The 57,671-nt window shown below is 72.3% G+C and carries 47 protein-coding genes and 1 pseudogene (1 of these 48 running past the window's edge); 11 read left to right on the top strand and 37 right to left on the bottom strand.

Annotated features, from left to right (window positions below):
* On the bottom strand, positions 1-180 hold the 5' end (the start) of the coding sequence (locus L1785_RS03040; RefSeq protein WP_236087659.1) for an Lrp/AsnC family transcriptional regulator. 300 nt of this gene lie to the left of the window's left edge; 180 of the gene's 480 nt are visible here — the first part of the coding sequence; the start codon lies at positions 178-180; the stop codon falls past the left edge of the window.
* A complete protein-coding gene (locus L1785_RS03035) occupies positions 177-2,189 on the bottom strand; it encodes an ABC-F family ATP-binding cassette domain-containing protein (protein ID WP_236087658.1) in 2,013 nt (670 codons plus the stop codon). The genes L1785_RS03040 and L1785_RS03035 overlap by 4 nt, the downstream gene beginning before the upstream one ends.
* An 88-nt stretch (positions 2,190-2,277) precedes the next feature.
* On the opposite strand from L1785_RS03035, the gene L1785_RS03030 reads away from it, so the two are divergent.
* Positions 2,278-3,270: an acetylxylan esterase gene (locus tag L1785_RS03030; RefSeq protein WP_236087657.1), complete on the top strand. Its 993-nt coding sequence runs from the start codon at positions 2,278-2,280 to the stop codon at positions 3,268-3,270.
* Between the two features lie 198 nt (positions 3,271-3,468).
* Positions 3,469-4,302, top strand: a complete 834-nt coding sequence (locus L1785_RS03025; RefSeq protein ID WP_236087656.1) for an acetylxylan esterase — start codon at positions 3,469-3,471, stop codon at positions 4,300-4,302.
* A gap of 8 nt (positions 4,303-4,310) precedes the next feature.
* Here the strand turns inward: L1785_RS03025 and L1785_RS03020 are convergent, their stop codons facing one another.
* From L1785_RS03020 to L1785_RS02985, 8 genes are all read right to left on the bottom strand, one after another.
* Complete coding sequence (locus tag L1785_RS03020) at positions 4,311-5,264, bottom strand: 4-(cytidine 5'-diphospho)-2-C-methyl-D-erythritol kinase (protein WP_236087655.1); 954 nt, start codon at positions 5,262-5,264, stop codon at positions 4,311-4,313.
* Positions 5,261-6,208, bottom strand: coding sequence for a 16S rRNA (adenine(1518)-N(6)/adenine(1519)-N(6))-dimethyltransferase RsmA (rsmA, locus tag L1785_RS03015; RefSeq protein WP_236087654.1), 948 nt, complete (start codon positions 6,206-6,208; stop codon positions 5,261-5,263). Before rsmA ends, L1785_RS03020 begins: the two co-directional genes overlap by 4 nt.
* A gap of 19 nt (positions 6,209-6,227) precedes the next feature.
* Positions 6,228-7,529 carry a resuscitation-promoting factor gene (locus tag L1785_RS03010; RefSeq protein WP_236087653.1) on the bottom strand — a complete coding sequence of 434 codons (1,302 nt, stop codon included), beginning with the start codon at positions 7,527-7,529 and terminating at the stop codon, positions 6,228-6,230.
* A gap of 376 nt (positions 7,530-7,905) precedes the next feature.
* Positions 7,906-9,318 (bottom strand): resuscitation-promoting factor, encoded by a 1,413-nt coding sequence (locus L1785_RS03005; protein ID WP_308113236.1) that lies wholly within the window; start codon positions 9,316-9,318, stop codon positions 7,906-7,908.
* Between the two features lie 799 nt (positions 9,319-10,117).
* The gene (locus tag L1785_RS03000; RefSeq protein WP_236087652.1) at positions 10,118-11,569 is read right to left on the bottom strand and encodes a resuscitation-promoting factor; all 1,452 of its coding nucleotides are present in this window, start codon (positions 11,567-11,569) and stop codon (positions 10,118-10,120) included.
* A 145-nt stretch (positions 11,570-11,714) separates the two neighbouring features.
* The gene (locus L1785_RS02995; RefSeq protein ID WP_236087651.1) at positions 11,715-12,755 is read right to left on the bottom strand and encodes a TatD family hydrolase; all 1,041 of its coding nucleotides are present in this window, start codon (positions 12,753-12,755) and stop codon (positions 11,715-11,717) included.
* Positions 12,756-12,760: 5 nt separating this feature from the next.
* Positions 12,761-14,482 carry a methionine--tRNA ligase gene (gene metG / locus L1785_RS02990; RefSeq protein WP_236087650.1) on the bottom strand — a complete coding sequence of 574 codons (1,722 nt, stop codon included), beginning with the start codon at positions 14,480-14,482 and terminating at the stop codon, positions 12,761-12,763.
* Positions 14,483-14,647: 165 nt separating this feature from the next.
* Positions 14,648-15,880, bottom strand: a complete 1,233-nt coding sequence (locus tag L1785_RS02985) for a PQQ-dependent sugar dehydrogenase (RefSeq protein ID WP_236087649.1) — start codon at positions 15,878-15,880, stop codon at positions 14,648-14,650.
* A gap of 78 nt (positions 15,881-15,958) precedes the next feature.
* Here L1785_RS02985 and L1785_RS02980 point away from each other — a divergent pair, with 78 nt between their 5' ends.
* Positions 15,959-16,558: an isochorismatase family protein gene (locus L1785_RS02980; protein WP_236087648.1), complete on the top strand. Its 600-nt coding sequence runs from the start codon at positions 15,959-15,961 to the stop codon at positions 16,556-16,558.
* Between the two features lie 79 nt (positions 16,559-16,637).
* Here the strand turns inward: L1785_RS02980 and L1785_RS02975 are convergent, their stop codons facing one another.
* Positions 16,638-18,347 carry a dolichyl-phosphate-mannose--protein mannosyltransferase gene (locus L1785_RS02975; RefSeq protein ID WP_236087647.1) on the bottom strand — a complete coding sequence of 570 codons (1,710 nt, stop codon included), beginning with the start codon at positions 18,345-18,347 and terminating at the stop codon, positions 16,638-16,640.
* Positions 18,348-18,380: 33 nt separating this feature from the next.
* On the opposite strand from L1785_RS02975, the gene rsmI reads away from it, so the two are divergent.
* Positions 18,381-19,298, top strand: a complete 918-nt coding sequence (rsmI, locus tag L1785_RS02970; protein ID WP_236087646.1) for a 16S rRNA (cytidine(1402)-2'-O)-methyltransferase — start codon at positions 18,381-18,383, stop codon at positions 19,296-19,298.
* A gap of 12 nt (positions 19,299-19,310) precedes the next feature.
* Here rsmI and L1785_RS02965 read toward each other — a convergent pair whose 3' ends face one another.
* Together L1785_RS02965 and L1785_RS23120 are read right to left on the bottom strand one after the other, a co-directional pair.
* On the bottom strand, positions 19,311-20,870 hold the full coding sequence (locus tag L1785_RS02965; RefSeq protein WP_236087645.1) for a beta-N-acetylhexosaminidase: 1,560 nt from the start codon (positions 20,868-20,870) through the stop codon (positions 19,311-19,313).
* 44 nt (positions 20,871-20,914) lie between these two features.
* Positions 20,915-22,564 (bottom strand): hypothetical protein, encoded by a 1,650-nt coding sequence (locus L1785_RS23120; protein WP_236087644.1) that lies wholly within the window; start codon positions 22,562-22,564, stop codon positions 20,915-20,917.
* Between the two features lie 230 nt (positions 22,565-22,794).
* Between L1785_RS23120 and L1785_RS23115 the strand changes: the two genes are divergently transcribed.
* Positions 22,795-23,742 carry a diguanylate cyclase domain-containing protein gene (locus tag L1785_RS23115; RefSeq protein ID WP_236087643.1) on the top strand — a complete coding sequence of 316 codons (948 nt, stop codon included), beginning with the start codon at positions 22,795-22,797 and terminating at the stop codon, positions 23,740-23,742.
* Positions 23,743-23,764: 22 nt separating this feature from the next.
* Here L1785_RS23115 and L1785_RS02950 read toward each other — a convergent pair whose 3' ends face one another.
* The gene (locus L1785_RS02950; RefSeq protein ID WP_236087642.1) at positions 23,765-24,589 is read right to left on the bottom strand and encodes a GAP family protein; all 825 of its coding nucleotides are present in this window, start codon (positions 24,587-24,589) and stop codon (positions 23,765-23,767) included.
* Between the two features lie 71 nt (positions 24,590-24,660).
* Positions 24,661-24,822 (bottom strand): hypothetical protein, encoded by a 162-nt coding sequence (locus L1785_RS02945; protein WP_236087641.1) that lies wholly within the window; start codon positions 24,820-24,822, stop codon positions 24,661-24,663.
* 19 nt (positions 24,823-24,841) lie between these two features.
* Between L1785_RS02945 and L1785_RS02940 the strand changes: the two genes are divergently transcribed.
* Complete coding sequence (locus L1785_RS02940; protein ID WP_236087640.1) at positions 24,842-25,306, top strand: NADPH-dependent F420 reductase; 465 nt, start codon at positions 24,842-24,844, stop codon at positions 25,304-25,306.
* Between the two features lie 31 nt (positions 25,307-25,337).
* Here the strand turns inward: L1785_RS02940 and L1785_RS02935 are convergent, their stop codons facing one another.
* From L1785_RS02935 to L1785_RS02905, 7 genes are all read right to left on the bottom strand, one after another.
* Complete coding sequence (locus tag L1785_RS02935; RefSeq protein ID WP_236087639.1) at positions 25,338-27,410, bottom strand: hypothetical protein; 2,073 nt, start codon at positions 27,408-27,410, stop codon at positions 25,338-25,340.
* On the bottom strand, positions 27,407-32,776 hold the full coding sequence (locus L1785_RS02930; RefSeq protein ID WP_236087638.1) for an RHS repeat domain-containing protein: 5,370 nt from the start codon (positions 32,774-32,776) through the stop codon (positions 27,407-27,409). The genes L1785_RS02935 and L1785_RS02930 overlap by 4 nt, the downstream gene beginning before the upstream one ends.
* A 429-nt stretch (positions 32,777-33,205) precedes the next feature.
* On the bottom strand, positions 33,206-34,240 hold the full coding sequence (locus L1785_RS02925) for a LacI family DNA-binding transcriptional regulator (protein ID WP_236087637.1): 1,035 nt from the start codon (positions 34,238-34,240) through the stop codon (positions 33,206-33,208).
* Between the two features lie 106 nt (positions 34,241-34,346).
* Positions 34,347-35,324, bottom strand: coding sequence for a hydroxyacid dehydrogenase (locus tag L1785_RS02920; RefSeq protein WP_236087636.1), 978 nt, complete (start codon positions 35,322-35,324; stop codon positions 34,347-34,349).
* A gap of 88 nt (positions 35,325-35,412) precedes the next feature.
* Complete coding sequence (locus tag L1785_RS02915; RefSeq protein WP_236087635.1) at positions 35,413-36,984, bottom strand: ABC transporter substrate-binding protein; 1,572 nt, start codon at positions 36,982-36,984, stop codon at positions 35,413-35,415.
* A 54-nt stretch (positions 36,985-37,038) separates the two neighbouring features.
* Positions 37,039-37,977: a carbohydrate ABC transporter permease gene (locus tag L1785_RS02910; RefSeq protein WP_236087634.1), complete on the bottom strand. Its 939-nt coding sequence runs from the start codon at positions 37,975-37,977 to the stop codon at positions 37,039-37,041.
* On the bottom strand, positions 37,974-38,987 hold the full coding sequence (locus L1785_RS02905; protein WP_236087633.1) for an ABC transporter permease: 1,014 nt from the start codon (positions 38,985-38,987) through the stop codon (positions 37,974-37,976). The genes L1785_RS02910 and L1785_RS02905 overlap by 4 nt, the downstream gene beginning before the upstream one ends.
* Before the next feature lie 301 nt (positions 38,988-39,288).
* On the opposite strand from L1785_RS02905, the gene L1785_RS02900 reads away from it, so the two are divergent.
* Positions 39,289-40,149, top strand: coding sequence for an alpha/beta hydrolase (locus tag L1785_RS02900; RefSeq protein WP_236087632.1), 861 nt, complete (start codon positions 39,289-39,291; stop codon positions 40,147-40,149).
* A gap of 211 nt (positions 40,150-40,360) precedes the next feature.
* Here the strand turns inward: L1785_RS02900 and L1785_RS02895 are convergent, their stop codons facing one another.
* From L1785_RS02895 to L1785_RS02865, 8 genes and pseudogenes are all read right to left on the bottom strand, one after another.
* Complete coding sequence (locus tag L1785_RS02895) at positions 40,361-41,644, bottom strand: Na+/H+ antiporter (protein ID WP_308113235.1); 1,284 nt, start codon at positions 41,642-41,644, stop codon at positions 40,361-40,363.
* A 94-nt stretch (positions 41,645-41,738) separates the two neighbouring features.
* Positions 41,739-41,894, bottom strand: a pseudogene (locus L1785_RS22675) (hypothetical protein); the annotation flags it as partial.
* Entirely contained in the window at positions 41,855-42,130 is a 276-nt protein-coding gene (locus L1785_RS02890; protein ID WP_236087631.1) for a nuclear transport factor 2 family protein, read from the bottom strand. The gene L1785_RS02890 and the pseudogene L1785_RS22675, both read right to left, overlap by 40 nt.
* A gap of 109 nt (positions 42,131-42,239) precedes the next feature.
* Complete coding sequence (locus tag L1785_RS02885; RefSeq protein ID WP_236087630.1) at positions 42,240-42,755, bottom strand: flavodoxin family protein; 516 nt, start codon at positions 42,753-42,755, stop codon at positions 42,240-42,242.
* 280 nt (positions 42,756-43,035) lie between these two features.
* Positions 43,036-44,220, bottom strand: a complete 1,185-nt coding sequence (locus L1785_RS02880) for an NAD(P)/FAD-dependent oxidoreductase (RefSeq protein ID WP_236087629.1) — start codon at positions 44,218-44,220, stop codon at positions 43,036-43,038.
* Positions 44,217-44,420: a ferredoxin gene (locus L1785_RS02875; protein ID WP_236087628.1), complete on the bottom strand. Its 204-nt coding sequence runs from the start codon at positions 44,418-44,420 to the stop codon at positions 44,217-44,219. The genes L1785_RS02880 and L1785_RS02875 overlap by 4 nt, the downstream gene beginning before the upstream one ends.
* Positions 44,421-44,457: 37 nt before the next feature.
* The gene (locus tag L1785_RS02870; RefSeq protein WP_236087627.1) at positions 44,458-45,699 is read right to left on the bottom strand and encodes a cytochrome P450; all 1,242 of its coding nucleotides are present in this window, start codon (positions 45,697-45,699) and stop codon (positions 44,458-44,460) included.
* A gap of 160 nt (positions 45,700-45,859) precedes the next feature.
* Positions 45,860-46,579, bottom strand: a complete 720-nt coding sequence (locus L1785_RS02865) for a response regulator transcription factor (protein WP_236087626.1) — start codon at positions 46,577-46,579, stop codon at positions 45,860-45,862.
* 290 nt (positions 46,580-46,869) lie between these two features.
* Between L1785_RS02865 and L1785_RS02860 the strand changes: the two genes are divergently transcribed.
* From L1785_RS02860 to L1785_RS02850, 3 genes are all read left to right on the top strand, one after another.
* The gene (locus L1785_RS02860) at positions 46,870-47,316 is read left to right on the top strand and encodes a hypothetical protein (protein WP_236087625.1); all 447 of its coding nucleotides are present in this window, start codon (positions 46,870-46,872) and stop codon (positions 47,314-47,316) included.
* Positions 47,300-48,397, top strand: a complete 1,098-nt coding sequence (locus L1785_RS02855; protein WP_236087624.1) for a fatty acid desaturase family protein — start codon at positions 47,300-47,302, stop codon at positions 48,395-48,397. The genes L1785_RS02860 and L1785_RS02855 overlap by 17 nt, the downstream gene beginning before the upstream one ends.
* Positions 48,398-48,505: 108 nt before the next feature.
* Positions 48,506-48,859 carry a LapA family protein gene (locus tag L1785_RS02850; RefSeq protein WP_236087623.1) on the top strand — a complete coding sequence of 118 codons (354 nt, stop codon included), beginning with the start codon at positions 48,506-48,508 and terminating at the stop codon, positions 48,857-48,859.
* A 226-nt stretch (positions 48,860-49,085) separates the two neighbouring features.
* Here the strand turns inward: L1785_RS02850 and L1785_RS02845 are convergent, their stop codons facing one another.
* From L1785_RS02845 to L1785_RS02830, 4 genes are read right to left on the bottom strand one after another with little or no spacing between them, the layout of a single operon-like run.
* A complete protein-coding gene (locus tag L1785_RS02845; protein ID WP_372461775.1) occupies positions 49,086-50,441 on the bottom strand; it encodes an ABC transporter substrate-binding protein in 1,356 nt (451 codons plus the stop codon).
* 31 nt (positions 50,442-50,472) lie between these two features.
* On the bottom strand, positions 50,473-51,369 hold the full coding sequence (locus L1785_RS02840) for a carbohydrate ABC transporter permease (RefSeq protein ID WP_236087622.1): 897 nt from the start codon (positions 51,367-51,369) through the stop codon (positions 50,473-50,475).
* Positions 51,369-52,307 carry a carbohydrate ABC transporter permease gene (locus tag L1785_RS02835; protein WP_236087621.1) on the bottom strand — a complete coding sequence of 313 codons (939 nt, stop codon included), beginning with the start codon at positions 52,305-52,307 and terminating at the stop codon, positions 51,369-51,371. The genes L1785_RS02840 and L1785_RS02835 overlap by 1 nt, the downstream gene beginning before the upstream one ends.
* Positions 52,304-54,457, bottom strand: a complete 2,154-nt coding sequence (locus tag L1785_RS02830) for a beta-galactosidase (protein WP_236087620.1) — start codon at positions 54,455-54,457, stop codon at positions 52,304-52,306. The genes L1785_RS02835 and L1785_RS02830 overlap by 4 nt, the downstream gene beginning before the upstream one ends.
* 166 nt (positions 54,458-54,623) lie before the next feature.
* On the opposite strand from L1785_RS02830, the gene L1785_RS02825 reads away from it, so the two are divergent.
* Positions 54,624-55,730, top strand: a complete 1,107-nt coding sequence (locus L1785_RS02825) for a LacI family DNA-binding transcriptional regulator (protein ID WP_236087619.1) — start codon at positions 54,624-54,626, stop codon at positions 55,728-55,730.
* Positions 55,731-55,849: 119 nt separating this feature from the next.
* Here the strand turns inward: L1785_RS02825 and L1785_RS02820 are convergent, their stop codons facing one another.
* The 3 genes from L1785_RS02820 to L1785_RS02810 form a co-directional block, all read right to left on the bottom strand.
* Positions 55,850-55,999: a hypothetical protein gene (locus L1785_RS02820; protein ID WP_236087618.1), complete on the bottom strand. Its 150-nt coding sequence runs from the start codon at positions 55,997-55,999 to the stop codon at positions 55,850-55,852.
* A gap of 154 nt (positions 56,000-56,153) precedes the next feature.
* Positions 56,154-56,888, bottom strand: coding sequence for an SRPBCC family protein (locus L1785_RS02815; protein ID WP_236087617.1), 735 nt, complete (start codon positions 56,886-56,888; stop codon positions 56,154-56,156).
* Positions 56,885-57,490 (bottom strand): ArsR/SmtB family transcription factor, encoded by a 606-nt coding sequence (locus L1785_RS02810; protein WP_236087616.1) that lies wholly within the window; start codon positions 57,488-57,490, stop codon positions 56,885-56,887. Before L1785_RS02810 ends, L1785_RS02815 begins: the two co-directional genes overlap by 4 nt.
* Positions 57,491-57,671 lie beyond the last annotated feature (181 nt).

Here is a 57,671-nt window from a genome sequence, read left to right as displayed (position 1 = left end):
CTCGGGGTCCACCACCGCCCGATAGCCCGTGATCACACCGCGCGCCTCGAGCTTGCGCACCCGCACCTGCACCGCCGACAGCGACAGCCCCGACAGCTCCGACAGCTGCGCGAGCGTCGTCCGCCCGTCCTCGCGCAGCGCCTGCACGATCGTCCGGTCGACCTCGTCATCGAGTGTCATCCCGCCACCTCCGCCGCTTCGAGCCACGCCATCTCAAGCTCCTCCCTCTCGGCGGCCAGCTCTCGCAGCCGCCCGTCCAGTCGCCCCACCGCCGCGTAGTCCGTCGCCACCGCCGCCATCTCGTCATGGAGCGCGGCCTCCTCCTCGGAGATCCGCCCGAGCCGCCGCTCGACCCGAGCAATCTCCTTCCGAGCCGCCCGGATCTCCCCCTGCGAGTACGAGGAAGCACCGGAACCCCCGGTCGCGCCCGCCAGCACCCCGCCGTCCGCCGTCGTCCCCGAAGGCGAACCGCCGGACGAGGCCGTGGCGGGGGATGCCGTCGCGCCAGGCTGGATGGGTCTGGCGGGAGGCCGCGAGGAACGAGCGGCCGGATGGTCGCCTGCCGCGGCGACATCCCCCGCCGCGGCCGGACGGGACCGCGCCGCACCCGACCCGGTCGATCCCCGCCCGGACGAACCCGCCCAGGCCCCGACCCCAGCCCGACGCAGAGCGAGATACTCCTCGACCCCACCGGGCAGATCCCGCAGCCCCCCGTCGCCGAGCAACGCCACCTGCCGGTCCGCGACCCGCTCCAGCAGGTACCGGTCGTGCGACACGACGATCAGCGTGCCGGTCCACCCGTCGAGCAGGTCCTCGAGCGCGGCGAGGGTGTCGGTGTCGAGGTCGTTCGTCGGCTCGTCGAGCAGCAGCACGTTGGGCTCGGCGACCAGCAGGCGGAGCAGCTGGAGGCGGCGGCGCTCGCCACCCGAGAGCTCCCGCACCGGCGTGTAGGCCCGCTCGCGCGTGAAGCCGAGCCGCTCGGTGAGCTGGGCGGCGGTGAGCTCCTTGCCGCCCACCACGACGCGACCCTTCTCAGCCTCGATGACCTCGACGGCCAACAGGGCGCCGAGGTCGTCGAGCTCGCGGACGTCCTGGCTGAGCTCGGCGACGTGGATGGTCTTGCCGCGCTTGACGCGACCGCCGTCGGGCACGCGACGGCCTGCGAGCAGCGCCAGCAGCGTGGTCTTGCCGGCCCCGTTGACGCCGACGACGCCGTACCGGTCGCCCGGGCCGAGCCGCCACGTGACGTGGTCGAGCAGCACCCGCCCCTCCGGGTCGCCGGGCGGGACGATCACCGTCACGTCCTCGAGGTCGAGCACGTCCTTGCCGAGGCGCTTGGTCGCCATGCGGGTGAGCTCGAGCGAGTCGCGGGGCGGCGGCTCGTCCGCGATGAGCGCGGAGGCGGCGTCGATACGGAACTTGGGCTTGGAGGTGCGGGCGGGGGCGCCGCGGCGCAGCCACGCGAGCTCCTTGCGCAGGAGGTTGTCGCGCTTCTCGGACGCGACCTGCGCCTGCCGGGAGCGTTCCGCGCGGGCCAGGACGTAGGCGGCGTACCCGCCCTCGTACCCTTCCACGGCGCCGGTGCCGTCGCCCACGACCTCCCACATCCGCGAGCAGACGGCGTCGAGGAACCAGCGGTCGTGGGTCACGACGACGAGCGCCCCGCGCGAGCCCGGCCGCCCGTACCGCTCCTGCAGGTGGGCGGCGAGCCAGGCCACGCCCTCGACGTCGAGGTGGTTGGTGGGCTCGTCGAGCAGGAGCACGTCGGGGTCGCGCACGAGGAGCGCGGCGAGCGCCACCCGGCGCCGCTGCCCGCCGGACAGGGTGGTGGCGGGTGCGTCGAGCGGGAGGTCGGCGAGGAGGCCGTCGTGGACGGTGCGGACGCGCGCGTCGGACGCCCACTCGTGCGTCTCGGACGTGCCGTGCACGAGGTCGAGGATGGTCGCCCCGGGCGGGGAGTCGTCGCGCTGATCGAGCATGCCGAGCGTGGAGCCGCCCACCTTGGTGACCCGTCCGGCGTCGGGCTGCGACGTGCCGGCGAGGAGGCGCAGGAGGGTGGACTTGCCCGCGCCGTTCGGGCCCACCACCCCGACGCGGTCGCCGTCGTCGAGGCCGAGGGAGATGTCGCGGAGGAGGGTGCGGGTGCCGACGGCGAGGGCGATGCCGTCGGCACCGAGAAGGTGTGCCACCAGAAAAGGGTAGTCGGGCCACCTGGGGATGCCTGACGCGCGGCTAGGCTGCGGCCCGTCAGTGCAGACCCACTTCCGGAGGACCACCGTGGCACTCTTCGACCTGCCCCTCGCCGACCTCGAGACGTACAGGCCCGAGATCGACGAGCCCGACGACTTCGACGCGTTCTGGACCGCGACCCTCGACGAGGCGCGGGCCGTCGGCGGCACCCCGACGCTCGAGCGGGTCGACACGGGCCTGACGCAGGTCGTGGTCGACGACGTCACGTTCCCCGGCTTCGGGGGCCACCCCGTCAAGGCGTGGCTCGCCCGCCCGGCAAACGCGGACGGGCCGCTCCCCGCGGTGGTGGAGTTCCTCGGCTACGGCGGCGGGCGCGGCCTGCCGCACGAGCGGATCGGGCTGGCCGCGGCCGGCTACGCGCACTTCGTCATGGACACGCGCGGGCAGGGCTCGGGCTGGGGAGCGGGCGGCGGGACGCCGGACCCGGTGGGCAGCGGCCCGGCGTCGCCGGGGGTCATGACCCGCGGCATCCTCGACCCCCACGACCACTACTACCGCCGTGTCTTCACCGACGGCGTGCGCGCCGTGGACGCGGTCCGGGCGATCGACGGGATCGACGCGTCGAGCGTCTCGGTCGTGGGCGCGAGCCAGGGCGGCGGCATCTCCGTGGCCGTGGCGGGCCTCGTGCCCGACCTGCGCGCGGCGATGCCGGACGTCCCCTTCCTCACGCACTACCGGCACGCCGTGCAGATCACCGACGGGTTCCCGTACGCGGAGATCACGCAGTACCTGCGCGTGCACCGGTCGCCCGAGGTCGCGGCCCAGGTCTGGCGCACGCTCTCCTACCTCGACGGGGTGTCCTTCGCGCGGCGCGCGCGGGCCGCGGCGCTGTACTCCGTGGCCCTCATGGACGGGACGTGCCCGCCGTCGACGGTCTACGCCGCGTTCAACGCCTGGGGCGCCACGACGGGCGAGGCGCCGGCGAAGGAGATCGACGTCTACCCCTACAACGGTCACGAGGGCGGCGAGGCGTACCGGTTCCCGCGCCACCTGGCGTGGCTGGGCAAGTACGCCGCGTGAGCCGGAGGTGCAGCGCAGGGTGAGGGCCGAGGAACGAGGCGCTCGCCCGAAGCGGAACCGCAGGCTCAGGCGGTGAAGGACATCGCTCGAGCCGGGCGTGCGCGGGCCGGACGTGTGTTCCCGTAGCGAAGCAACGCTAGTCTCTGCCCAACGCTTCACCCGCGCGCACCCGCGCCCGTACCCGACGGAGGGATCCTCGTGCAGTTCGACCTGCCGATCGTCGAGCTCGCCCCCGCGGCTCCTCCCGCGACGGACGAGCCCTCCGGGTTCGACGACTTCTGGGCGCGCACCCTCGTCCGCTCACGCGAGGTCGAGGTCACGCCCGACCTCGAGCCGGCGCTGGCGCCCCTCGGCCTCATCGCCGACGACGTCTCGTTCCCGGGTCTCGACGGCCGCCCGGTCCGTGGTCGGCTCGTGCGGCCCGCCAACGCCGTCGTCGGCCTGCCGACGATCGTCGAGCTGCGCGAAGCCGGCGGTCCGTTCGAGACCGACGTCGCCAGGTTCGCCCGCGCGGGGTTCGCCCATTTCACGGTGGAGATCGAACGCGAAGACGACCTGGGAGACCCGTTCAACCGCGACGTGTTCACCGACGCATTGCGTGCCGTGCAGGCGATGCGCACCGTCCCGGGCATCGACCCGTCCCGCATGGCCGTGATCGGCACCGGCCGGTGCGCGGCGTCCGTCGTGGCCATCGCGGGCGTGCTCCACGACACCGCGTGCGTCGTCGTCGACGCGCCGCTCGTGGGTGCGCACCGGGACGCGCTCGTGGCCGCCGCCCGGCGCGCGACCACGCCCCTGCTCGTGGGACCGGGCGGCGAACCCGGGTTCGGCGAGATCGAGGCGGCGTGGGGCGCGCACTCCGGGGAGGCGCTGGGCGCGATGACCCAGCAGGGTGGCTCGGTCGAGGCCGTGGAGCGCGTCCGCGACGCGTCCGCCTCTGCCGGGACGGGCGGCCGCACGGCGCGGCAGATCGAGTGGGTGCTGGCGCACACGCACCAGTCGGAGTACTTCGTCCCGCGCGTCCTGAACTGACGCGGGCCCTACTTCGCCGGTGCCACCGCGGTCAGCACCCGCGCGCCCTGGGCGGGCGCGGTCGCGCACCACACCGAGTCGGCGACGCCGCGGGCCGTCCACGTCGCGGCGACGGCGAGCGCGTGCTGCCGCGACCGGGCGAGCGCCGCCACGGTCGGTCCCGACCCGGAGACGATCGCGCCGAGCGCGCCCGCCTCGTTGGCGACGCCCAGCACCTCCCGGAGCGAGGGCCGCAGCGACAGCGCGGCCTCCTGGAGGTCGTTGTGCAGCGTGCGCCCGAGCGCGACGGGGTCGCCGGCGCGCAGCGCCGACATCAGCGCGGCGTCGGACGCCGGGTCGGGCATGGGCGCGTCGGTGACGAGCCCGTCGTAGGCCGCGAACACACGGGGCGTGGACAGGCCCTCCGCCTGCGCGGCGAAGACCCAGTGGAACTCGCCGCGCGTCATCGCGGGCGTGAGGATCTGGCCGCGGCCGGTCCCGACGGCGGTGTGCCCGAGCAGGGAGAACGGCACGTCCGAGCCGAGCTCTGCCGCGATCAGGGCGAGCTCCGACCGCGGCACCCCCGTCTCCCAGAGGGCGTCGCACGCGACGAGCGCGGCGGCCGCGTCGGCCGACCCGCCCGCCATGCCGCCCGCGACGGGCACGCCCTTCGTGACGTGGAGCGCGACGTCGGCGGCCACGCCGGTGTGCCGGGCGAGCAGGTCGGCCGCCCGCCAGGCGAGGTTCGTCTCGTCGAGCGGCACGACGTCGGACTGCGGCCCCGACACGGTCAGCGAGATCCCGGCACCCTGCGGCGCCTGGGTCGCCGTGACCTCCTCGTACAGCGCGACCGCCTGGAAGATCGTGGCGAGCGGGTGGTAGCCGTCGTCCTGCAGCGCGCCGACCCGCAGGGACAGGTTCACCTTCCCGGGGGCGCGCACGCGGACGGCGGGCGGCGGTGCGGCCGCCAGGTACGGGGTCACGCGGTCACCCCGCGGTCCGCCTCCGGTCCCCCGGCGCCCGGCCGCGCGTCATGGTGCGGCCGCCCGGCGCCACGTCCGGCGTCGGGCACCCAGCCCTGCGGGAGCTGCTCCGCGATGCGCGCGAAGGCCTCGACGCCGAGGGTCTCGCCCCGGGCGCCGGGGTCGACCCCTGCCGCCCGGAGGGCGGCCTCGGCCGCGGGGCCGGATCCGAACGTGCCGGACAGGGCGGCGCGCAGGGTCTTGCGCCGCTGGGCGAAGGCAGCGTCGATCACGGCGAAGGTGGCCTGGCGGGTGGCGGTGGTGACGGGCGGTTCGCGCCGCTCGAGGTGGACGAGGGCCGAGTCCACGTTCGGGACGGGCCAGAAGACGGTGCGGCCGATGTTGAGGGAACGACGGGCGCCGGCGTACCAGGCAGCCTTCACCGACGGCACGCCGTAGACCTTCGAGCCGGGCACCGCGGCGATGCGGTCGGCCACCTCTGCCTGGACCATGACCAGCACGCGCTCCAGGCTGTCGAACCGCTCGAGGAACGTCAGCAGCACGGGGACCGCCACGTTGTACGGGAGGTTCGCGACGAGCGCCGTCGGCGGCTTCCCCGGGAGCTCCGTGACGTCGAGCGCGTCGGCGCGGACGACCTCGAGGTCCGCCCCCGGGAGGTGGGCCCGCACCGTCTCCACGATCTGCCCGGCGAGCACCGGGTCGATCTCGACGGCCACCACGGAGGCACCCGCCTCCAGCAGGCCGAGAGTGAGCGACCCGAGACCGGGCCCGATCTCCACCACGCGCTCTCCTGGGCGCACGCCCGCGGCCCGCACGATCTTGCGGACGGTACCGCCGTCGTGCACGAAGTTCTGGCCGAGGGTCTTCGTCGGCCGGACGCCCAGACGCCCTGCCAGGTCGCGGATCTCCGCGGGACCGAGCAGGGCGCCTGGGGTGTCGTTCATGCTGGCGAGCCTAGCCGCCTCAGTACCACCCGGCCGACTCGGAGTGGCCCCACGCACCGCACGGCGTGCCGTAGCGGCCGGCGATGTAGTTCAGGCCCCAGGTGATCTGGGTCGCCGGGTTGGTCCGCCAGTCGGCGGCCACCGTGGCCATCTTGTCGCCCGGCAGGGCCTGCGGGATGCCGTAGGCGCCCGACGGGTTGGAGGCGTACGGGTTCCAGCCGGACTCGCGCTGGAACAACAGGTCCAGGCACGTCCACTGCTCTCCGGTCCAGCCGCGGGCGGCCGCGAGCTGCTGGCCGATCTCCCGCGCCGACCCCGCCATGACGGGGCCGGTGGTGGCGCCCGACGAGGTGGTGGTCGATGTGGTCGCAGCGGCGACGGGCCGCTCCTTCGTCCCCTCGACGACGACCTTGTTCACCGGGGCCTGCGTGACCTCGTCGGAGACCATCTCGCGCGACTCCTCGGCACCGTCCACGGTGGTGACGCGCTCGACGCGCGTGCGGACGCCGTCGGCGCCCTCCTGCTCGACGACGTCAGCGAGGTCCTCGTACCGCTCCGCGTCCTGACGGGTCTCCGTCGTGAACGCCACGGCCTCGGTCGTGGTCACCTCCGTGGTCTCGACGCGCTGCACGACGAGGGCCACCTCGGAGCCCTCCGCCGCGGCTGCGGCGCCGGAGACCTCGTCCGTGGGGCGGACGCTGACGCGGTCGTCGCCGTCGAGCTCGATCTTGAGCCGGGACAGGATGCCGTCCACGCCCTCGGAGCCGTTCGTGACGACCCGCGTGGTGCCGTCGGCGACGACGGCCACCGGGCCGTCGGTGTCGAGGCGCAGCGGGAGGGACGCGCGGTCGCCGGAGCGGGACGCGACCAGGGAGACGGTGGTGCCACGGCCGGCGAGGGAGTCGAGCGCCTCGTCGGCGTCGACGACGGTGAGCCAGACGTCGCTCTGCTGGCCGTCGGCCGCGACGGTGACCTGACGGCCGTAGCGGACGACGATCTGGGCGCCGTCCACGAGCTCGGTGTCCGGGGCCGGGGCGACGACGTCGCGCTCACCGGTGCGGATGCCCTGACGGGCGAGCAGCCCGTCGACGCTGCCGGCGACGGTCGTGACGGTGGTGGTGGTGCCGTCCACGTCGAGCGTGACGGTCTTGACCGCCTCGGCGTACGCGATGGAGCCGGAGGCGACGACCGCGAGGGCTGCAGCGCCGGCCACGAAGGCCCAGCGGCGAGGCCGGTGGTGTGCGGTCGGATTGTCGGAGGGGGTGTCGGTGGTGGTGCTGAGGGCGGAGCCGGAGAGCTGCTCAGACGAATGGTTGTTCACTCGGGTCCAGTCTTCGGACGTCCCGGGCACGGGCGGCAGGACGGGCCGCCCCGTGGGGCAGTCCTTCCACGACCTGGCTCCCTGCCCCGGTCCCGGGGTGTGGGAAGCCTGCCACCCGTAGGTGGCGCCGCGGTCCTGACCGGCCGATCCGGCGGTCTGGACACCGGGTACGGGACCTTCGGAAGCGAGCCGCGCCCGGTGCCGTCCTGCGTGCAACGGGCCGCCGTGGCATACACCACACGCGGCCCGAGGCACACAAAGACACTCGACCGTAACCGACTCGTTATTGATCGTCCAACTGAGATGGGCTGTGTTCTCGGTCACTCGTCCAGGACGCTCGTCCAACTTCGAGCGCTTGCTGTGCCGTCCCACAGAATCACCCAAGACCGGGCTCGGCGCACCCCGAGCAGTCAGGGGACGACGAGCCGTCCCAGCCGCCGTAGCCGTCGCGGCCGTCGTACTGGCCGTCGTACTGGCCGTCGTAGCCGCCGTCGTAGCCGTCGTAGCGGTCACCGTCGTGGTGGTCGCCGTCCCAGCCGCTCCCGTCTCCCCAGTCGCGGTCCCAGTCGTACCAGCCGTCCCAGTCGTCCCAGTCGTCCCAGCCCGGGTCGCTCCAGATCGGCTCGGGCGCCGGGGCGGGCTGCGGCTCCGCGGCCGGCTGCGAGGCCGTTGCCGCTGCCAGAGTTGCGGATGCGCGCTCCGCCGCCGTCCGCGGCACGGGCCGCACCTGGGTGCCCTGGGCCAGGATCTGCGGGACGGGCTGGCGCGTCACGCCGTCGGACACGAGAGCGCGCCACTGCTCCACGCCATCCACCGTGGTGACCGCGTCGACGCGCGTGTGCTCGCCCACGACGCCTGCCTGCACCTCGGCGGGCGGCAGGTCCGCGTACCGGCCCGGGTCCTCCTGCGTGATCGTCTCGAAGGGGATCGCCGTCACCGTCGCGACGTCCGCCGTCACGACCCGTTGCACCACGACGCGCACCGTGGGCGCCCCCGGCCGCGCCGCGGGCTCACGGATCACGCTGACCCGGTCGTCGTCGTCCAGGGTGACCCCCGCGTCCGCGAGGAAGGCGTCGAGGAGGGCTCCGCCGTCGGGCACGGTGCGGGTCGTGCCGTCCACGACGAGCGCGACCGGACCCGCCGCGTCGAGCCGCAGCGGGAGGACGGCGCGCTGGCCGTCGCGGTTCGGGAGCAGGCGGACCAGCGCGTCCGCGTCCGCAAGGTGGCCGAGGCGCGCGAGCGCCTCGTCGGCGTCGAGCGCGGCAAGGCGCACCGCGGAACGCTCGCCGTCGATCTCCACCATCAGCTCGTGCGCGTACCGGACGACGACGAGGCCGCCGTCGCGCAGTGCCGCGCTCGACGCGGGCGTCATCACGTCCGCTGCGCCCAGGCGGACGCCCTCCTCCGCGAGGAGGCGTTCCACCGAGCCGGCGTACGTGGCGACCGTGGTGACCCGGCCGTCCACGTCGAGCGTCACGGTCTTGTGCGCCGCTGCGTACGCGGTCGACCCGACGAGGGCCAGGGCGGCGCCACCCGCCACGGCGGCGGCGACGCGTCGCCGCAAGGTCCTGCTGCCCGACGACGGCCGCTCGCCCGGCTGCCCCACCGCGCCCCGGGCGTCGGTGCCGGTGGGCGGCGCGGCCGCGAAGGGCTGGCCGGCCTGGCTTGCGGGCGCCTGGCTTGCGGGCGCCTGGCTTGCGGGCGCCTGGTTCGTGGGCGCCTGGTTCGTGGGCGCCTGGTTCGTGGGCGTCGGCCGAGGCGGGAGGGTGAAGACCGCCGGCGGGAACACGGCCGCCGCCGGGGGCGGCGACGGGAAGAGCTCGGTGATGCCGATCGTTCTCGGCGGCGGCGGGACCGGCCGGGACGTCCGGGGCTTCGGGGGCGCCGGACGGGGCACCGGGGGTGCCGGGCGGGGGCCCGGCTTGGGCACCGGGGGCGGGGGCGGCGGAGGGGACGGCGGCGGTGTCGCCGGCAGGACGGCCGGCGGGGGTGCTGCGGGGCCGGGTGTTGCCGGACCGAGTGCTGCGGGCTCAGGTGCTGCGGGGCCGGCTGTCGCCTGCGTGGTCGGCGTCGGCGCAGGTGGCGGGGGTGGCGGGGGCGGGACGGGTGGCTCTGGGGGTGCTGTGGTCTGTGCTGCCTGGCTCGTGGAAGCCGGGTGCGAAGCGTTCACGCGGGTCCTGTCGTCGAGCGGCCCGGGCACGGGTGACCGGGCGACGCTCCTGGCGTCCCCCACGCCGGAGCGCGGGCCCGGCCGGCCGATCCGGCGGTCTCGGTGAACGTAACCCGGCCGTTATCCGCCGCAACCGGAGGGGCGGCGATATGCCGGTCAGGAAGCCCGAAGTCCGGAAAGTTCTCCGGTCTCTACCCGCTTGACCGTCCGGTCTCTACCCGCTTGACCGTCCGGTCTCTACCCGCTTGACCGTCCGGTCTCTACCCGCTTGACCGTCCGGTCTCTACCCGCTTGACCGTCCGGTCTCTACCCGCTTGACCGTCCGGTCTCTACCCGCTTGACCGTCCGGTCTCTACCCGCTTGACCGTCCGGTCTCTACCCGCTTGACCGTCCGGTCTCTACCCGCTTGACCGTCCGGTCAGTACCAGCCCACATCCACCGAGTGCGCCCACGCATTGCACGGGGTGCCGTAGCGGTTGGCGATGTAGCCGAGACCCCAGGAGATCTGGGTGGCGGGGTTGGTCTGCCAGTCCTCGCCGGCGGTCGCCATCTTCGAGCCCGGGAGCGCCTGCGGGATGCCGTACGCGCCCGAGGACTTGTTCTCGGCGTTCCAGCGCCAGCCGCTCTCCTTCTGCCAGAGCTGGTCGAGGCAGGAGAACTGGTCGTCGCCCCAGCCGCGCTCGGCCGCCATGGCCTTGGCGATCGCGCGGGCCGAGCCCGCGTCCACCGGCGCGCTGGAGATGTCCATGGTGCCCACGACGACGACCTCGTCCACCGGCGCGCGCGTGACCTCGCGGGAGAGCTCGGTGCGCTCCACGACGGCACCGCCGAGGACCTTCACCGCGTACGTCACGACGGCCTCGCCGGGCACGCCGCGGGACTTCACCTTCCGGTAGCCCTCGGGGAGGTTGTCGTTCGGCTGCTCCTGCGTGCCGAACGGCACCACCTCGGTCACGCTCTCACCGCCGTGCGCACCCCGGTTCACCAGCACGACCATGCCGTCCACCGCCGCCGCACGGAGCGGAACCGAGGTGACGTCGCCCTCGCCGAGGGTGATCCCCGCGCCGTCGAGCACCTCCTGGATCGTCGACCGGGTCGACTGGATCGGCAGCACCGACCCGTCGACGGACACGTGGACCGTCTTGACGGTGGAGACCCGGACGGGTGCGCGACCCAGCACCGCGCTGCGGGAGGCAGTCGACAGGGCTCCGTCGCCACGCGGGCCCATGGCGGCGAGCAGCTCGCCGACGGTGCCCGCCGTCGTGGTGACCGTGACCTCCTGGCCGTCGATCTCGAGCGTCACCTCGCGGCTGGTCCGCACCACGATGGTGCCGTCCTTGCGCGCGTGCGAGTCCAGCGACGGCTGGACGATGTCGTCCCGGCCCACGTCGATGTGCTGGTTCACAAGCACCTGCTCGACCGTCGCGCCGTACGCGCCGACCGTCCGGACGTCACCGTTGAGGTCGATCGTCAGGGTCTTGCCGTTCACGGCCAGCAGTCCCGGCACGGCCACGAGCGACACGGCCACCACGGCCTGGAGTGCACGGCGCACGCTCCGACGGGTCAGCCACTCGGGCGGGTCGACGGTGGTAAGCGGGGCCGCGCCGGCCTTGCGGCGGGCGATCCGGCGCTGTGCGGCCCGGCTCAGGGCCGGCCTGCCTGCCCTGGGTGTCGCCGGCGCGGCGCCGCCGACGGGTTTCTCGGGCGCCGCCTTGCCGGCCGAGAGCCTGCGCAGCGCACGCCCCGCGCGCGCCCGCTTGCCACGGCCTGGCTTGCCGGCGGAGGGTTCGCCGGGCTCGGGCTCGACGGGAGGAACCGGGGTCCCCGACGCGCCGCCGGCGGGGCGGTCGAGCGTCAGGGAGTTCACCACAGGCCTGACCGTAATCGACCCGCGATGTTCAGAAAAGCCCGACAATCATGGAATTCATTGCCATACCGGATATAGACCGCGCCATTTCCCGCCTTTGTCTCTCCCCCGGCCCGCTGTCCGACGGCGACGGCGGGCGGTTCGCGGGTCACCACGGGCCGTAGACCCGATCGGACGTGGCGCTGATCGTCTCGCACAGCTCGGCCAGGTCGATCTCGAGGTACCCCGCCATCGCGCGCACCGTGTGGGCCACGGCGAACGGGGCGTTCGGCCGGCCGCGGTACGGGTGCGGGGTGAGGTACGGCGCGTCCGTCTCCACGAGCACGAGCTCGCGGGGAATGATGCCGAGCGCGGCCCGCAGGTGGTGGTTCGCCGGGTAGGTCACCGGGCCGGCGAACGACAGGTACCACCCGTGATCCGCGCAGAGGCGGGCCATCTCCTCGTCCCCCGAGAAGCAGTGGAAGACCGTCCGCTCCGGCGCGCCGTCCGCGAGGAGGACCTCGATGACCTGGGCGTGCGCGTCGCGGTCGTGGATCTGGAGGGCCAGGTCGAGCTCCTTCGCGAGCGCGATGTGCGCCCGGAACGAGTCCCGCTGCACCGCCTCGCCGCGCGGGCCGGTACGGAACAGGTCCATCCCCGTCTCGCCGATCGCCCGCACCCGGTCGCTGCCCTTCGCGATGGCCGCGATCTCGGCGATCGCGTCGTCGAGCGAGACGGCGTGCCGCTCCTCGGGCAACCACGTCATCCCGTCAGGGCCGACCTCGTCGACACCGGCGTGCAGCGTCGCCTCGTTGGGGTGGATCGCCACTGCACCGACGACGCGCGCGAGGGCTCCCGGCGAGCCGACCACGACATCAAGGCCCCTGCCGGCTCCCGTTGGGGTGCCCCCGGCCATGGTGCCCCCGCCGACCAGGACGCTGGTTGCGGAATCGGCGCCCACTCCGCAACCAGCGTCCTGGTCGGCGAGCAACGCAGCGGTCCAGCGGGCCGACTCCAGGTCGCAGCCCACCTGCACCACACGGTCCACCCCCGCGGCCAGCGCAGCAGCCAGGTGGGCCTCCGGCGTCGGCGGGGCGACGCCGTCGGGCAGCACGTGCGCGATCGACTCCAGGTGCGTGTGGTTGTCCGCCACGGCGACGGGCAGCGGTTCGGGCGCGTCCGGAAAACCGCGCTCACGCTTGCGGGCCACCGACGTCAGGCGCTCTCAACGCCGCCGAAGCGCTCCCGGAACGCCGCCACGTCGTCGTCCGTGAGCTTCGCGAACAGGACCGGCGGGACCGTGAGACCGGCGCCCGGCACGACCTTGTCGAGCGCGATGGCGTCCTCGGGCGTGACCCACGTCGCGGTGTCGTCCGGAAGCGCGAACACCCCGCGCAACGTCGCAGAGGTGTCCGGCACGAACGGCTCGGACACGATCGCGTACACGCGGATGAGGTTCATCGCGGTGCGCAGCGACAGCGCGGCCGCCTCCGGGTCCGTCTTGACCTGCTTCCACGGCTCCTTCTCGACCAGGTACGCGTTCCCGGCCGCCCACAGGGCCCGCAGCGCGTTCGCCGCCTTGCGGTACTCCAGGGCGTCCAGGTGCGTCTCCAGCTCCGCGACGAGGCGGGCCACCTCGTCGCCCAGGCGCGCCTCGGCCTCGCCAGGGACGCCGCCCGCCGGGACCGTGTCACCGAACTTCTTCGCCGAGAACGTGAGGACCCGGTTGACGAAGTTGCCGAGCGTGTCCGCGAGGTCCTTGTTCACGGTGCCCGCGAAGTGCTCCCACGTGAACGACGAGTCGTCCGACTCGGGTGCGTTCGCGACCAGGAAGTACCGCCAGTAGTCGCTCGGCAGGACCTCGAGCGCCGCGTCGGTGAAGATCCCGCGCTTCTGCGACGTGGAGAACTTGCCGCCGTAGTACGTCAGCCACGAGAAGCCCTTGACGTAGTCCGTCATCGTCCACGGCTCGCGCACGCCGAGCTGGGTGGCCGGGAACATCACGGTGTGGAACGGGACGTTGTCCTTCGCCATGAACTGCGTGTACCGCACGTCCTCGGCCTCGTACCACCAGGACTTCCAGTCACGGGTCTCGCCGGCGGGAGCGGCGTCCGCCCACTCCTTCGTCGCGGCGATGTACTCGATCGGCGCATCGAACCACACATAGAAGACCTTGCCCTCGGCCGCGAGGTCGGGCCAGGTGTCCGCCGGGACGGGGACGCCCCACTCCAGGTCACGGGTGATCGCACGGTCCTGCAGGCCTTCGGTGAGCCACTTGCGGGCGATCGACGTCGAGAGCAGCGGCCAGTCCTTGCCGTTCTCGTCGATCCACGCCTCGACCTCGCCCTGCAGCTTCGACTGCAGGAGGAACAGGTGCTTCGTCTCCCGGACCTCGAGGTCCGTGGAGCCGCTGATCGCCGAGCGAGGCTCGATCAGGTCGGTCGGGTCGAGCACGCGCGTGCAGTTCTCGCACTGGTCACCGCGAGCCTTGTCGTAGCCGCAGTAGGGGCAGGTGCCCTCGACGTAGCGGTCCGGCAGGAAGCGGCCGTCGGCCGGCGAGTACACCTGGCGGATCGCCCGCTCCTCGATGAAGCCGTGCTCGTTCAGGCGGCGCGCGAAGTGCTGCGTGAGCGTGGCGTTCTGCGGCGACGAGCTGCGGCCGAAGAAGTCGAACGACAGGCCGAACCCGTCGTAGATCGCCTTCTGCGTCTCGTGTGCCTGCGCGCAGAACTCCGCGACCGGCAGCCCGGCCGCTGCCGCCGCGAGCTCGGCCGGCGTGCCGTGCTCGTCCGTGGCGCAGATGTACAGCACGTCGTGACCCCGCTGGCGCAGGTAGCGCGAGTAGACGTCCGCGGGAAGCATCGACCCGACCATGTTCCCCAGGTGCTTGATGCCGTTGATATACGGAAGCGCACTGGTGACAAGGTGTCGAGCCATCGCGGGATGCTCCAATTCTTCGGGGGTTGCGGGCCGGTCGAGGCCTCGAACCATCCTAGAGGCACCGCCCGCGACGCCCGGCGGTTATCCACAGCCTCAGCAGGCCGCGAGCCGGTCTGCCGGCATCTTCGGTTGATCGGCGTCGCCAGCCCTGCCCGACGGCGGTCACCCCGCCGGCAGCACCGTCACCCGCAGGAGGCGGTCATCGCCCTCGCGGGGGTCGCCCCGCCCGTCGGTGTTGCCCGTCAGCACGTACAGCTCACCCGGCCCGGCGACCAGCACGGCGCGCAGCCGTCCGTACTCCCCCGCCAGCAGCTCCTGCGGCTGCCCGAACCCCGGCGACGTCCCGGCCGCGACCTCGTCCGGCGTGCCGAGCAGCGGCACCCGCCAGAGCCGCTCGCCCCGCAGGCCCGCCAGGTAGACGGCCTCGTCGGTGACGGCCAGGCCCGAGGGTGACGCGTCCGTCGTCGGCCACCACGCGACCGGGTCCACGAACCCCGTGGAGGCGCCACCGGGCCCCTCCACCTCGGGCCAGCCGTAGTTCGCCCCCGGCTTGATGACGTTGAGCTCGTCGAGGGTGTTCTGCCCGAACTCGCTCGCGAACATCCGCCCCGACGCGTCCCAGCCGAGCCCCTGGACGTTTCGGTGGCCGAGCGACCACACGGGCGAGGCCGGGTCAGGGTTGCCGGGCGCGGGCTCGCCGTCGCGCGTGACGCGCAGGATCTTGCCGGCGAGCGACCCGGGGTCCTGGGCGGCGTCCCGCAGGCCGGCGTCGCCCGTCGAGACGTACAGGTACCCGTCGGGGCCGAGGGCGAGGCGTCCGCCGTCGTGGTTCGCGGCCGCCGGGATCCCGGACACGACCACGGTCAGCGGCCCGAGCACGGCCCCGTCGAGCGTCCCGCGCAGCACCGCGTTGTCGTCGGCTCCCGTGCGGTAGACGAAGACCTCCCCCTCCGGTGCGACGACCACCCCGAGGAGCCCCGCCTCGCTCCGCGGGCGCGTCTCGGCCGCGAGCCGCTCCGCCCCGGGCCCGGTCACGTCGAGGACCTGCCCCGACGCCGGCTCGACGACGACGAGGCGCGCCTCGTCGCGCAGGCTCACCAGCAGCCGCCCGTCGGCGAGCGGGGCCAGCCCCCACGGCACGGGCAGCCCGTCGGCCACGGTCGCAGCCGTCGCCTCGACGGCTCCGTCCCAGATGTCCGACGCCGGTGGCCCACCTCCCGCGGTCACGTCACCGCCGCCGGTCGTGGCGGGAGGCGACGGCGACACCACCCCCGGCCCCTGCGAGGGGGAGCACCCGGCGAGGAACCCCACGGCGAGCACCCCGGTGACGACTGCGCCGACCAGGGCCGGCGACCGGCGTCGGACAGGTGCGACCGCAGGACGTCTGAGCCTCATCCCGCCCATACAACACCGGCGACGCCCTCCGCGGGAGGGCGCCGCACCCCCGGAGGCGGAGGTGGCAGAGTGGGGACCATGAGCGAGGACCTCACGGAGCGCCCCGCCGGGCGGGCCCTGATCGTGGTGGACGTGCAGCCCACCTTCTGCGAAGGGGGCGAGCTCGGCGTCGACGGCGGCAACGAGATCGCGGAGCGCGTCGCGGCGTACGTGGCGGCGCACCGCGACCGGTACACCACGGTGATCACCACCCAGGACTGGCACATCGACCCAGGCCCGCACTTCAGCGACCATCCCGACTTCGTGGACAGCTGGCCGCCGCACGGCATCGCCGGCTCGCCGAACGCCGAGCTGCACCCCGCGCTCGCGGGCCTCGCCGCCGACCACGCCGTGAAGAAGGGCCAGTACTCGCACGGGTACTCGGGCTTCGACGGCGCCGACGACTCCGGCCGCACGCTGGAGACGCTCCTGCGCGAGGAGGGCGTCAAGGACGTCGACGTCGTGGGACTGGTCGAGTCGCACTGCGTGAAGCACACCGCGCTCGACGCGCGCCGCATCGGCCTCGGCGCCCGCGTGCTCAGTGACCTGACGATCCCGGTGTCGCCCGAGCAGGGCGTCGTGGCACGCGAGGAGCTGAACGCGGCGGGCGTGGCCCTGCTCGACTCGTCGGCGCTCTGAGCGGGCGGACCGCCACCGACGCACAACGAGGAGCACGAGCCGGAGGTGCGCTACATGTGTGGCAGCCTCCGACGGAGGGTTAGATCCAGCTCGGCAGCAGCATCAGCCGGTGCCAGTACTCGTACGGCACCGGCATCGCGGTCCAGATCGGGTAGTAGAGCACGCTCACGCCGACGATCAGCAGCACGACGACGAAGATCGTCAGGACGGCGCCCGTCCGTCCCGGCCGTCGCTCGGTGTGCTCGAGCCACACGGTGAACAGGTAGACCAGCGCCAGGATCACGAACGGCGTGAACACGATCGAGTAGAACGTGAAGATCGTGCGATCGCCGAAGGGCGCCGAGTAGGCGAACCAGGGCAGCCAGCCCGCGGCGATGCCGACGAGGACGGCGGTTCCGCGCCAGTCGCGCAGCTGCACCACCAGCCCGATCACCACGGGGATCGCGAGCGCGGCGAGCCACCACAGCAGCGGGTTGTCGAGCGACGTCACGGCGCTCGCGCAGTCGCCGGTGGAGTCGGCGGGACAGAAGCCCTGACCGGGCGCGTTCTTCTCCCAGAAGAACGACGTGGGCCGCCACTGCACGATCCACCCGATCGGGTGTGACCTGTACGAGTGCTCGGAGTTCAAGCCCACGTGGAAGTTCCACATGGTGACGTGGTACTCCCACAGCGACCGCCCGGCCGCCCAGATGCCGTCCGTCCAGGACGGGAACCACGAGGGCGCGGCCACCGCGTTCACCTCGGCCCAGTCCCGCATGTAGCCGCCACGCGTGGCGAACCACCCGGCCCAGGACGCGACGTACACGGCCACCACGGTGGGCAGCATGACGATCACGGCCGGCAGTCCGTCCGCCACGAGGCCGTCCTCCCACCAACGCCGGATCCCGGCAGCACGCCGTGCCGCCAGGTCCCAGATCACGGTGAGCAGGCCGAACGCCGCCACGAAGTACAGACCCGACCACTTGACACCACAGGCCAGGCCGAGCGACACCGCCGCGGCGAGGCGCCACCAGCGGAAGCCGAGCGGCGGTCCGTACAGGCCGACGACGCCGCCCGCCTCCACGACCTGCGCGACCCGGTCGGCGAGCCGCCGTCGCGCCCACTCGCGGTCCATGAGAAGGCAGCCGAACGCGACGAGGACCCAGAACATGAGGAACTGGTCGAGCAGGCCCGTGCGCGAGTGCACGATGGCCTCGCCGTCGACCGCCATCAGGAGGCCCGCGACCAGCCCCATCGCGGTAGATGCGAACAGGCGCCGCGCGATGCGGATGACGAGGAAGACGGCGGCGATACCGATCAGCGCGCTCGCGAGCCGCCACGACGTCGGATCGGTCGCGCCGCCCATGAGCCGCATCCCGAGCGCGATCATCCACTTGCCGACCGGCGGGTGCACCACGTACTCGGGCGAGTCGAGGTAGGTGTCCACGTTCCCGGCCTCGAAGGCGGGGTTCGGGTTCTCGGGCCAGGCGGCCTCGTAGCCGAGGCGCAGGAAGGAGTAGCCCTCCTTGACGTAGTACGTCTCGTCGAAGACCAGCTTGCCGGGCCGCGCCAGCTCGTACAGGCGCACGACGGCGGCGAGCGCCGTGATGAGGAGCGCGCCGAAGACGCCCGTGAACCGGTCGCGCGCGGTCGTGCCGAGCGTGAGGCGCCGCGCACCGAGGAGCCCGCGCAGCAGTCCGTCGCGCGTCGGCGGGATCACGTCCGCGGGCGCGGGGGCATCGCCCTGCGGCGTGGCGCGCACGGCATACGGGTCGGTCGTGGAGCTCAGTGCGGCGTCAGGCTGAGACACCGGGCCAGCATAGGGCGTGGGACCCTGAGTTCCATGACCGACTTCTCCCAGGTTCCGCCCGAGGCGACCGACGCAGGCCCCTCACGTTCGGCGGAAGCCGAGGGCACCCGGGCGAGGACCGAGGCCGGGGCGCTGGTGCTCGCCGCGACCCCGATCGGGAACGCCGAGGACGCGTCGCCGCGGCTGCGGCGGCTGCTCGCGGAGGCCGACGTCGTGGCGGCCGAGGACACCCGGCGGCTGCACGCGCTGGCGGCGCGGCTCGGCGTGCCGGTCGGCGGGCGGGTCGTGAGCTTTCACGAGCACAACGAGGCGGCGCGGGCCGACGAGCTGCTCGACGTCGTCGCGGCCGGCGGCACCGTCGTCGTCGTGACGGACGCCGGCATGCCGAGCGTGTCGGACCCGGGCTTCCGGGCGGTGGGCCGCGCGGTAGAGCGGGGGCTGCGCGTCACCGCCGCACCGGGACCGAGCGCCGTGCTCACCGCGCTGGCGCTGTCCGGGCTTCCCACGGACCGGTTCACCTTCGAGGGCTTCCTGCCGCGCAAGCCCGGGGACCGGTCTCGGGCACTCGCGGCGCTCGCCGCGGAGCCGCGGACGATGGTCTTCTTCGAGGCGCCGCACCGGATCGCGGCAACCCTGACGGACATGGCCGCCGCGTTCGGCGAAGACCGGCCGGCGGCAGTGTGCCGCGAGCTCACCAAGACCTACGAGGAGGTGCTGCGCGGCAGCCTCGCCGACCTCGCCGCCCGGGCCGACGAGGACGCTCTGCGAGGCGAGATCTGCGTCGTCGTGGGCGGCGCTCCGGCGTCGGCGGCCACGGTCGAGGACGTCGTCGGCGAGGTGCTCGCGCGCGTCGGCGCCGGGGAACGGCTCAAGGAGGCGGTGGCGTCCGTCGCGGAGGCCGCGGGCGTGCCGAAGCGCGACCTGTACGCGGCGGCGCTGGCTGCCCGCTGAGCCGTCAGCGGGTTACCAGTCGACCTGCGGCGTCGGGTGGTACGCGAGGCCGTCGCGGCGCCACGCCCCCGCCTCGGTGGCCACGCGGGACCGGAACGACTCCCAGTCCTTCGCCGCGGGCACCGACCAGCCGGCCTCCGCGACCGCCGGTAGCCGCGGGAGCAGCATCGAGAACAGCTGGTCACGCGTGGCGAGCGTCTCCGTCCACACGCAGGCGGACACGCCCTCGAGCGCGGCCTCCGGCAGGCCGGGGATCACCTCGGCGGGCTCCCAGTCGTAGGAGTCGCGGAGCTCGACGAACCCGGCCCACTCGATGCCCAGCTCGTGCCCCGGCGCGTACTTCATGTCGAGGTAGCAGGACGTCGCGGGCGAGAGCACGAACCGCGCCCCGGCCTCTGCGGCCCGCACGAACACCGCGCTGTCGGGCCGCGTGTCCCAGTACTGGAGCACGGTGCCGGGAAGCACCCGCATCACTTCGGGCTCGACCGGCTCGGGCTTCGGCGCGACCGCGTGGTCGTGCGAGCCGGTCTGCGCGCCGCCCGCCTCCTGCCAGCCCACGGGGATCTTGCCCGCGGCCCTGATGATCTCCTGGCACAGCTTGATGAACCCGGCATACTCGGCGCCCTCCATGGTGAGCACCTCGTCCGCGCCGAAGTGCACCCACGGGCCGTCCGTCATGCGCGCGACATCGGTCAGCACGTCCCGCAGGAACGGCTCCGTGGCGGGCAGGTCCAGGTGCAGGCGGGAGAAGCCGACCTCGATGCCCTCGTAGGCGTCCGTCGGCGTGCCGTCGGGCGTGAGCTCGCCGTACGCGTGGGTCGCCGCGTTGACGTGGCCCGGCACGTCGATCTCCGGGATCACCGTGACGAACCGCTCCGCCGCGTACTCCTGCAGGGCGCGGAACTCCTCGACGGTGAGGTAGCCGCCCGGGGCGCCGTCCACCGCCGTCTGCGAGGACCGCGCCACCAGCTCCGGCCGTGACGGGATCTCCAGGCGCCAGCCCTGGTCGTCCGACAGGTGCAGGTGCAGGCGGTTCATCTTGTACGACGCCACCAGGTCCACGACGGCCCGCAGGTCCGCCGGGCCGAAGAAGTGGCGCACCACGTCGAGGGACAGCCCCCGCCAGCCGTAGCGCGGCTCGTCCTGCACGACGACGGGGCGCACCGCGGGTGCACCGTCCTGAGCCGGGCCCTCCACGAGCCGGACGAGGGTCCGCACGCCGTGCAGCAGCCCGACGCGTTCCGGCGCCGTGACGGCGACGGCCCCGTCCGCGGCGCGCAGCGTGTACCGCTCCGGGTGGTCGGACCCGGCCGGGCCCGACGCAGGGTCGAGAGTCAGGGTCAGGGTCGTGGGGCCGGCGAGCGCTCCGGCGTCAGTCACAGTGGTGACCGCGCCCACGACCGTGACCCCGGCGGGGACGAGGAGCTCTGCGGCGAGCGCCGCGAGGCGCTCGTCCGGCGCGACGACGACGACGTCGGCGAGCGGGACCGGGGTGCCATCGCCCTGCTCGACGGCGAGCGGGGCGGGGATGACGGCATGCGTCACGGAGCTGGTTCCGAGGTCGGTGGTCACGTGTCTCGCTTCCTGAGGTTCGGTTGGGCGCGAGCCGGCGGTGCTCACGGGACGGCGACGAGGTCGGGGGCGGCGGGTTCGGCGGGGAGGAGCGAGACGGCGTCGTCGGGCAGCGACGACGGCGCCGCCCAGCCGAGGCGGACGCCGTCGGGCAGGCCGGTGGTGACGTCGGACCATGTGGCCGGCGTCGTCGCGAGGCCGGCCGTGCCGCGTGCCGCGAGGAAGACCGTCGCGACCTGGGCGGTCGACGTCAGCCCCGCGCGGTTCACCACCGACGACGCCGTGGACTGGTACACCACGAGCATCGACTGCGGGAGGGCGTTCTCGGCGACCACACCAGAAAGGTAGTCGACCACCGCCTGCACCTCGGAGACGTCCACGACGCCCGCGCTGCGGGCACCATTCCCCGCCCGGCGCTGCTCGGGATGCAGGACGACGCCCACGCCCGGCTGGGCGAGCAACGTCTCCAGCTCCTTCACCTCTTCGACGAGGGGGCGGTTGCCCGGTGCGACGTCGAGCAGGACGAGCCGGCCGGCCGCGCGGGCGGCGTCGATCGCGGGCTGCAGCGCAGCGGCCGGCTGCTCGGTCACGTAGTCCCCGTCCGCCCCCGCCGACGGCGAGCGCACGGCCGCGGCGAGCTCGATCGCCGCGACGACCGGCGCCGCCGGGTCCGGCGACGTGAACGGGGCGGCGTTCTCGCCGGCCAGGGCGACCGTCTCGTCGGGGCTCTCGGCGGCCGCGCCGTCGCCCCTCAGCGGGACGGTGTACGGCGTCGCGACGTAGCGGGCGGGGAACAACCGCTGCGAGCCCGTCGGGAGCATGTGCCCCGTCTCCGCCGCGGCGACGCGCCACCCGAAGTCCTCGGCCGAGCCGAACCCCGCGCCGACCGCCACGACGCCGAGGGCCTTGGCGTCCGCGAGCATGTCGACCGCCTCCGCGGACGCGCCGGGGTCCCCGCCCGCGACCCGGAACGGGACCGCACCGGCAGCCGTCACCGTGCCGATCGCCGCCTCCTGCCCCGGCTGCGGGTCCACGAGGGCGAGCACCTCGGTCAGCAGCTCGGGCTCGCCGCGGTCCGGGAGCTGTGCGCGCAGGTCGGCGAGGTCACCGGCGTCGAGCTGGGCCGGGTCGGGCAGCGGGGCTGCGGCAGGGTCGGCGTTGCCCGACGCCGGCCCGCCCGCTTCCGTGACACCCGTGGCGGCCTCGGCTACGGCCTCGAGCGACTCGCCCTCGAAGACGACCACGGTGGCACCGGCGTTCCCGGCCACCTCGTTCGCAGCGGCCTCGGCGCCGTCGCCCACCACGACCAGCGTCTCGGTGCCGAGGCGCCGCAGCTCGCCGGCCAGGCCGCGCCCGGAGATCCCGCCGCCCGAGAGCAGGGCGGGGGCGGCGATGGCGACGGAGACCGCGGCGGCGGTCGCACGCGCGGAGCCGTCTGCGGCGTCGGCCAGCACCGCGACGCGTGACGCTTCGAAGAACATCTGGCTCGCCGTCAGGGCGAGCTCGGCGGGGTCCTCGGAGTCGAGCACCACCGTGTGGGTAGGCAGATCGTTGACCCGGACCTCCTGGGCCACCGGGGCGGTCCCCTCGGCGGTCCCCACGGCACAGCCACCGAGGACCAGGAGTCCGGCGACCAGGACGGTCGCCGACAGCGCCACCGACTTCAGGAGGAATCGGGCGTTCCGGAGATCCACGGGTGACATCCTCCCGCATCCGCGCAAGGACATGAAACGCGCAGGTCAGGACGCGTACCGGGGACCGCAGAACGGGTGGGCCCCGAAGCGCCGGTGCAGAGACGCCCGCGGGCCGATCCGGGTCGCCAGAAGGCCGCACGGTGACCTCTGGGTGAACAACAAGCGAAATCTGCCCAAGCAGAACGCTTCGATCGGAAATGTCGGACACGACCGGGCGCACACTTCGTGACGTGCACGACGAACTCGCACAAGTTGCCCAGCACACGGCGGCCCGCGGCCGCCAGCTCGCCGGAGTGGTCGCCGACCTGGCCCGGCCGGTGCTCGTCGTCGGCTCCTTGATGCCCGTCGGCGAGCTGGAGGTGATGTTCCGCAGCCCCGAGCTCGCGTGTGTCGCGGTCCAGGAAGAGGAGGGCCAGAACCGGCTCGGCCTCGTCACCCGCGCCCACTTCACGGGCGCGTTGACGGGACGGCTCGGCTACGGGCGGGCCGTGCTCGAGCGCCGGCCCGTCACGGTCGTCACGGACTGGTCCCCCCTCGTCGTCGACGCCCAGGCCTCCGTGGCCGACGTGGCGACGCGGTCGATGGAGCGCGTCGGCGAGCACCGGTACGACGACGTCCTCGTCCACGGGACGCGCTGGGCCAGCGCGAGCACGGCCGACCTGATGCGCGCCCTCGTGGGTGCCCTCGCGCAGCGCTCGACGCACGACCCGCTGACCCTGCTGCAGATCCGGTCCACCACGTGGCACTCCCTGACCCGCCGGTGCGCGCTCGTCGGCAACGGCAGGACCCGGGTGGCGATCGTCCTCCTCGACGTCCGCGGCATGGCCGACCTCAACGCCCGGTACGGGCAGGCCGTGGGCGACTCCGTCCTGGCCGAGCTCGCCGCCCGCCTCACCGCCACCCTGCCCCAGGGCTGCGAGGCCGGGCGCGTCGACGGCAACAGGTTCGCCGTGCTGGCGACCATCCCGCCCGCGGACGACATCCAGGCGGCCGCCACCGCCGACTGGCTGCGCCGGCACCTCGTCGACAGCCTCGCCCAGCCGTCCGGCGACGTCCCGCCGTCGGCGTGGCCGACGCTCCACTCGTCCGTCGTGTGGTCCGTCACGGGCGCCGCCGACCCCGACGAGATGGTGCGCGAGGCGGAGGCCCGGCTCAAGCAGACGCCCGCGCGGATCTGAGCCCCCGCCTCCGGGCGCGCCGTCAGGGGATCCGGACCGTGACGTTCTGGAGGCCGGTCCCCAGCCCGAGGTTTCCCACGGCGTCGAGCGTCAGCAGCACGCCCAGGACGGCGAGGACCCAGCCGGTCATCTCCTCGGCGTTCCTGGTCAGCCAGCCGTCGAGCCGGCGCAGCAGCGGGTCCACGGCCCGGGCCGCTCCGATCCGGGCGACCAGGAGCACGACCGCCGGCAGGATCATCACCAGGCAGTATCCGGCGAGGACCGCCACCGACGTCGTGGCGGAGAGCCCGGAGGACGCGAGGATCCCGATGGCCGCCAGGTACGGCAGCATCGTCGCCACCTCGAGCGACGCCGCGCCGATCGCGAGGCCGACGAGCGGGAGCACCGACCCAGGCAGCGTGCCGGTCCCGGAACCCCTGCCGGCCGCCGTGCTGCTCTCGATGCCGAGCGCTCGCTCGCGCCAGCGGGACAGCCGGCCAGGCCTGCCCTGGACGGCCCGTTGCTGCCGGCGGGCCTCGGTCCGCTTGCGGTCGAACCGGAAGCTGACCGCGAACAGGGCCACGCCCACGACGAGCTGGACCACGTAGGCCGGCCGGCTCTCGAGCGCGTCGCCGAAGCGGTCGAGCAGCAGGTCCGCGCCGAGCATCACCGCGACGCCCACGCCGAGGTAGAAGGCCGCGACCGTGCCGAGGTACGCCAGCATCCGGCCCGCCTGGGGACGGCCGGGCGCCATGAGCAGCCACACCGGGACGAGCAGCGTGCCGAAGCTCGTCGAGTCGACGAGCGCGAGGACTGCAAGCGTCCCGAGCAGCGCGGCCGTCCCCAGATCACCCGTCGCAAGATCCATCCGGCAAGCGTGCCAGACGGGTCCTGGCCGGTCCCTACCGGCGCACCAGCATGTTCGCGTCGAGACGCAGGTCAGGCCGCTGGGCCTGCCGCGTCGGCACCGACGTCGGCGTCGGCCTCCCCCGTCCGGGCCGCGCCGCTCAGGAAGCGACCGTCGGGGTCGAGGTTCCGCACGACCCCGCCCAGGGCACCGGCCACCACCGCCAGCTCCTCCGGCGTGAGCTCGTCGATCACGAGTCCGCGGACGTGCGCGATGTGGCCGCCGGTCGTCGTCGTGCTCGCCGTCCCCTACCCGGCCCTCGACGGGCTGGCCGCGATCTACGGCGACCAGCTGACGGGCAAGGTCGTCGTCGACGTCAGCAACCCGGTCGACTTCGCCACCTTCGACAGCCTCACCGTCTCGCCCGACTCGTCGGCCACCGCCGAGCTGGCCGCGAGGCTGCCCGGCGCGCGGGTCGTCAAGGCCTTCAACACCAACTTCGCCGGGACGCTCGCCAGCGGCGAGACCGGCGGCGTCCCCGTGACGGTCCTCGTGGCCGGCGACGACGCGGACGCGAAGAAGTCCCTCATCGAGGTCGTGACCGCCGGCGGCGTCCAGGCGGGCGACGCAGGCAGCCTGAAGCGCGCCCGCGAGCTCGAGGCCGTGGGCTTCCTGCAGATGGTGCTCGCCGTGCAGGAGACGGTCGGCTGGGGCGGCGGCTTCGCCGTCCGCCCGTGATGGCGAGGTAGAACGGAACGCGACCCTTCGGTCAGGGCAGCTCGAGGTAGACCGCCGCGTGCGCCGCGAGCGTCCCCGGCGCGGACGGCACCTGGTGGATCGCCCGAGACGCCGGGACGGCGCTGATGTCCACGGGGCTCGACCGATGGTTGACCATGACCAGCGCGTCGCCGAAGCGGGCCGTCTCCACGCCCTTGACCGGCTTCATCGGGGCGAGCGGCGACGTGCCGACGAACGCCTCGACCGGCGTCTGGCGGAGCAGCACGACGGGGTGCATCTCGCTCCTGCCGTACTGCGGCGGGACGATCGGCATGGTGCGGCGGGAGTAGGAGTACCCGTACTCGAAGCCGAACGAGTAGACCGTCCCCCGGCCGACGTCCGTGCCCGCGAGGGCGGCCTGGCCCGACCCGATGTACGTGGCCAGCGCCCGGCCCGAGTCGTAGGAGACGGTGGACCAGCCGTGCGGGATGACGTTCTCCCGCCAGGCGAGGCAGTCGAAGTCCACCGCGCGCTCCGTGATCCCGAACGCCCGCCGCGCCAGCTCGCACCCGGGCCCGTGGAACATCGTCCCGCCGCCGGCCACGAAGGCCCGCACCGCATCCTCCAGTGCCGCGTTGTCCCCGAGGTCGTACAGCGGGTTAGCGGGCACGACGAGGTGCTGGTAGCCGGCCAGGGCGCCGCGGACGACCTGATCAGGATGAACCACGTCCACGTGCCAGCCGAGGTCCGTGAACTGCTGGTACCAGCCGAGCAGGTCCATCCGGTGGCGACCACCCTCGTCGACCTCGAGCGGCTCGTAGAGACTGGTCTCGGCCGGGAACAGCATCGCGACCTCCTTGGCGCGCGGCGCGTCGAGCAGGGACATCACCTGCGCCGCCCACCGGTTGCCCACGCGCAGCGACTCCTTGAAGACCTCGTCCATGCGGAACATGACCCCGCCGTCGTCGAGGCCGCTGTACCCGTAGACGTGCAGCCGCTTGGCGCCGCCCGCCACATGGGTGGCGATCGCCTCGGCGGGCGGGACCACTCGGTAGACGTCCTCGTTGAGGTGCCGCCCGAGGTACAGACCGCCCGTGAACGGCCGGTGCTCGTTGGCGGTCCGCTGGATCGACGCCTCGACGCCGAGCGCCGTCGCGTCGGCGCGGTTCTCGGCGTTCAGCGGGGCGGCGACGAAGAGCACGCCGTCCACGTACGGGGCGCAACGGTACACGTCGAGAGCCCGCTGACCCGTCTGCCAGTCCGTCGCGCCGGGCGGGTTGAAGAAGTATCCCCACTGCTGCAGGACCGGCTCGACGAAGATCCGGGGCTCGAGCCCGCGCCAGTGGCCCTGCATCGTGGCGAAGTGGTCGACCATCACCTCGGCGAGGTACGTCTGGTTGTCGATCCACCGGTGGAAGTCCGGCGTCCGCCGGGCGAAGTCGTCCGCGGCGGGGCGCGCGCAACCCACCCAGTCGAGCTCGTCGGGCCGGAGCCAGTACTGGTCGGGCGCCAGCGCCCCGAACGACGTCGCGTCCAGGCCGTACCGCTCGCCCAGCCGCGCAAGGTCGCCGTCGTACCGCTTCTCGAGCCACGTGAGGTACGAGCTCCTGCCCTCGGCGTCGAAGGACGGTTTGGGGATGGGGTCGAACATCGTCTGCATGACGACCCGCCCGTCGCTGCTGCGCCGCATGCCGTCGCCGTAGAGGCCGAGCAGGCCGCGCACGTGATCGACCATCGTCCGCTGCGCCCGCGGCGACCAGTACTTGTAGGTGCCCATCGGCTCGCCGTCGGGCCGGACCGCCTCCTCGCCGCGCACCGGAGGGACGTCCCGGATGGTCGGGTAGAGGTTGTCGCCGCAGAGGTAGAGCGCCAGGCAGGTGTGGTCCAGCCCGTGCCCGGCCGCCTCGGACATCATGAGCTCCTGCATGCCCACGTACTGGCTCGCGTCCTCGCCGCGGTACCGCGCGAAGAAGTCCTCCCACGGCTTGGAGTCGAGGTTCACGGTGGTGAAGCCGAGTCCGGCCACGTCCGCGATGCCCTCCCGGGTCGCGTCCGCGTCGCTGTAGAACGGCTCGAAGAAGTTGCCGAACCAGATGCTGATCAGGGGTCGGTCGTCGGCTGTCACCCCGCCACCTCGACCACGCGGACGTCGTCGACCCGGAAGGTGCCGGACGACCCGCGCAGGCCGAGCAGGAGCTCGATGCTGTCGATGTCTCCGTCCACCGTCGTGTAGGTCCGCTCGAACGTCTTCCACTCGCCCGGGGCGGTGGCGGCCGTCACCGGGAACCAGTTGCGCTGCTCCGTCCCGACGCCGTTGGCGCCGAGGAAGGAGCGGAAGAACGCGTACGCGCCGACGCCCGCGCCGGGCGTGTAGCCCGTGAGCTGGTACCGGAAGGAGACCTGGTAGGTGGTGGCCCGCTCTGCGGTCACGGGCGAGACGCCCGCCTGCTTCCGCGAGCTCGCCCAGAGCTGGTAGGCGGCGGAGCCGCTGGTGTCCGTGCTCGTGAACAGCAGCGACCGGTCCCCGCCGAACGCGCCGCCCGTGGCGATCTGCCGGGTGTACGTGGCAGGCGTCCCGGAGGTCCCGCCGAACTGCCACACGTCCGCCTCGGCCGCCTCGAACCCGTGGGTCCAGACGGTCAGCAGCAGCCCGCGCGCGGCCTCCAGCTCCGCCGCGAGCGCATCGAGGTCCGCCCCCGCCGCGTTCGCCGCCGCCTCGATCCTGTCGACCTCGGCCGTGAACGCGGCCCAGCTCTCCGGGGTGTACAGAGACGCCTGCAGCGCGCGGGCCTCGGCGAGCTGGTCGGCAAGCGGCGCCGGCTCGACCGGCTCGACCCGGACGTCGTCGACGCGGAACACGCCTTCAGAACCACGTAGGCCGATCATGATCTCGAAGTTGTCGGTCGCGCCGTCGACGGTGGTGTAGACCCGCTCGAACCTGGCCCACTCCCCCGGTGCGGTCGTGGCCGACACGGGCAGCCAGTTGCGCTGCTCGACGCCGACCCCGGCGCCGCCCGAGTACGACCGGAAGAAGGCGTACGCCCCGACGCGCAGACCCGGCGTGTAGTCCGTGAGCTGGTACCAGAAGGACACGCGGTACTCCGTCGCCGGCTTCGCCGTCACGGGGGACACGCCCTGCTTGCGCGAGGTCGCCCAGAGGTTGTGCGCGGCGTCTCCCGTGGTGTCGGTGCTGGTGAACAGCAGCGACCGGGAGCCGGTGCGCCCGCCGTCGCCGGCGATGCCCGCGCTGTAGGTGCCGGGGGCGCGCCCGCCGAGCTGCCAGACGTCGGGCTCGTCCGGCTCGAACGAGTGCCGGAACACGGGCAGGAGCAGGCCGTAGGCGTCGTAGACCCGCTGCACGAGAGTCGCCTCGTCCGCCCCGCCGCCGGTCCAGAGGGCCTCCACGGCGTCGAGCTCGGCCGTGAACGCGGCCCAGCTCCTCGGCGTGTAGCCGCCGGCGTCGAGCGTCCGCGCGTCGGCAAGGACGGCCTCGATCCCGGCCGCCTCGATGCGCGAGGTAGTCGACGTCGTCGCCGTCCCGTCGACCGTGCGGGCCACCACCGCGTACGTGAGGCTTCCGGCGAGGACGACGTCGTCGTGGCGCAGCGCACGCGTGGTCGCCACCTTCTCCCAGCCCTCGGGCGAGACCTGGGGGTCACGACCGGCGGCTGCGGCGTCGGACGTCCGGTAGACGTCGTACTCCACCGCGCGGGCGGGCTTGGTCCACCGGACCGTGTGGGCGCCCTGCTCGCCCTCCGCGATCCACAGGGCCTGCGCCGTCCCGGGGAGCTCCGTGACGGTCACGTCCCCGAAGGTCGCATCGCCGGAGGCGAGGCTGACGCCGGCCAGGGTGGCGTCGAGCATCGGGACGATCTCGGAGCCGACGGTCGTCCACGCGACGCCGTCCGCCGACGCGTAGGCGACCACCTGGTGGCTGTGCGCCGTGCGCACGAGCTTCACGTAGCGGTACTCCCCCGCGTCCAGGCTCGGTCCGGGCACGACGTACGGGCTCCTCGTGCCGCCCCCCGTGTTGTGGCCGGGGATGCCCTGGCCGATGTCGGCGCGGGTGTCGAGGGACCGGGTGCGCAGGACGATCCGGCCGTCCTCCGCGCCGAGCCAGACGTACTCGCTGGTCGGCGCCGCGTCCTGGCGGATCGTCACGCCGGCGCCCGGCACGGGTTCGGCTCCGAGGTCGGCGGAGACCAGCACGCTGCCGCTCACCAGCCGGCTCGCGAGCACCAGGCCGTCGGGCTGGTAGCGGCCGATGCCGTTCCAGCGCTGCGTGATCGCCTCGTCCCCGCCGGCGAACCCGGCCCCGGAGGCGCCGGCGATCGCGACGGTGTCACCGTCCACGCTCGCGGACCCGGCCGTCTCGCCGACGCGGTCGTCGCGCCAGCCGTCGGGCAGGCCGTGCGACACCGCGGCGGCCACGTCGACCGCTACCGGGACGGCGGGCTGCGCGGCGCCGTGCGCGTTCCGCGCCACGACCGTGTAGTGGTAGCGACCGGCACCCGGGACCCGGTCGACGACCGACTGCCCCGTCACGCCGGACGCGACCACGACGCCGTCGGCCATCGCGGCGGTGCTGCCGCGGAGCACGTCGAACGAGGTCGCGCCGGCCGAGCGGCCCCACGTGAGGCCCACGACGCCGGCACCCGTCGTCGTGTCGATCGCCAGGACCCGGCTGGGCTCCGGGCGGTCAGCCGTGGTGCCGACGTCGAGCACGACGGCGGAGGCGGGCTTGAGCTCGTAGCTGCCGCCGACGGGCTTGACGTCCTTGCCTGTGACGAGGTCGCGGACCCGGCCGCCGACGCCGTCGGGCAGGACGACCTTGTGCCGGGCGGCGTTGCCGTACTCGTCCCGGGTGGTGTTCACCGCGATCAGGTAGGGGCCGTAGCGGACCGTGACGAGGTCGGGATAGTTGCTGAACGGCGTGTCCACGGCGAAGTTGTCGCGGTTCATCGGGCCGACGCCCGGCTGGTGGCTGACCGGCGAGAGCTCGCCCGTCATCGCGAGCACCTGCTCACCTGGCACCGTGTACCGGTCCTGGATGATCGTGTCCTCGACGCTGTGCGGCCGCAGGAACGTGTCCTCGTACGTCACCACCGACTCCGTGCGCACCTGCGCGTGCTGCGCCGCGGTGGGGGTCCGGGCGTGGAGCCGGGCTGAGGAGGTCACCCCCATGTTCCGGAAGTTGAGCGTGCCGCTCACCTGGGTGTCGCCGTCCCGGAACGTGACGAACAGGTTGTCGATGTCGACCCACGCGAAGTCCGGCGTGCCGGAGCGGTCCACGCCGAGGGTGGCGAGCTCCGCGTCGGTGTAGCGGCCGAGCTCGGTGCTCGGCAGCACCCGGCCGGCGGCGGCGTGGCCGAGCGCCTCGTGCTCCGCGCGACCGCCGGTGACGAACGCGTACTCCTCGGTCAGACGCAGGTCGTACTTGCGCTTGGAGAGGATCTGGTCGAAGTACGGGAAGACCTGGTTGTCGACCAGCGCCTGCTGGAGCCAGCCGGTCGCCTCGCGGGCGTGCTCCCAGGTGGGCTGCCACTCGTCGCCCGAGTACGCATCGGCGTTCTCGGCGAGGTACTTCTCGAGGCCGGCGTACGCGAAGATCTGGGGCGTGTTCGGCTCGGTCGAGTAGGCGACCTTGCCGGGGTAGGCGGGGTTGCGCCAGTCGACGACCTGGTCCATCGTCATGACGCGGTTCCCCAGGGCGTCCGTCCCCTGGTAGCGGGTCTGGCCGCGGGCGTGGAGGTTGCGCAGCGCGAGCTTGAGCAGCTCGTCGCGGATCTCCGCGTCGGCCGGGTGGCCGGCGAGCCGCCAGAACCACGACGGGTAGTAGTTCGGCGTCTCGCCGTAGCTGCCGACGTAGCCGTTCTCGCGGAACAGGCCGGCCGCGGTGAAGATCGGATAGTGCTCGCCGTAGGGCAGACGGCGCTCGACCGTTCCGTCGGCTGCGAGCTTGCTCTGCGCGAGGCCGCGCATCACCACCTGCAGGTAGTCGTCGGTGAGCTGGGCGGTGCCGTCGTGGTAGAAGAGCGAGTGGTAGAGGTCGAGGTCCCGGCCGTCCTGTCCGACGAGGACCTCCTCGCCGCGGAACGGGCGCATCCCGAGCGTCTCACCGAGGATCTGGTGGCTGCGCTCCGTGCCCTCGAAGTGCTCCGAGCCGATGATCCGCAGGCCCTCGTGCGCCTTCCAGGCGCCCTCGTACGTGTAGTAGACCTGGTTGGAGATGTACGAGAGGCGCGAGCGCGCGAAGTCGTAGTTCGCCTTGAGCACGCGCTCGTAGGCCTCGCGACGGGAGAGCTCGCCTCCGGACAGGTCGACGCCGGCGATGCTGTTCGCGGTGTCGGTGGTGCCCGTGACGAAGGGCTGGTCGAGGAACGCCTCGAACGCGTCCGACCCCATGATCTCCGGGTCGGCGAGCAGCGGCTCCGCGATGTAGAGCACCTCACCGAGCGCCGCGTAGTAGCCACCCCAGTCGGACTGGTGGCCGCCGGAGGCGAGGCTGCGCACGTCGCCGTAGTACTGACGGGTGTAGTTGTCGACCGAGCGCAGGATCCGGTCGATCGCCGCCCGCTTCTCGGCGGGCGTGCCCGCGGGGCACCAGTCCTGGGACAGGCACTCGGCGTAGAACCGCAGCTCCTCCGCGTACCGGGTGATCGAGAGCACGGCCGTGGGAGCAGAGTCCGCCTTCGCGGTGTACGCGTCGAAGTCCGCGACCTGCTGCGCCCGGTAGGCGTCGATCTTCGCCTGCTGCTCCTCGGCGCCGATCGGTGCGCGGGCCTGCGCGGTCACCGCGTAGCCCGTGTCCAGCTCGCCGGCCTGCGGGAGCAGCGCCGGCTCGAGGTGCGTCGTCACGGCGTAGTAGGGCCGCGAGGGGGCGGCCGCCGTCGCCCCCACGCTCGGGTGGTACGTCCGCAGCGTGACCTGCACCCGGTCGTGACCCTGGGTGGAGACCAGCGGAAGCATCGTGGTGGTGCGGAAGAACCGCCCGGGCAGGCCGCCCTGGGTCCCGGTGTCCAGCGCCTGGTGGTCGCCGCTGTTCTGGTACTGCACCTGCTCGCCGTCGACGAGCAGCATCGTCTTGAGCGACGACGCGTCGCCGCCGTAGAGCGTCAGGGAGAGGTAGTTCTGCTCCGCCGGGTCGACCGTCATCTCGAACGTCAGGTCGGTCAGGTTGCGCGACGGCGGGTCGGTGGGCTGGGCCACGCGCGCGGGCCGGCCACCCTCACCGGAGATCACCGATGCTCCGGCGGCGGCGAGCCCGTGCGCGGCCTCGGAGGCGGCGTCGCCCAGGGCCAGGTGGTCGAGGGCACCGGCGGGCACGTCCGCGGCGGCGGCCGACGGGGTGTCGGCGCCCGCCGGGGGCACCACGGGGCCGCCTGCGACGACGACGGCGACGGCGAGCGCGATGCCGACCAGCGCGGTGCGTGGTCGCCGGCGGGACGGCGGCTGGTCTGGCGCGGTGGACAGCAGGACGGGTCGCGACATTGCGAGCTCCTCGGCATTCACAAACGGAAAGCGGTTGCCGTCAAGGTAGCAGAGGGGGCGCTGGTCGCGGAACCCCTGATTCCTTGGCACCTGGCGCCACCGGCCAGATCTTGCGCGTGGATGCCCATGCGGCGTACGGAACGCGCTTGCAGGGCAATGGAAACGGCGTCGACAACCCGCCGAGCTGGTCGACCCGTCCGACAGACCGACTACCTCGGCGCCCAGGGCCGGCCGAGGCGGTGAGTCGGTCCGTCAGCTGGGCCGACCCGGACGGGGGGGGGGGGGGGGGGGCGGGGGGGGGGCCGCCCCCCCGGAGGCGGGGGGGGGGGGGGGGGGCGGCCCCGGGGGGCCCCCGCCGGGGGGGGGGGCCCCCCCCCCCCCCCCCCCCCCCCCCCCCCCCGGCCCGGGGCCCCCGGGCGGAGGTGAGCCTCAGGAGGAGACGGGGGGCGTGCTCTCGCGCACGATGACGTGCCCCTCGACCACCCGGGTCCGCGGGCGGTCGCCTCGCGGGCTGGTGGCGAGCGTCAGCGCCTCCTCCGCGACCTGTTCCCAGGAGAGGTGAACGGTCGTGAGCGACGGCGTGACGTCGCGCAGCGCCTTGATGTCGTCGAACCCGGCGACGGCGACCCGGCGCGGGTCTCCAGTGTCGCGCAGGAAGGTGAGGACGCCGAGGGCCATGGAGTCGTTGACGGCGAAGATGGCGTCGACGGCGACGTTGCGCCGCAGGAGGTCACCCGTCATCGCGTACGCGGCGTCGCGGTTGAAGTCGCCGATGAGGATGCGGTCGGCGGGGAGCTCGATGCCGGCGTCGGCCAGGCCTGCGACGAAGCCCTCCGTCCGGTCGCGCTGCGTCAGGCCGTGCCGGAGACCGGAGATCACCGCGAGATCCCGGTAGCCCAGCCCCACCAGCGCCGTCGCCATGTCGTAGCCGCCCTTGCGGTTGGCGTACGCGACGGTGTCGAACGGGAGCCCTTCCTGCGTCACGAGCACGACGCGACCGCCCTCGGCCTCGTAGCGCTGGAGCGCCTCGACGAGCGCGGGGATCGTCACGTCGTCCGTCGTGCGGCCGCCCGTGATCATGAGGATCTCGGGACGGTGGCCCCGGGCGAGGTTGACCGCGTCGACCAGGTCCACGGGGTCCGTGCCGGCGGAGATCAGGGTGAACGGCAGGCCGCGCCGCTGGGTGGCCGCGAGCACGCCGGCGGTGATCGGGTTCGCGTAGTCGTCCGGCATGCCCTTGGCGAGGAGCGTCACGCCGCGCGACCGGCCCCGGGCCACCGCCTGCGCCGCGATGTTCGCCGTGTACCCCAGCGTCTTCGCCGCCTCGAGCACCCGCACCCGGTTGGCCTCGCGGACGCCGCGGTCGCTCCCGTTGAGCGCTCTTGACGCGGTCGCGGCGGAGACACCGGCGAGCCGGGCCACGTCCGCCAGCCGTGCCGGCCGGGACGTTGCCAGGTCGTTCATCGCGTCGATCGCCTCCCAGGTGGTTGAGCGGAAATTCTATCGGAAAGGGTTTCCGTCGTTTGCAGTCCGGTTGCGTGCCCTCGATCGCGCGCTCGGGTGCGCGCGGTCACGCCTCCCCCGCGCCCAGCGGTTCCGCCTCCCGGGCGTAGCGCGCGAGGTCCCCCGCGACGACGTCGCCCATCCGGCGCAGCTCGGTACCCATGGAGCCGGCGACGTGCGGCGTGAGGAACACGTTCGGCAGGTCGTAGAGCGGTGACGCGGGAGGCAGCGGCTCGGGGTCGGTGACGTCGAGGATCGCGTTGATCCGTCGCGTGACCAGCTCCTTCTCGAGCGCCGCCGCGTCGACGATCGCGCCGCGGGCGGTGTTGATCAGCGTCGCGCCGTCGCGCATGAGGGCGAGAAGCTCGGCGTCGAACAGCCCGACGGTCTCCGGCAGCACGGGCGCGTGCAGGGTGACGATGTCGCTGCGGCGCACGAGGTCCGGCAGGTCCACCTTCTCGACCCCCAGCTCCTCGGCCTCCTGCGGCGTGAGGAACGGGTCGTACACCAGGACACACAGGGTGGGGAACGGGCGCAGCAGCTCGATCACGGCACGACCGGTGCGGGACGCGCTCACCATCCCGACGGTCCGCCCGTAGTTCCCGGCCGTCACGAACTCGGCCTCGCGGTCGATGCGCGTGCGACGCTCCCGGTACAGCTCCTGCGCCCGGAAGGCGTCGTTGTTCGCCAGGATGATCATGGCGAGCGTGAACTCGGCGACGGGGATCGCGTTGGCCACGCCGGTGTCCGAGTGCGCGATCCCGTGGGCGCCGTCGGGGAAGAGGTGGTCGACGGCGCCGCCCGCGTGGATGACGCGGCGAAGCCGCGGCGCGTGGCCCAGCACCGTGGCGGGCAGCGGCGGCGTGTCCCAGCCGGTGAGCAGCACCTCTGCCCGGGACAGGACGCGCCGGGCGGCGTCTGACTCGAACTCGGTGAGCACCTCACCGACCCGACGGGCGGGGACTCCGGCCAGGGCCTCGTGCCGGGGGCCGAACAACCGCTCGGCCAACCGGTCGGACCCGACCGCCACTGCGTACTCGATCACGCTTCTCCTCTCGGGGAACTGCCCGGGGCCGGCGAGTCCCGCCGGCCCCAGGAGTCGTGGTGCGCGGCCTCGACGAGGCCGGCACCGGCTACTTGGACGACAGGTAGGCGTCCGCCTGCTTGTTGAGCTCCTCCTGGACCTTGGCGAGACCAGCCTGGTCGACGGCCTTCTTCAGCTTGTCCAGCCCCTCCTCCACCGGGACGGCTCCGGCGAAGAGCGGGTTGCCGAACTCGGTCACGGCGGCGGTGATCTGCGCGTGCTCCGTCTCGATCGCGGCGAGGTCGGGGATGAACGAGGCGAACGGGTCGAGCGTGAAGTTCTCGTACTTCTTCGACCAGTCGAACCAGGTCGCCTCGCTCTCGGTCATGCGCGAGTACGTGCGCTCGAGCGGGATGCGCCAGCTCAGGGCGAAGCCGGGGAAGTTGGCGTAGTCCCCGATCGGCTCGTAGGCGTCGTCCCCGACCGCCTTCCAGTCGGTGCCCTCCTCGCCGTACTGCAGCAGGTCGTGGTTCTCCTTGATGGAGACCCAGTCCAGGAGCTGCATCGCGGCGTCTGCGTTCGCCGCACCGGCGTTGACGACCACGAGGTTGTCGGCCTGGAACGTCTGGTTCGGCTTGGCGGACAGCCCGTCGCGGAACGGCAGGAGGCTGACGAGACCGGCGCCCGGGACGGCCTTCTCCAGGAGGTCGAGGTGCGAGGACGTGTCGCCGCCGTCGCTGATGCCCCAGCACGTCGCGGCCCCGCCGCCGTCGAACAGCGCCTTGAGGGTGGCCGGGTCGGCGTTGAGGCGGTCGGCGTTGATGATGCCGTCCTCGTAGTACTTGCGGACCCGGTGCAGCGACTCCAGGTACGGCTCGTGCTCCCAGAAGGGCACTGCGTCGGCCGAGCCGGTCGTCGCGGCATCCTTGGCCGGGACGAACAGGAGCGAGTCGCTGGAGAAGTAGAGCGGGAGCAGGTCGGGGGTCTCCCAGCCCTGGGCGTAGAGGGCGCCGGTCGGGGCGCCGAGCACGTCGAAGGGCGAGTTCCGGTTGACGTACCCGGGCAGGCCCTCCTTCTGCACGACGTCGTACCAGAACTTCTCCAGCTGGTCGAAGGTCTCGATGCCCCCGGGGGCGTGCTTGTCGGCGAGATCGCCACGGGCGATGAGGTGGTGGATGCGGGCCGCGCTGTTGACGGCGGGGACGCCGTAGACCGAACCGTCCGGCCAGCGGTTCGCATCGAAGGCGCTCTGGTCGACGGTCGCTGTGAGGTTGGTGTACTTGCCGCTCGCCAGGGCGTCGTCGAGCGGCTGGAGGGCGCCCGACTCGATGAGCTGGGCGATGTTCAGCCAGCGGGCGGACAGCGCGGTCTGGAAGTTCTCCTGCGCCGTGAACTTCAGCAGGGACTGCGACCCGTAGTTGGTCCAGTTGATGAACTCGGGCTTGAACTCGAAGCCGAGGTCGGCCTTCAGCTTGGCGTTGACCGCGGCGCGGACGCGGTCCCACTGGGCCGGGACGTCGCCCGGGAGCAGGAGGCCGTACGAGGTGCCGGCGCTCTGCCCGCCCGAGCCGGGGGCGCAGGCGGCGAGCGTCGCGGCGGCGAGCAGCCCGCCGGTTCCGGCTAGAAATCCTCGGCGGGAGATGGGCAATGACAGTCCAGCGGCATCGATGAGCTGTGCCATGGTGCTACCTCTCGTTCGTGGTCGTGGGTGGCCGTGCGGCCGGTCGTGTGTGCGTCAGCCCTTGGAGGCGCCGAGGGTGAGCCCCTTGACGAAGTAGCGCTGGGCGAACGGATAGGCCAGGAGGATCGGTCCGATGGTGATGACGGTCATGGCCAGCCGGATCGCGTAGACCGGGGCGGCCGTCGTCGTGCCGAGGTCTGCCGCGTTGGCGACGCTCGTGATGAGGTTCTGCAGCACCAGCTGCAGCGGGTACTTCGCGGGCTCGCTGATGAACAGCAGGGCGTGGAACCACTCGTTCCAGAACGTCACCGCGTAGAACAGAGCGATGACCGCGATCACGGGCTTGGACAGCGGCAGCACGATCTGGAAGAAGACCCGCAGCTCACCGGCGCCGTCGATGCGGGCGGCGTCGAGGATCTCCTGGGGCGTGCCCCGGAAGAAGCTGACCTGCACGAAGACGAGGAACGGCGCGATGACGAGCGGCAGGATGACGGCGAACCACGAGTTCCGCAGCTGCAGCACCTGCGTGATGAGGATGTACATCGGCACCAGGCCGCCGGTGAACAGCATCGGGATGTAGGTGAACACCGCGAGCGGCTTGCTCAACCACGGCAGGCCGCGCGCGATGACCCAGGCGATTCCCGACGTGGAGGCGACGGCGATCGCCGTGCCGACGACCGTGATGAAGATCGTCGCCCCGTAGGAGAGCCAGACGCGCGACCCGGCGAAGATCGTGGCGTACGCGTCCACGGAGAACGGGTCGGGCCAGAACGAGTAGCCGCGCTGGGAGAGCACGGACTCGGCGGTGAGCGAGCCCGCGATGACCATCCAGAACGGGATCAGGCAGACCAGGCCGAACGCGCCCACACCGAGGTAGCTGGCGATGGTGAACGGCTCGGGGCGGTGGCGCCGTCGGCGGCGGGCATCGTGCGGCCTCGCTGCTGCGGCCGACGGCGGTGTCGTGCGGATCGGGGCGGTCTCGGTGGCGGTCATAGGATCGACGTCTCCCTCGCGTAGCGCCGCTGGACCAGGGTCGCGATGACGACGAGGACGAACCCGACCACCGACTGGAACAGCCCGATGGCGGCGGTGGTCCCGAAGTCGCCGAAGGTGCGCAGCGCCCTGAAGACATACGTGTCGATGACGTCCGTCGTCGCGAAGAGCGTCCCGTTGTCACCGACGATCGCGTAGATGGTGCCGAAGTCGCCGTAGAAGATCCGCCCGACGCCGAGGACGAGCAGGATCGCGGCCGTCGGCTTCAGCAGGGGCACGGTGATCCGGAAGGCCATCTGGGCCCGGCTCGCGCCGTCGATGACGCCGGCCTCGTAGACCTCCTCGGGGATCGACGTGATCGCGGCGAGGAAGATGACGCTCATGTAGCCGCCGAGCTGCCAGACCTTGACGACGGTGAGGATCCACGGCCAGGGGCCGGGCTCGGTGTACCAGGACAGCTCCGGCAGCGCGAACATGCCGAGGAAGTCGTTGACGAGCCCGCCGCGGCCACCGGGGCCGGCGAGGAACGCCTGGAGGAAGATGCTCACGACGATCGGTGAGACGAAGTACGGGACGAAGATCACCGACTGGAAGAAGCGCTTCGTCACGCGCCCGCGGATCTCGTTGAGCATCAGGGCGAGCACGACGCCCGCACCGAGCGTCGCCGCGAGGAAGAGCACGTTGAGGAACAACGTGTTCCACATGATGCGGCCGGCGTTGCCGGAGGTGAAGAAGAACTCGAAGTTCTTGAAGCCGGCCCACGGCGAGCCGAAGACGCCGTCGGCGACGTTGAAGTCCTGGAAGGCAACCACCAGCCCGGCCATCGGGCCGTAGGAGAAGATCACCAGCAGGATGACGGCCGGTGCGGCGAGGATCACCAGGCCGTAGTCACGGCCGCGCCACGAGCGGGGCGCCTTTGCCTTGGCAGGCGTCTGCCGCGCGGTGTCGGTTTCCCCACCTCCTGTCCGGAGGCGGAGCGGCGACGTGGTGTCGTGCTCGGGTGGTTCCACGGCAGGCTCTCTTCTTCGTCGAAGACCGGCGGCTGGCGTTGCACCGCGAGGCTAGGACGCCGGTTCGGCGCCTGTCAAGGAAAGGCGGAATGCGCGTTCCGTCGCTCGGGCAGCCGTCGGTCGCCCGCCGGACCGGGCAATCGGCCCGTGTTCCCGCCGTTGTTGCAGGTTAGGACGGTGCGCGGCGCACCGAACCCGTCGGCCGCGCAGCCGGCAACATTGTCCGGCCGTGAATTCGTTTCATCGCGTTGCCGTCCGTTTCGCAGCGCGTGTAGCCTGCGTGTCACGACGGAGGAGGACGATGGAGACCCAGCCCGAGGCGGTCGGCGGAGGCGCCCGTGCGAGTGCCCTGCACGTCACGCGCACCCGCGCGTCGCGTCCCGCCCGGGGCACCGTCGTCGCGTTGCACGGGATGATGGAGAGCGGGCCGACCCTCCGGTCAGCGACCGACGCGTGGGCGGCCGACGGGTGGCACGTGGTCGCCCCCGACCTGCGTGGCCACGGACGCTCCCCCAGGTGGGACGCCGACGACGAGCTGCACCCCGGCGACCGGCTGACGCAGGACGTCGTCGAGATCGTCGACGAGCTGCTGCTCTCCGACGCCGCCCAGGCGGGTCCGCTCGTCCTGTTCGGACACTCGGCCGGCGGCGGCGTCGCGGCCGCGGTCGCCGCAGCTCGCCCGGACCGGGTCCGGGCCGTCGTGCTCGAGGACCCGTTCTGGCGGCTCCCGGTGACCCGCCACCAGGACCGAGGCGTGGCCGAACGGGCCTACCGCGACCTGCTCGACCGGCAGGCCATTCCACCGTCCGACCTGGTCGCGTCGGGGCAGTCGGCGCACCCTGCCTGGGCTACCGCAGAGCTGCCGGCCTGGGCGCAGGCGCAGCACGACGCAGACCCAGCGCTCGTCCGCAACGGCGACGTCATCCCGACGCCACCGTGGCCGGACCTCCTCTCCGCCCTGCGGGCCGCGGGCAGCGAGGTCCTGGTCGTCACCGGGACCGGACCCTTGGTCGGCATCCTCGAGGAGCACCGCCGGCTGATCGTCGAGCGCGGTGCCCGCCTCGCCGTCGTCGAAGGCGCCAACCACTTCGTGCGGCGCGACGCACCGGACCGGTTCGCCGAGCTGACGACGGCCTTCCTGGCCGACGTCGCCCCCCATTGACGAAGGCCCACCCTGCGCTGCACCTCCGGCTCAGTCGAACTTGTTTCTCGCCCGAGCCTGCGGTTCCGCTCCGGGGCGCGTGCCTCGTACCTCGGCCCCCACCCTGCGCTGCACCTCCGGCTCAGTCGAGGTTGTCTCTCGCCTGAGCCCGCGGTTCCGCTCCGGGCGCGTGCCTCGTACCTCGGCCCTCACCCTGCGCTGCACCTCCGGCTCAGTCGAGGGGCTCGACGCCCGTCAGGCGCAGCTCCTCGACGTCGAGCCGCATCTGGATCTGCAGGGCGACCGAGCCGTCGACGACGCCCTCCCGGACGAAGCGCGTCAGCACCTCGCGCTTGTGGTCGAGAACGGCGAGACGCAGCCGCGTGAGCTCCTCGTGGCGGCTCGGGGGCGAGTCGCCGTCCCGCTCCTGCTCGTGCTCTTCGACGAGCTCGACCAGCTCCTGGTAGTCGCGCGCCACGCGATCGCGCACCTCGTCACGGATGCCGTGCTCCCTCGCGAGCCCTGGCACGGCGGCGATGGCCGCGTCCCTCATCGCGCGCTCGGCGAACCGCTGCTCGTCGGTGGAAGCAGTGTCCGCGGGGAACCGCGCCCACCGGACGACGGCGGGCAGGAGCGGCCCCTGGACGAGAAGGGTCAGGATGATGACGCCCGCGGTCACGAAGACGATGGCCTCACGCCCCGGGAACGCCGAGCCGTCGTCCAGGACCACCGGCACGGACAGGGCGATCGCGAGCGAGACGGCACCGCGGAACCCCGCCACAGCGCTCACGACGCGTGTACGGTGACTCATCCGCCGCGCGAGCTGCGACGGTCGCCGGTCGAGGAGCCGGATGAGCGACACGCTCGTCACCTGGAACACGAACCGCACGACCAGGAGCGTGAGCCACACCGCGACGACGACGACGGTCAGCCGACCGAGCTCCGCCGCGTCCAGCTCGCGCGCCACGGCCTGCACCTCGAGACCGATCAGCACGAACAGCGAGCCGTTGAGGAGAACCGAGCCCAGGGGCCACGCCCCCTCCGTCATCCTGCGCGATCCCGCAGTGCTGATCCGGGGCGAGACGAAGGCGATCACGAGTCCCGCCACGACGACCGCCAGGACGCCGGACGCTCCGAACAGCTCGGCCTGCAGGTAGGCCGTGAACGGGGTCAGCAGGAGCGCGACGTTGATCGCCGTCGAGTCACGCAACCGCCGCATCACGAGGTACGCCACGCCCGCGACCACCGCGCCGGCCGCGATGCCGCCGAGGTACGACAGCAGCACCAGGCCCGTGACGGCCAGAGGCGTGTAGTGGCCGCCCACCGCGACCCCGACCGCGATCGCGTAGACCACGAGCGCCGTGCCGTCGTTGGTGAGGCTCTCCGCCTTGAGCAGCATGAAGTTGCGGTGCGGCAGGGTGCGACCGAGCGCGGCGACCGCGGTCGCGTCGGGCGGCGCGACGGCGGCACCCAGGATCAGCGCCGCGTGCCAGGGCACGCCCAGCAGGTTGGCCACCCACGCGACGGCGAACGCGGTCGCGACGACGAGGGAGCGTGCTCATGAGCACGATGCCCCGGAGGTCGCGCCGGATCGTGCGCAGCGACGTCGTGAGGCTCTCCCAGAAGAGCATGACCGGCAGGAACAGGAGCAGGACCATCTCGGGCTCCAGCTCGATCTCCCGCAGTGCCGGCACGAACCCGAGCGCGAGCCCGAAGACCAGGAGGATCAGCGGTGCGGCGATGCGCAGGCGCGGGGCCAGAGCCACGCCGGCGAAGACGGTGATGCCATCTCGCCCGACCGGACGTCGGCGAGCCACTGCTCCTTCGACTGCACGGTGCCGGTCATGTGGGTCAGCGTGAAGCCGTCCGCCAGCAGGCGGCCGAGCGCGTCGGCGTCGCCGGCGACCATGGCCCGGCACTGCGCTGCGTAGCTCGCGCGGAGCGCCGCCACGTGGTCGGCTCCCGCCTCGCCGGCCGCGCGGGCGTCGTCGTCCGCGGTCATGGAGTGCTCCTTCGAGGGATCAGGGATGGTGCACCCCCATGATCGGAGCCAGGACGCCTGCCGTACCAGGTACTGCCATACCCTCCCTCACGTGTGCGGCCGCCGCCCGTCAGCGGCCGCGCATCTCCTCGACCGCCTCGGCGAGGTGCTCGCCCCACGCTCGGGCACGCGCCTCCTCGTCGGGCAGGAGCGGCCCCTCCGTGTCGGCGACGTAGAACGACTCCGCGCTCCCCACGGTGCGCAGCCCCCGACGGCGCAGTGCGCGCTCCGCCGCGCGTGCCGCGGAGCCGGGCAGGTGCCGCACGCCGTTGATGCGGGTGTCGAAGGTGGCGTAGCGGCCACCGCCGTCGGCGGGCAGCGTCCCGATCCACTCACGGATTCCGGTGCCCTCGTGCGGCGCTCCGCGCTTCTCGGCGTCGTCGCGGGTCTGCGGCCTGCTCATGCTGAAGGCGTGCGTCGGGCCGCCGACGACGACCAGCGTGTCCGGGTCCTGGCCACGCACGGCGGCCGGGTCGTCGACCGAGACGACGCGTACGGGCATGTGCCGCGCGATGCCGTCCCCGATCGCGCGGGCGATGGTGGCTGTGTTGCCGAAGCTGCTCTCGTAGACGATGACCGCGTCCATGGTGGTGAACCTCTCTCCTGTGCCGAGGATGATCTCCCTCCCAGATCACTCCCCGGGGCTCACGCCCGGCAGAGGCAGGCGGCCCGATTGCCGGGGGACTTAGGTCCCTCGGCGGGTCCGCCTTGGACGAACCGTGCCGACCAGGACCTGGGTTGCGGTAAGGGACGGCTTTCCGCAACCCAGGTCCTGGTCGGCGCGTCCCCTGACGACGGTCAGCCGGACCAGCGCGCGCCCGGCGAGCGCCGTCGGCGGACGCCGACCGGCGCCGGCCTCGCCGTCGTCAGACCACGGCGAGACCGCCGGGTCCCGCGACGACGTCACGCCACGGGGCGCCGCCTGCCACGGCGTTTCGCCAGGTGCGCAGCACCCGCGGAGGCATACCGACGGTGAGCACGCCCGCGAGGCGGTCGGCGGTCCGGTACGCAGCGACGAACCGGCGCTCGGCAAGGTCGCCCTCGACGATCTCGACGGCGTCGTGCCCGCGCAGGTAGCCGTACGCCTGGACCTTCATCTCGTACTGGTCGGACCAGAAGTACGGCACGGGCGCGAACGGTCGCGGCGCGTCGGGACTCAGGAGGTTCCGGGCAACCGCCAGCCCCTGCTCGGAGGCGTTCGTGCGGTGCTCGATGCGCATCGACACGCCGAACGACGGATGGTCCCACCGGGCGACGTCACCTGCTCCGTACACGCCGGGCGCGGCCCGGCAGGTCGCGTCGCACACGAGCCCGTCCGCGACCGGCAGGCCGCTGCCTTCCAGCCACTCGGTGTTGGGGACGGAGCCGATCGCGGTGAGCACGTCGTCCGCCTCCACCATCGTGCTGTCGGCGAGCTCGACCCCTTCGGGGTGCACGGCGACGACCCCGACGCCGGTGCGCAGGTCGACGCCGTGCTCGACGTGCGCTCGGCTGAGCACCTCACCGACGACCGCACCGACGGCGTGCGCGAGCGGAACGGAAGCCGGCTCGATGAGCGTCACCTCACAACCGAGGCCGCGCGCGACGGCGGTGACCTCCGCACCGAGGAACCCTGCGCCGACGACGGCGAGCCGGCGGCCCGGCCGCAGGCGCTCACGCAGGGCGAGCGCGTCCTGCTGGGTCCGCAGGACGTGGGCCGTCGCACCGGGCAACCTGCGCGGGCGCACTCCGGTCGCCACGACGAGCGCGTCATAGGCGAGCTGCTCCCCGGTGTCCGTCGCGACCGTCCGCGCGGCCGTGTCCACCCCCGTCGCGGTGACGCCGAGACGTAGGTCGAGCCCCAGGGCGTCGACATCGGCCGCTGGCCGGAGGGGGAGCCGGTCCGGCTCCCACTCTCCGCTGAGGATCTGCTTCGACAGCGGCGGGCGGTCGTAGGGCAGGTGCACCTCGGCACCCACCACCGTGATCCCCCCGGCGTACCCCTCGCGACGCAGGGCCTCGGCGGTGGTCAGCCCGGCCGCGGACGCCCCGACGACGACGACGCGGTTCACCCCTCGACCAGCCGCAACGCCGCCGCCGGACAGATGGCGACGGCCTCGCGCACGTCGTCCAGCAGGTCGTCGGCCGGCGACTCGTCGAGGATCACGGCCACGCCGTCGTCGTCGCGCTGGTCGAACACGTCCGGGGCCACGACCGCGCACTGCCCCGACGCCACACACCTGGGCTCGTCGAGCTCGACATGAAAGGTCATCAGATCTTCTCCAGGAGAGTTGGGATGGACGAGAAAGTCACCAGGTGACCGGCAGCGAGCGCAGCCCGTAAGCGACGCCCTCGAAGGCGAACTCGATCTCGTCAGGCGGCACAGCAAGCCGCAGGGTGGGGATCCGCCGGTACAGCGTGCTGTAGACCACCTGCAGCTCGACGCGCGCCAGGGTCTGGCCCAGGCACTGGTGCGCACCGTAGCCGAAAGCGTGGTGGTGCCGGGCCGACCGGGTCAGGTCGAGACGGTCGGGCTCCGCAAACTCCTCGGGGTCCCAGTTCGCCGCCGAGAGGTCGAGGATCACCCCGTCGCCGGCCTTGATCACCTCGCCGCCGATCGCGATGTCCTCCAGCGCGATGCGCCGGACGCCGGTGTGCACGATCGTGAGGTAGCGCAGGAGCTCCTCGACCGCGGCCGCCACGGCCTTCGGGCTCTCTGCGCCGCGCAGGGCGTCGAGCTGGTCCGGGTTCTGGAGGAGCACGAGGGTGCCGAGCGAGATCATGTTCGCCGACGTCTCGTGCCCCGCGATGAGGATGGCCACGCCCATGATGACCGCCTCCATGCGCGCCATCTCGCCGGCGGTCACCTTCGCGGCCAGCTCGGAGAGCACGTCGTCCTCGGGCTCGGCCATCTTGCGGTCGATCAGCTCGCCGAGGTAGCCCGCGAGCGCACCGCTGGCGGCGGCCACCTCCTCCTCGGTGGCGGTGTGGCTCACCGTGACGTTGCTGTTGCGCTGGAAGAACTCGTGGTCGTCGTACGGAACGCCGAGAAGCTCGGAGATCACCAGCGTCGGCACCGGCAGGCCGAGGGCCTTGACCAGGTCGACCGGCCCGTTGCCGGCGAGCATGGTGTCGATGAGGTCGTCGACGATCTTCTGGATCGACCGACGGAGCGCCTCGACGCGCTTGACGGAGAACGGCATGTTGACCATGCGGCGCAGCCGGGTGTGCTCCGGGGCGTCGGTGTTGGTGATCAGTGGCGGGGTGTGCTTGGCCGTCTCGGAGCGGCCGCGGGTCATGTGCGGGAAGCCCGGAAGCGTCTCGTCGATGCTGAGGCGCGGGTCCGTCAGCAGCGCGTGCTGGTCCGCGTACCGGGTGACCAGCCAGGGCGTGCTGCCGTCCCAGATCTGGACCTTCGTCACCGGCCGTTCGGAGGTCTTCGTCCGCACCTCGGCCGGCGGGTTGAACGGGCAGCGGGCGTCGCGTGCGGCGGGGTAGCCGGTGATGTGCGGCATCGGGTGCGCCGCGTCCGTGAGCACGGTGTCGGTCATCAGGACTCCTTCATCAGTAGGTCCTACCAGGCGTGTCGCCTGCGAGCCGAGGGCTGGACGAGCCCCTGCGGCGCAGCTGGTCCAGCACATCAGGGCCGGCTGACGCAGCCCGGACGGGTCCCTGACAGGAACCTGACGTGGCGCAGGTCACACGGCAGCGTCAGCGCGCGGCCCGGGTGAGCGAGTAGCCGAACCCGCGGTGCGTGCGGATCAGCGCCGGGCCGGACGCATCCACCTTCTGGCGCAGGCGCGAGACGAGTCGCTCGATCGCGTTGTCGCCGCGCAGCTCGCCCCACACGCCCCGGGCGATCTGCTCCTTGGACAGCACGGTCCCGGCGTTCAGCACCAGCTCCCACAGGAGCCGGTACTCGGCGGGGCTGAGGTCGAGCTCGCGTTCACCCCGCCAGGCGCGAAAGGTGGCGCCGTCCAGACGCAGGTCGCCATGGTTCAGCACGCGCCGGCGGCCGCCGGCGACCCGGTCCCGCAAGAGCAGACGGACCCGCACAAGCAGGTCGGCGATGCGGAACGGTTTGCTGAGGTAGTCGTGTCCGCTGATGCCGACCTCGGACGCGACGGTCTCGAGGAGCGTGTCCGGCACGAGGAACAGCACGGCGGGTGCGCCGACGTCGGACAGCGGCCGCCGCGGGATCCGACGCAGCCCGGGCAGGCTCGTGTCGATCACGGCGAGGTCGAACAGCTCGTCGAGCATGCGCTCGAGCCCGGACGCGCCGCTGCTCACCTGGTCGACCTCGTAGCCAGCCAGGCCCAGGGTCGGTGTCACCAGGTCGAGCACGGCGTCGTCGTCGGCGATGACCAGAACTCGAGCCCCCTGCCCGTGAGCCGAGGGGCCCACGTCCGTGCCGCGGTCACGAGCGGACAATGCTGACTCCTCGAGAACGGACATATCTGGCGGGACCGAACCTATCTATTCCTGGCGGCGGAACTGACGTCGCGTGTGGGCGCGCCGTCGATGGCACCGCGGATGGCGGGGATACCGGGGACCTTCCTTTCCAGGTGGGCTCCGGCACCGCAAGAATGCCCTGGTGAGCGGCCCGCGCCGTCGGCCCAGCGTCGTCATCGTTCCTGCTGCGGAAGCAGTACGCGGGCAGCCTCGAGTCGTGCGACGACGGACGTGAGGCGACGAACCGGCTTTGGTGATCGGATGTAGCCATGGACGTCTCCACGCCATCTCCTTCCGAGACACCGCACGACCCCGCCTTGCACCTGCGCGGTGTTCTTGACACCGCCTTGCCCCCGGAGCTGGGCACGACGAAGGCTCCCGACCGGTACACCGTCGCAGCGGTCTTCAACCGTCGCGTCCTTCCCCAGGAGCAGGCGCTCATCGAGCAGCCTTCCGTAAGCCGGCTGCTGGCCGATCGGGGATACGAGGGAATCCAGCTCGCGGTCGCCGACCGCCGGCTGCTGATCGAGAACACGAACCTGGCGATGCTCGAGAGCGGGCTGGCCGGCGAGATCGCCGCGGTGCTGCGAGGTGTCAACGAGGAGATCACGGCAGAGCGGACGCGGCAGGCCGCCGAGGCTGACGAGTGGCGGGCGGGAGAAGCTCGCCGCGCGGCCGCCGTGAAGGTCGAGGCCGAGCGTGTCCGCTTCGAGTGAGCACCCCCTGGTCGGAGCCAGGTCTGAACGCGTGCGTCCGGCCGCGCGACGGGTGACGAACGACTACTCGGTCCTCGCCCGCGTCGTCCGCGAGTCCGGCCTGCTACGACGGCGCCTCGGCTACTACTGGACGCGGTTCGTTCTCACGGCCGCCGCTCTGGCGTGCGTATGGGTCTGGGTCGTGCTGCTCGGTGAGTCGTGGTGGCAGCTGGCCCTCGCGGCAGCGATGGCGTTCGTCCTGGCCCAGCTGGCGTTCCTCGGGCACGACACCGCGCACCGGCAGGTCTTCCGTTCGCGGGCGTGGAACGACTGGGCAGCGCGCATCCTGGCGAACGCGTTCGTGGGGCTGAGCTACAGCTGGTGGACGACGAAGCACAACGCGCACCACAGCGCCCCGAACCAGGAGGGTCAGGACCCGGACATCGCACCGGGGGTCATCGCGTTCACTCGCGCCGTCCTGGCCAGCCGCCGGGGCTGGCGGGGTTGGTTTGCCCGCCGTCAGGGTTGGTTCTTCCTTCCCCTCCTCACGCTCGAGGGCCTCAACCTCCACGTCAAGAGCGTACGGACGGTCCTGGGCCGGGAACCGTTGCCCCATCGCTGGGTCGAGGCGCCCCTCCTGCTCACGCGACTCGCCCTGTATGTCGGCGTTCTCGTCGTCCTGCTGCCACCCGGGCTCGCGATCGCGTTCCTCGGCGTGCAGCTCGCCGTCTTCGGTGTGCTCCTGGGCGGCGCCTTCGCCCCGAACCACAAGGGGATGCCGATCGTCCCTGCCGACGCCGAGGTCGACTTCCTCCGCAGGCAGGTGCTCATGTCCCGCAACATCCGCGGAGGCTGGCTGATCGACCTTCTGATGGGCGGGCTGAACCGGCAGATCGAGCACCACCTGTTCCCCAGCATGCCCCGGCCCAACCTCAAGCGTGCTCAGCCCCTCGTGCGTGAATACTGTTCCCAGCTCGGCGTGAACTACACCGAGGTCGGCTTCTTCACGTCCTACCGGATCGTGATCGCGTACCTGAACGACGTGGAGCACCGCGCCCGGGATCCCTTCACGTGTCCGGTGGCTAGTCAGTACGGCCGCTGAACGCAGCTCACTCGCGCCGCAGGTACGGAGCGTAGAGTCGGAGTCATCCGAGGCAGACGCGCCCGAGCTGAGGTGCGCGGGCCCGGAAGCCCACCAAGGGAGGCCGCCATGGCCACCGATCCCATCGGGTCGACCACCAATGGAGACCCCGGCGCCGCAGGCTCCGGTCCTGACGCCGTACGCAGGGCCACCCGGTCCGCTCGTCGTCCGCCCCGGGCTACACGCACCCGAGCCGGCGCCGCATGGGTCGGGGTCTGCATCGCGGCCCTGCTCCTGATTGCCCTGATCATCTTCATGCTGCAGAACACCCAGCGGGTCCTGGTGTCGTTCCTCGGCATGCAGGGTTCCGTACCCCTCGCGCTCGCCCTCCTCATCGCGGGGATCGGCGTCGGCGTCGTCGCCCTGGTCATCGGCACCGTCCGCATCAGCCAGCTCCGACGCCGCATCTCGCACAGCTCCTGATCGGGCAACGCACGACGACCACCCTCCTTGGGGAGGGTGGTCGAGCGCGATGCGGCGTCAGCCCTTCAGGCGGCCGGTAGCCTCGGGCCCCATCACCCGGCCCTTGAGGCACTGGTCGCTGTCGGTGAGCTGGTTGCGCAGGACGGGATCCGCGCGTGACGCCGTCTGGCGTCACGCGTTCTCGACCACGGGGGCCGGCGTCGGTGCCGGCCCCCGGGTACGAGCGTCACTTGTTGACGCTGAAGCCCTGCGAGTCCCCGTAGGAGACGATCTGCTCCTGCCAGGCCTGCAGGCCGGCGTTGAGGTCACTGCTGGCCGTGTAGGCCGTGCCGACCGTATCGGGGAAGACGCTGTTGGCGTAGACCTGATACGGCAGGTACTGCCAGCCCGTGGCCACGTTCTTGGACGCATCGACGAGGACCTGGTTGATCTGCTGGCCGCCGAAGTACTCAGGGGCCTCCGCGAGGAACTCCGGGGAGTTCAGCTGTGCGGTGGTCGAGGGGAAGCCGCCGTTCTCCAGGAAGACGTTCACGCTCTCCTCGGAGCTGTTGAGCCAGCGCAGGAACGCCGCGGCGAGCGCCGGGTTCTCGCTCTGCTTGATGACCGACTGGGCGCTGCCGCCGTTCTCGGCCGTGATCGCGGAACCGTCGTAGCTCGGCAGGGGCGCGACGCGCCACTTGCCGGCTCCGTCAGGCACGGAGCCCTCCATGATGCCGGGCATCCACGCACCGCTGACGATCGTGGCCACGGTGCCGTCGCTCAGGGCCTTCCACCAGTCGTCGCTCCACGTGGGGATGTCCGCGAGCAGCCCGGGCTCGAGGAGCTGGTTCCACGTGTCGGCCCAGAGCTTGGTGCCCTCGTCCTGCAGGTTGACCGTCACGGTGGTGCCGTCGGTCTGGTAGGGACGGCCACCGGCCTGCCAGATGAGAGGCTGGGCGAAACCGGGGTCGCCGGCGTCGTTGGTGATGTACTTCGTCGGGTCCGCGGCGTGCAGCTTCTCGCCGGCGGCCACGTACTCGTCCCAGGTGGTGGGCACCGCGAGGCCGAACTGGTCGAAGATCTCCTGGTTGTACAGGAGGACCATGGGGCCGGAGTCCTGCGGCAGCCCGTAGATCGCGTCGCCGCCGGTCACGGCCGACCAGGTCGAGGCCGTGTAGGTGTCCTCCAGGTCGCCGAAGCCGTAGCCCGACAGGTCGAGCAGGCTCTCTGACAGCACGAACTGCTGCAGGGCGTAGTACTCGATCTGCGCGACGTCGGGGGCGCCCGAGCCGGCCTTGATGGCGTTCTGCAGCTTGGTGTACTCCTCGGTCGCGGTACCGGCGTTGACGACGGTCACCGTGACGTTGGGGTACTCCTCCATGAATGCCTCGGCCTGTGCCTCGCCGGAGGGGGTCCAGGTCCAGTAGGTGAGCTCGCCTCCTTCCTCGAGGGCGGCGTCGAGGTCGGCGGCCGAGCCGGCCGGGGCGGCGGCGCCCGGGCCGTCGCCGGAGCCACAGCCGGCGAGAGTCATGGCGGTCAGCGCCGCAGCGGCGAGGGCCGCCGCGGTCTTTCGGGTGGTGCGGGTTGACCTGGTCACGGTCACTCCATTTCACTTCGTCGTGGTGGGGATGGGGTTACTGCTTGACGCTCCCGGCGCTCAGGCCGGACTGCCAGAAACGCTGGAGGAACAGGAAGATCGCGACGATCGGGACGATCGTGATGAGGGAGCCGGTGACGACCAGGTTGAAGATCGGCTCGGCGCCGACCCCCGCCGCTTGCTCGCTCCACTGGTTGAGGCCGACGGTCAGCGGGTACCAGTCCGGGTCGCTGAGCATGATCAGCGGCAGGAAGTAGTTGTTCCAGGTCGCCACGATGGCGAACAGCGCCACGGTGACGATGCCGGGGGCCAGCAGCCGGATCGAGATCGTGAAGAAGGTCCGCAGCTCCCCCGCGCCGTCGAGGCGCGCCGCTTCGAGGAGCTCGGTCGGCACCGAGTCCACCGTGTACACCCAGATGAGGTACAGGCCGAACGGACTGATCAGCGAGGGGACGATGATCGCCCAGGGGGTGTTGGTCATGCCGAGCTGGCTGAACAGCAGGAAGGTCGGCACTGCCAGCGCGGTTCCCGGGACGGCGACGGCACCCAGGACGACGGCGAAGTAGGCGCTGCGGCCGGGGAACCTGAACTTCGCCAGGCCGTAGCCGGCCAGCGTGGCGAGCAGCGTCGCACCGCCGGCGCCGAGGCCTACGTAGAGCAGCGTGTTGCCGAGCCAGCGCACGAAGATGCCGTCGTCATAGGTGAAGGTCGCGACGACGTTGTCCCACAGCGCGAACGAGTGACCGAAGGAGAACCCGAACGTCGAGAACAGGTCCGGCTGGGTCTTGGTCGAGTTGATGACCAGCCACGCGATCGGCACGAGCGCGTAGACCAGGAACAACGCGGCCAGCAAGGTCATGGCGACCGACTTGCGTGGGCGCGTCACCGAGATACCTCGACGCGCCGCGGGGTGGATACGACGATTGATGGCCATCAGCGGTCCTCCTGACGGGTCCCGCGGATCTGAACCACGTAGGCGATCGCTGCCGTGATGACGCCCATGATGATCGCGACGGTGGCGGAGTAGTTGTACTGCTGTCCGGCGAACGACAGGTTGTAGGCGTACATGTTGGGCGTGAAGTGGCTGGTGATGACGTTGTTCGCCAGCGGCTTCAGGACGTTCGGCTCGTTGAACAGCTGGAAGCTGCCGATGATCGAGAAGATCGTCGCGATCACGATCGCGCCGCGTGCGGCGGGCAGCTTGATGGCCCTGATGACTTGCCAGGAGTTGGCTCCGTCAAGCTCGGCGGCCTCGTACAGCTCGGTCGGGATCGTCTTCAGGGCTGAATAGAAGATCACCATGTTGTAGCCGACGTACTCCCAGGTCACGATGTTGCCGATCGACACGGTGACCCAGCTCGGCGCAAACGGCTGGAGCACATCGCTCCCGAGCCAGTCGTTGATGCTGGCCGTCAGGCCGAAGTTGTCGCTGTACAGGAAGCCCCACATCAGGACGGCGACGACGGCCGGGACCGCGTAGGGCAGGAAGACCACGACCCGGAAGAGGCCGGTGGCGTACAGCCGGGCGCTGTCAATCGCCAGTGCCGCCGCCAGCGCGAGGAGCAGCATGACGGGGACCTCCACCAGCAGGAAGAGGAAGACTCTCCCGAACCCGTCCCAGAAGGCGGGGTCCTGGAACGCCGTCACGTAGTTGTCGAGACCGACGAACGAGTTGCCCCCGACCAGCCTGTTCTGGAACAGGCTCAGCCACACCGCGTACAGCAGCGGCGCCATGAAGGCGAAGAGGAAGACGACGGCGAACGGCCAGACGAAGAGCCACCCTCGCCAGTTCTTCTTCGGCTTCCTGATCGGGTGGGCGACGGTCGTCGGTTCCCGCGACGGCGGTGCGGCCAGTGGGACGGTGATACTCATCGGGCGGCCTCGGGCGTGTCGGTGGTGGACTCAGGCGCCGGTCGCTCGTCGACCAGCGTCCGGCAGCCCCACGGCCCGAGCGCGAGCTGCGCGCCGGCGGCGTAGGTCTGGTCGGTCGTCGCGTCCCGGACGTCGGTCGCGAGGACGAGGCTCGACTCGCCCCAGCCCCAGTTGAAGACGAACCAGGCGCGCCCTCCGTCGGGCAGGGTGCCCGAGGAGACGGTGACGGCCGGGCCGTGATCGCCGGCGAGCAGGTCACCGATGCGTCCCGGTACGGCCCAGCGCGCGACGGCGGACGCCAGCCCGGGCGACGGGACGGTGCCGACCGTCGTGACACGTCCGCTGCCGTGCGGATGGGTGACAACGGTGGGGAAGTCGCCGAAGCGCGGGTGCTTGTACGTGGCCAGGGCCTCCGCGCCATCAGAGATCAGCCCGTCGACCCACCGCTGGGCGGTGGCGTCCGCGTCCAGGACGAGCGGGCTGCCACCCGTGGCCACCACCTGGACGTCGGCGTCGAGGTTGGAGAACTCCTCGTACCAGACGCCGGCGGCGGCATGCAGCTGGTCGGGCGCCACCGCGACGCGGGCGCGTGCTTCCTCGTCGGCGTAGGCGGTGCGCGGCCCGAGGACGAGGTGACCGCCGGCCGCGGCGTACTCACGCAGCAGGCTCAGGTCGTCGTCGGTGGTGATGTACAGCCCGGCGGCGACGAGGACGGGGAAGCGGCGGGCGAGCTCATCCGCGCCCAAGGCGTGCGCCTGGGGCAGGTGCAGGATCCGCGCCTGCAGCCCGGCATCGACGACGCCGCGGTGGAAGGCGTCGACGATGTGCTCGTACGCCTGGTCGTCGGGCTGCCCGCCGGAAGCGAGCGGTGGCATGTACTGCATCGCGAAGCGGCTCGGCGTCGACCACAGGATCGCGACGTCGGCATCCGGCTCGTAGCCGTCGAGCGCCGACCCGAGCCGTTCCAGCTCTTCGCCGATCTGGGAGACCTCGCGGTAGACGCGGCCCGGGCGCAGGCTGTGCGGCAGCACGCCGCCCCAGTACGTCTCGGTGCCGTACGGGAGCGTGTGCCAGTGCCAGTACTCGATCATCGCCGCGCCGCGGGAGATGAACGCGTACGCGGCCTGCTTGAGCTGGCCGGGGTACGGCGGGAAGTTCGAGTCGGCGGTACCGATCGACTGGGCGTTGGTCTCGGTGACCAGGTAGCGCGCCTGCCTCGACGAGTAGAGCCGGTCGGCCTGCCGGAACAGGCCGGGGACGCCGGTCGTCGTCCAGTCGTTCGGCTGCGCGAGCTCCTTGGCGGTGTCGAGGTGGTCCTGCATCCCGTAGTAGGGATTGCCGGCGCTGACGTCCAGCCGCCGGCCCAGCTGCTCGTCGTCCAGGCCGCGGCGCGGGTACTGCAGGCAGGTGGTGACGAACTGGTCCGGGCTCCGGTACTCGTCGACGAGCCCGACCTGCCACGCGATGAAGTCGGTGGTCAGCTCGGCCTGGAACCGGCGCCAGGCCAGGTCGTACTGCGGGAAGCTGTTGCCGTCCGGGCGCCACAGCTGCGACCAGTCGCCGATCCGGTGCGACCAGTAGGTCAGGCCCCACTCGCGGTTGAGGGTCTCCACGTCGCCGTAGATCCCCTGCAGGTGGCGCACGAACCGGGTGAACACACCGTGGTTGTGGAACAGCTCGAGACCGGGCTCGTTGTCGACCTGGTAGCCGATGATCGCCGGGTGCTGCGCGTAGCGCTCCAGGATCGCGCGGACCACCCGTTCGGCGTGGAACAGGAACGCGGGGTGCGTGTAGTCGACCTCCTGACGAGCGCCCCACGGGATGCGCTCGCCCGTGCGCCGTTCGCCGGCGATCTCGGGATAGGCCGTCGACAGCCACGGCGGCACGGCGTACGTCGGAGTCCCGAGGATCGCTCGGATGCCGCGCTCGTGGGCGGCGTCGAGCACCGGAGCGAGCCAGTCGAGGTCCAGCTCGCCGTCACGCGGCTCCCACGTGGACCACACCGACTCCCCCACCCGGATGACGTTCATGCTCGCCGCCCGCATGAGGTCGAGGTCCTCGTGGGTGCGCTCGACGACGTGGTACTCGGGGTAGTACGCCACACCGAACAGCAGGCCGCTGGGCAGTCGGGCAGGGATTCGTGAGTCCATCGGGGCCGTTCACTCCATTGTCGAGGCGGGACGTGGACGGCACGCTAGCGTAGAATGTTACCGGTAACAAGAGGTGCTCGACATGTCGATGTTTCCGGCCACATCACCGGTGTCGGACCGGTAGCCTGAGGCCACCATCACAAGTGGCCCCCCTGGAGGAGGACTCATGCACCCGGACGCGGGCAGGACGCGAGCCGTCGATCCCGAACCGCGGGTGGAGGCGGCGGAAGGCGCACAAGAGCCGGCCACCCGGGCCTCTGCCGGTGCCCGTCCCGCGACGATCTACGACGTCGCGACCATGGCCGGCGTCTCTCACCAGACCGTCAGCAGGTACCTCAAGGGCTACGAAGGCATCCGGCCCGAGACGCGTGAGCGCGTCGTCCAGGCCCTGGACGCGCTCGACTACCGACCGAACCTCACGGCGCGCACCCTGACCACCGGGCGGTCGCACCGGATCGGCGCGCTCACGCACGAGCTGGACCAGTTCGGGCCGAGCCGGATCGTCCAAGGTGCGGCCGCCGCCGCGCGGGAGGCCGGGTACCTCCTGGACATCGTCACGCTGGACATGAGCGACGCCCGGGCGATCGCGAAGGCACTGTCCCTTGTCCGTCAGCACGACCTGGCGGGGATCCTGGCGTTCTCCTCCACCGACGAGATGACGCGCGCCTTCGAGGCGGCCGACTTCAAGGTGCCCGTCTACCTGGGCACCGAGGAGGACGACGCCTTCAGCGACAGGTCGGAGCTGACCAGCGTGGGCATCCCGGCGCTCGTCGGCCATCTGGCCGAGCTCGGGCACCGCCGGGTCCTGCACGTCGCCGGCCCGTCGAGGTGGGCGGCGGCCCGGAACCGTGCCCGGGCCTTCGAGGTGGCCGTCGACGCCCACGGGATGCGCTCGACCGGCGTGATCCACGGTGACTGGTCCGCGAGGTCCGGCCACGAGGCGATCGCCGGCCTGCCGGGCGAACGCCTGGACTTCACAGCGGTGGTCGCGGCCAACGACCAGATGGCGCTGGGGGTCATGCTGGCGCTCGCCGAGCGCGGGCTCCGCGTGCCGGAGGACGTGAGCGTCACCGGCGTCGACGACATCCCCGAGGCGGCCTACTTCTCGCCGCCGCTGACGACCCTGAGCGTCGACTTCGTCGAACAGGGACGAGTCGCGTTCCAGCAGCTGCTCGGACGCGTCGTCGGCACTCCCCCGCCGGACGCCGTCGCCCTGCCGTCACACCTGGTCGTGCGCCGCTCGACGGCGGCCGCGGCGAGGTCACTCAAATAAAACACCCGCGCCGACATGGCTGTGGTTTGGGCTTTGCCCCGCCTTTCCGCAACCCAGATCCTGGTCGGCGCGTCAGGTCACCCGGTCAGCCGGGCTGTCGCCACGCCCAACCAGAGCCGCTAGGCCCGGCTGCGTCCGACGAGAGCGAGGATCAGGCTCGCCACAAGGACGATCACGCCGATCCAGATGAGGAACTGGCCGATCTCCGTGGCAAACCCCAGGATCACCAGGGCCACGCCGACCAGAATGAGGATGAGCCACGCGGGCATGTCGACTCCTTCGTCGTGGCGGCGCACCGTTGCGCCGCGCTGTCTCGACATTCACTCCGTTTGTGCGTGCTCGCACGTCAGGAGGCCTGCGGTGGCCCTTCGGGGCGGGTCGTCCGCATCCGACGGCCGATGGTGACCGGCCGGTGTGCGGTGATCAGGCCGCGAGGCTGCCGAGCCACTTCTGCCACGCCTCGGTCTCGGTCGACCGGTCGCGGTCGTCGAAGTACTGCGCGGTCGCGCCGACCATGCCGTTGTAGCCGTGGATCAGCCCGTAGATCGCGTCGTCGGTACGCATGCCCACGAAGCTCGACGGGATCACGAACTCGATGGTGCCGTCGACCGGCTCGATCCCGGGCACGCTGAGCCGGGCGGGCTGACCGTCCGTCGCGTTCGCGCCGGCCCCGATCGCCGCTGTCATGGCTGCCCACGCGTCCTCGATGATCGGCCCGGGCAGGAACAGCGACTCCGTCGCGGTGCGCGGTGCGAAGTGCTTCAGGTAGACGGCGAGCTTCTTCATGTGGGCCCGGTCGCCGACGGACAGGCCGTTGTACTCGGCCTCCCAGTCCTCGCCGAGGAGACCACTGTGCACCACGCGAACCACCGAGCCGCCACCGTCTCGCGCCTCGATGAGCCACTCGTAGGCGGTGAACGTGCCGTCCGGGTTCTGGTCCTCGTGCCATGCGTAGCGGTGACCGGGTTCCCAGACCGTGATGGTGCCGGTGGACACCTCGCCGAACATGGCGAACCTGATGGACCTGCTGGCGCTGTCGATCTCTGTGCGCCCCATGAGCCAGGAGTCGACTCCCGGCCCCGCCGCGATCGCCTCCCACACCTCGTCCGGCGTGGCGTCGACGGTGAACTCGTTGCGTACCTCGAATGGATGGGTCATGGCTGCTGTTCCTTTGCTGGCGGGTCGGCGTCTTCGGTGATGGTCGGGTGCACCGCGACGATCAGGCGGTGCGGCCGACCGGTTTCGGCGTGGTACTTGCTGACGAGCTCGGTGACCGCGTCCGTGAGCTCAGCCAAGAACGCGGCGCGATCAGCCGGCTTCGCGAACCGCACTTCGGCATCGAGCCCGAACGTGGCGAGCGGCTTCTTGGCCCGCGCCGCCCCGTTGACGAGCGCGCCCGTCTCCCGAACGAGCCGCGCGGCGAGCGCGAGCAGCCAGCGCGAGGACAGCCGATCGGGCGACCGGGCCGGATCGGGCGCGACCGCGGCGAGCGCGGCCGGCGAGATCACGTAGGCCGCAGCGGAAGCCCGCACGACCCGCTCGGTCATGTTGCCCTTGCGACGCTCATCGACCAGCTCCACCAGACCGTGCTGCTCAAGGGTCTTGACGTGGTAGTTGACCTTCTGCCGAGCAAGCCCGAGCCGCGCCGCGAGTGTGGTCGCGGTGTGTGGCTCGGCCAGCTCCGCGAGGATCCGAGCCCGGATCGGATCGAGCGAGACCTCCGCGGCTGCGGCATCCTCGATCACTGCGACATCTTGCATGCCACAACGCTGTCACCGACAAATCTTGTTGTCAAGACCGAAAGAACCGTCTGGACGAATCTTCTTTCCTGGACGGCGTCGGGCCGCCGCGGTGGACCACCCCCGCGACAGCCCGCCGCGCGGTCCGCTAGGAACCCGCGCCTGCGGCCGCCACCGCCAGCCAGCTGATCACGGGTGCCTC

Origin of the sequence: Antribacter soli (genome assembly GCF_021568775.1) — a bacterium.
GTDB lineage: Bacteria > Actinomycetota > Actinomycetes > Actinomycetales > Cellulomonadaceae > Antribacter > Antribacter soli.
The sequence above is the reverse complement of the archived record's forward strand: the minus strand, read 5'-3'. Positions and strand labels throughout refer to the sequence as shown.

Coding starts and splice junctions, on each gene's coding strand:
- L1785_RS02870 (WP_236087627.1), bottom strand. CDS start 45,699: ATGACCGACACCGTGCTCACGGACGCGGCGCACCCGATGCCGCACATC.
- L1785_RS02910 (WP_236087634.1), bottom strand. CDS start 37,977: ATGACCGCCACCGAGACCGCCCCGATCCGCACGACACCGCCGTCGGCC.
- L1785_RS02925 (WP_236087637.1), bottom strand. CDS start 34,240: ATGAACGACCTGGCAACGTCCCGGCCGGCACGGCTGGCGGACGTGGCC.
- L1785_RS02820 (WP_236087618.1), bottom strand. CDS start 55,999: ATGCCCGCGTGGCTCATCCTCATTCTGGTCGGCGTGGCCCTGGTGATC.
- L1785_RS02850 (WP_236087623.1), top strand. CDS start 48,506: ATGGCCACCGATCCCATCGGGTCGACCACCAATGGAGACCCCGGCGCC.
- L1785_RS02830 (WP_236087620.1), bottom strand. CDS start 54,457: ATGGACTCACGAATCCCTGCCCGACTGCCCAGCGGCCTGCTGTTCGGT.
- L1785_RS02985 (WP_236087649.1), bottom strand. CDS start 15,880: ATGAGGCTCAGACGTCCTGCGGTCGCACCTGTCCGACGCCGGTCGCCG.
- L1785_RS02915 (WP_236087635.1), bottom strand. CDS start 36,984: ATGGCACAGCTCATCGATGCCGCTGGACTGTCATTGCCCATCTCCCGC.
- L1785_RS02900 (WP_236087632.1), top strand. CDS start 39,289: ATGGAGACCCAGCCCGAGGCGGTCGGCGGAGGCGCCCGTGCGAGTGCC.
- L1785_RS02810 (WP_236087616.1), bottom strand. CDS start 57,490: ATGCAAGATGTCGCAGTGATCGAGGATGCCGCAGCCGCGGAGGTCTCG.
- L1785_RS02940 (WP_236087640.1), top strand. CDS start 24,842: ATGTGGCCGCCGGTCGTCGTCGTGCTCGCCGTCCCCTACCCGGCCCTC.
- L1785_RS02860 (WP_236087625.1), top strand. CDS start 46,870: ATGGACGTCTCCACGCCATCTCCTTCCGAGACACCGCACGACCCCGCC.
- L1785_RS02980 (WP_236087648.1), top strand. CDS start 15,959: ATGAGCGAGGACCTCACGGAGCGCCCCGCCGGGCGGGCCCTGATCGTG.
- L1785_RS02840 (WP_236087622.1), bottom strand. CDS start 51,369: ATGGCCATCAATCGTCGTATCCACCCCGCGGCGCGTCGAGGTATCTCG.
- L1785_RS02885 (WP_236087630.1), bottom strand. CDS start 42,755: ATGGACGCGGTCATCGTCTACGAGAGCAGCTTCGGCAACACAGCCACC.
- L1785_RS02815 (WP_236087617.1), bottom strand. CDS start 56,888: ATGACCCATCCATTCGAGGTACGCAACGAGTTCACCGTCGACGCCACG.
- L1785_RS02890 (WP_236087631.1), bottom strand. CDS start 42,130: ATGACCGCGGACGACGACGCCCGCGCGGCCGGCGAGGCGGGAGCCGAC.
- L1785_RS02835 (WP_236087621.1), bottom strand. CDS start 52,307: ATGAGTATCACCGTCCCACTGGCCGCACCGCCGTCGCGGGAACCGACG.
- metG (WP_236087650.1), bottom strand. CDS start 14,482: ATGGCTCGACACCTTGTCACCAGTGCGCTTCCGTATATCAACGGCATC.
- L1785_RS02950 (WP_236087642.1), bottom strand. CDS start 24,589: ATGGATCTTGCGACGGGTGATCTGGGGACGGCCGCGCTGCTCGGGACG.
- rsmA (WP_236087654.1), bottom strand. CDS start 6,208: ATGAACGACACCCCAGGCGCCCTGCTCGGTCCCGCGGAGATCCGCGAC.
- L1785_RS02930 (WP_236087638.1), bottom strand. CDS start 32,776: ATGTCGCGACCCGTCCTGCTGTCCACCGCGCCAGACCAGCCGCCGTCC.
- rsmI (WP_236087646.1), top strand. CDS start 18,381: ATGACCGACTTCTCCCAGGTTCCGCCCGAGGCGACCGACGCAGGCCCC.
- L1785_RS02825 (WP_236087619.1), top strand. CDS start 54,624: ATGCACCCGGACGCGGGCAGGACGCGAGCCGTCGATCCCGAACCGCGG.
- L1785_RS02875 (WP_236087628.1), bottom strand. CDS start 44,420: ATGACCTTTCATGTCGAGCTCGACGAGCCCAGGTGTGTGGCGTCGGGG.